40 protein-coding genes are annotated in these 57671 nt (G+C 71.0%); 17 read left to right on the top strand and 23 right to left on the bottom strand.

Annotated features, from left to right (window positions below):
- Positions 1 to 466: 466 nt before the first annotated feature.
- From AC06FP_RS16670 to AC06FP_RS16650, 5 genes are all read right to left on the bottom strand, one after another.
- Positions 467 to 1342, bottom strand: coding sequence for a methylglyoxal synthase (locus AC06FP_RS16670; protein ID WP_478076323.1), 876 nt, complete (start codon positions 1340 to 1342; stop codon positions 467 to 469).
- 185 nt (positions 1343 to 1527) lie between these two features.
- On the bottom strand, positions 1528 to 2973 hold the full coding sequence (locus AC06FP_RS16665; RefSeq protein WP_478076322.1) for an FAD-dependent oxidoreductase: 1446 nt from the start codon (positions 2971 to 2973) through the stop codon (positions 1528 to 1530).
- 137 nt (positions 2974 to 3110) lie between these two features.
- Complete coding sequence (gene gltB / locus AC06FP_RS16660) at positions 3111 to 7565, bottom strand: glutamate synthase large subunit (RefSeq protein ID WP_478076321.1); 4455 nt, start codon at positions 7563 to 7565, stop codon at positions 3111 to 3113.
- Positions 7566 to 7786: 221 nt separating this feature from the next.
- A complete protein-coding gene (locus tag AC06FP_RS16655; RefSeq protein WP_456117661.1) occupies positions 7787 to 8185 on the bottom strand; it encodes an I78 family peptidase inhibitor in 399 nt (132 codons plus the stop codon).
- Between the two features lie 98 nt (positions 8186 to 8283).
- Entirely contained in the window at positions 8284 to 8604 is a 321-nt protein-coding gene (locus tag AC06FP_RS16650) for a hypothetical protein (RefSeq protein ID WP_478076320.1), read from the bottom strand.
- 128 nt (positions 8605 to 8732) lie between these two features.
- On the opposite strand from AC06FP_RS16650, the gene AC06FP_RS16645 reads away from it, so the two are divergent.
- The 3 genes from AC06FP_RS16645 (at position 8733) to AC06FP_RS16635 (ending at position 12190) form a co-directional block, all read left to right on the top strand.
- Positions 8733 to 9848, top strand: a complete 1116-nt coding sequence (locus AC06FP_RS16645; protein WP_478076319.1) for a saccharopine dehydrogenase family protein — start codon at positions 8733 to 8735, stop codon at positions 9846 to 9848.
- 116 nt (positions 9849 to 9964) lie between these two features.
- A complete protein-coding gene (locus AC06FP_RS16640; protein WP_478076318.1) occupies positions 9965 to 10351 on the top strand; it encodes a BlaI/MecI/CopY family transcriptional regulator in 387 nt (128 codons plus the stop codon).
- Positions 10352 to 10354: 3 nt separating this feature from the next.
- Complete coding sequence (locus tag AC06FP_RS16635; RefSeq protein WP_478076317.1) at positions 10355 to 12190, top strand: M56 family metallopeptidase; 1836 nt, start codon at positions 10355 to 10357, stop codon at positions 12188 to 12190.
- A 127-nt stretch (positions 12191 to 12317) separates the two neighbouring features.
- On the opposite strand, the gene AC06FP_RS16630 is transcribed toward AC06FP_RS16635, so the two are convergent.
- Entirely contained in the window at positions 12318 to 13454 is a 1137-nt protein-coding gene (locus AC06FP_RS16630; protein WP_478076316.1) for a ribonuclease H-like domain-containing protein, read from the bottom strand.
- Complete coding sequence (locus AC06FP_RS16625) at positions 13451 to 15943, bottom strand: DEAD/DEAH box helicase (protein WP_478076315.1); 2493 nt, start codon at positions 15941 to 15943, stop codon at positions 13451 to 13453. The genes AC06FP_RS16630 and AC06FP_RS16625 overlap by 4 nt, the downstream gene beginning before the upstream one ends.
- Before the next feature lie 192 nt (positions 15944 to 16135).
- Between AC06FP_RS16625 and AC06FP_RS16620 the strand changes: the two genes are divergently transcribed.
- Together AC06FP_RS16620 and AC06FP_RS16615 are read left to right on the top strand one after the other, a co-directional pair.
- Entirely contained in the window at positions 16136 to 16585 is a 450-nt protein-coding gene (locus AC06FP_RS16620; protein WP_478076314.1) for a hypothetical protein, read from the top strand.
- Positions 16586 to 16645: 60 nt separating this feature from the next.
- Positions 16646 to 17671, top strand: a complete 1026-nt coding sequence (locus AC06FP_RS16615; protein WP_478076313.1) for an AI-2E family transporter — start codon at positions 16646 to 16648, stop codon at positions 17669 to 17671.
- A 16-nt stretch (positions 17672 to 17687) separates the two neighbouring features.
- Here AC06FP_RS16615 and AC06FP_RS16610 read toward each other — a convergent pair whose 3' ends face one another.
- The gene (locus AC06FP_RS16610) at positions 17688 to 18896 is read right to left on the bottom strand and encodes a DUF3667 domain-containing protein (protein WP_478076312.1); all 1209 of its coding nucleotides are present in this window, start codon (positions 18894 to 18896) and stop codon (positions 17688 to 17690) included.
- Between the two features lie 148 nt (positions 18897 to 19044).
- Positions 19045 to 19497: a nuclear transport factor 2 family protein gene (locus tag AC06FP_RS16605; RefSeq protein WP_478076311.1), complete on the bottom strand. Its 453-nt coding sequence runs from the start codon at positions 19495 to 19497 to the stop codon at positions 19045 to 19047.
- 135 nt (positions 19498 to 19632) lie between these two features.
- Between AC06FP_RS16605 and tmk the strand changes: the two genes are divergently transcribed.
- Both tmk and rlmF read left to right on the top strand, forming a co-directional pair.
- Positions 19633 to 20310: a dTMP kinase gene (gene tmk, locus AC06FP_RS16600; protein WP_478076310.1), complete on the top strand. Its 678-nt coding sequence runs from the start codon at positions 19633 to 19635 to the stop codon at positions 20308 to 20310.
- A 15-nt stretch (positions 20311 to 20325) separates the two neighbouring features.
- Positions 20326 to 21306, top strand: a complete 981-nt coding sequence (gene rlmF / locus AC06FP_RS16595) for a 23S rRNA (adenine(1618)-N(6))-methyltransferase RlmF (RefSeq protein ID WP_478076309.1) — start codon at positions 20326 to 20328, stop codon at positions 21304 to 21306.
- Between the two features lie 204 nt (positions 21307 to 21510).
- On the opposite strand, the gene AC06FP_RS16590 is transcribed toward rlmF, so the two are convergent.
- Together AC06FP_RS16590 and AC06FP_RS16585 are read right to left on the bottom strand one after the other, a co-directional pair.
- The gene (locus tag AC06FP_RS16590; RefSeq protein ID WP_478076308.1) at positions 21511 to 22200 is read right to left on the bottom strand and encodes an isochorismatase family protein; all 690 of its coding nucleotides are present in this window, start codon (positions 22198 to 22200) and stop codon (positions 21511 to 21513) included.
- 90 nt (positions 22201 to 22290) lie between these two features.
- Positions 22291 to 23157 carry a pirin family protein gene (locus AC06FP_RS16585; protein ID WP_478076307.1) on the bottom strand — a complete coding sequence of 289 codons (867 nt, stop codon included), beginning with the start codon at positions 23155 to 23157 and terminating at the stop codon, positions 22291 to 22293.
- Positions 23158 to 23282: 125 nt separating this feature from the next.
- On the opposite strand from AC06FP_RS16585, the gene AC06FP_RS16580 reads away from it, so the two are divergent.
- Both AC06FP_RS16580 and AC06FP_RS16575 read left to right on the top strand, forming a co-directional pair.
- Complete coding sequence (locus AC06FP_RS16580) at positions 23283 to 24188, top strand: LysR family transcriptional regulator (protein ID WP_478076306.1); 906 nt, start codon at positions 23283 to 23285, stop codon at positions 24186 to 24188.
- Positions 24189 to 24256: 68 nt separating this feature from the next.
- Positions 24257 to 25435, top strand: a complete 1179-nt coding sequence (locus AC06FP_RS16575; protein WP_478076305.1) for an OmpA family protein — start codon at positions 24257 to 24259, stop codon at positions 25433 to 25435.
- A 90-nt stretch (positions 25436 to 25525) separates the two neighbouring features.
- On the opposite strand, the gene AC06FP_RS16570 is transcribed toward AC06FP_RS16575, so the two are convergent.
- The gene (locus AC06FP_RS16570) at positions 25526 to 27811 is read right to left on the bottom strand and encodes a family 20 glycosylhydrolase (protein ID WP_478076304.1); all 2286 of its coding nucleotides are present in this window, start codon (positions 27809 to 27811) and stop codon (positions 25526 to 25528) included.
- 98 nt (positions 27812 to 27909) lie between these two features.
- Here AC06FP_RS16570 and AC06FP_RS16565 point away from each other — a divergent pair, with 98 nt between their 5' ends.
- On the top strand, positions 27910 to 29013 hold the full coding sequence (locus tag AC06FP_RS16565; protein ID WP_478076303.1) for an alkaline phosphatase family protein: 1104 nt from the start codon (positions 27910 to 27912) through the stop codon (positions 29011 to 29013).
- A gap of 72 nt (positions 29014 to 29085) precedes the next feature.
- Entirely contained in the window at positions 29086 to 29850 is a 765-nt protein-coding gene (locus AC06FP_RS16560) for a FadR/GntR family transcriptional regulator (protein WP_456117677.1), read from the top strand.
- Between the two features lie 37 nt (positions 29851 to 29887).
- Here the strand turns inward: AC06FP_RS16560 and fucP are convergent, their stop codons facing one another.
- The 8 genes from fucP to AC06FP_RS16520 are packed head-to-tail and all read right to left on the bottom strand — an operon-like array spanning position 29888 to position 37860.
- Positions 29888 to 31132 carry an L-fucose:H+ symporter permease gene (fucP, locus tag AC06FP_RS16555; RefSeq protein WP_478076302.1) on the bottom strand — a complete coding sequence of 415 codons (1245 nt, stop codon included), beginning with the start codon at positions 31130 to 31132 and terminating at the stop codon, positions 29888 to 29890.
- Between the two features lie 24 nt (positions 31133 to 31156).
- Positions 31157 to 31498, bottom strand: a complete 342-nt coding sequence (locus AC06FP_RS16550; protein ID WP_478076301.1) for an L-rhamnose mutarotase — start codon at positions 31496 to 31498, stop codon at positions 31157 to 31159.
- Positions 31499 to 31510: 12 nt separating this feature from the next.
- Entirely contained in the window at positions 31511 to 32287 is a 777-nt protein-coding gene (locus tag AC06FP_RS16545) for an SDR family oxidoreductase (protein ID WP_478076300.1), read from the bottom strand.
- The gene (locus AC06FP_RS16540; RefSeq protein WP_478076299.1) at positions 32287 to 33144 is read right to left on the bottom strand and encodes an L-fucono-1,5-lactonase; all 858 of its coding nucleotides are present in this window, start codon (positions 33142 to 33144) and stop codon (positions 32287 to 32289) included. Before AC06FP_RS16540 ends, AC06FP_RS16545 begins: the two co-directional genes overlap by 1 nt.
- Complete coding sequence (locus tag AC06FP_RS16535; RefSeq protein ID WP_478076298.1) at positions 33141 to 34907, bottom strand: alpha-L-fucosidase; 1767 nt, start codon at positions 34905 to 34907, stop codon at positions 33141 to 33143. Before AC06FP_RS16535 ends, AC06FP_RS16540 begins: the two co-directional genes overlap by 4 nt.
- Positions 34904 to 36226 (bottom strand): L-fuconate dehydratase, encoded by a 1323-nt coding sequence (locus tag AC06FP_RS16530; RefSeq protein WP_478076297.1) that lies wholly within the window; start codon positions 36224 to 36226, stop codon positions 34904 to 34906. The genes AC06FP_RS16535 and AC06FP_RS16530 overlap by 4 nt, the downstream gene beginning before the upstream one ends.
- A complete protein-coding gene (locus AC06FP_RS16525) occupies positions 36223 to 37065 on the bottom strand; it encodes an ureidoglycolate lyase (RefSeq protein ID WP_478076296.1) in 843 nt (280 codons plus the stop codon). Before AC06FP_RS16525 ends, AC06FP_RS16530 begins: the two co-directional genes overlap by 4 nt.
- Positions 37066 to 37092: 27 nt before the next feature.
- Positions 37093 to 37860, bottom strand: coding sequence for an SDR family oxidoreductase (locus tag AC06FP_RS16520; RefSeq protein WP_478076295.1), 768 nt, complete (start codon positions 37858 to 37860; stop codon positions 37093 to 37095).
- Positions 37861 to 37974: 114 nt separating this feature from the next.
- On the opposite strand from AC06FP_RS16520, the gene AC06FP_RS16515 reads away from it, so the two are divergent.
- From AC06FP_RS16515 to AC06FP_RS16500, 4 genes are all read left to right on the top strand, one after another.
- A complete protein-coding gene (locus AC06FP_RS16515) occupies positions 37975 to 40296 on the top strand; it encodes a beta-N-acetylhexosaminidase (protein ID WP_478076294.1) in 2322 nt (773 codons plus the stop codon).
- Positions 40296 to 42698, top strand: coding sequence for a glycoside hydrolase family 3 N-terminal domain-containing protein (locus tag AC06FP_RS16510; RefSeq protein WP_478076293.1), 2403 nt, complete (start codon positions 40296 to 40298; stop codon positions 42696 to 42698). Before AC06FP_RS16515 ends, AC06FP_RS16510 begins: the two co-directional genes overlap by 1 nt.
- A gap of 244 nt (positions 42699 to 42942) precedes the next feature.
- A complete protein-coding gene (locus AC06FP_RS16505) occupies positions 42943 to 44454 on the top strand; it encodes an alpha-L-fucosidase (protein WP_478076292.1) in 1512 nt (503 codons plus the stop codon).
- On the top strand, positions 44451 to 46310 hold the full coding sequence (locus AC06FP_RS16500; RefSeq protein ID WP_478076291.1) for a glycoside hydrolase family 35 protein: 1860 nt from the start codon (positions 44451 to 44453) through the stop codon (positions 46308 to 46310). The genes AC06FP_RS16505 and AC06FP_RS16500 overlap by 4 nt, the downstream gene beginning before the upstream one ends.
- A gap of 948 nt (positions 46311 to 47258) precedes the next feature.
- Here the strand turns inward: AC06FP_RS16500 and AC06FP_RS16495 are convergent.
- The 3 genes from AC06FP_RS16495 to AC06FP_RS16485 are packed head-to-tail and all read right to left on the bottom strand — an operon-like array spanning position 47259 to position 51756.
- Positions 47259 to 48887, bottom strand: coding sequence for a peptide-N4-asparagine amidase (locus AC06FP_RS16495; RefSeq protein ID WP_478076290.1), 1629 nt, complete (start codon positions 48885 to 48887; stop codon positions 47259 to 47261).
- Positions 48884 to 50341, bottom strand: a complete 1458-nt coding sequence (locus AC06FP_RS16490; RefSeq protein ID WP_478076289.1) for an alpha-L-fucosidase — start codon at positions 50339 to 50341, stop codon at positions 48884 to 48886. Before AC06FP_RS16490 ends, AC06FP_RS16495 begins: the two co-directional genes overlap by 4 nt.
- Positions 50338 to 51756 (bottom strand): alpha-L-fucosidase, encoded by a 1419-nt coding sequence (locus tag AC06FP_RS16485; protein WP_478076288.1) that lies wholly within the window; start codon positions 51754 to 51756, stop codon positions 50338 to 50340. The genes AC06FP_RS16490 and AC06FP_RS16485 overlap by 4 nt, the downstream gene beginning before the upstream one ends.
- Positions 51757 to 52142: 386 nt before the next feature.
- Here AC06FP_RS16485 and AC06FP_RS16480 point away from each other — a divergent pair, with 386 nt between their 5' ends.
- Together AC06FP_RS16480 and AC06FP_RS16475 are read left to right on the top strand one after the other, a co-directional pair.
- Positions 52143 to 55070 carry a TonB-dependent receptor plug domain-containing protein gene (locus tag AC06FP_RS16480; RefSeq protein WP_478076287.1) on the top strand — a complete coding sequence of 976 codons (2928 nt, stop codon included), beginning with the start codon at positions 52143 to 52145 and terminating at the stop codon, positions 55068 to 55070.
- A 477-nt stretch (positions 55071 to 55547) separates the two neighbouring features.
- The gene (locus AC06FP_RS16475) at positions 55548 to 57467 is read left to right on the top strand and encodes a M61 family metallopeptidase (RefSeq protein WP_478076286.1); all 1920 of its coding nucleotides are present in this window, start codon (positions 55548 to 55550) and stop codon (positions 57465 to 57467) included.
- Positions 57468 to 57671: the final 204 nt, after the last annotated feature.

Here is a 57671-nt window from a genome sequence, read left to right as displayed (position 1 = left end):
AGACGCTGCCAAGCACACCGAACGCTCCAGCAGCGCGGTGTCCGCCCCGGGTCGGGCCTCGAAGAAGTCGCGCGTGGGCTGGCCGCCGCCTTCGAGCCAAGGCCCATTTGGCGTTACAGGGAGAGGCTTCATCCCTTCGATCGAAGCGGGTGGCGGCGACTTTTCTGTGCCTGAAAGTTCCAAGGCGCAGTGTCACTGCGCTTCGACGTCGCAGATGGCGCGCTCCAGTTACGCATCTCGCTCCAATCTGGTACTTGAGCCAGGAGGGGGCAGAAGCCCTCCTGGCTGCAGGGCGCACCGACAGAGAGGCGCCATCGGTGGATCTGGCCGCTGGGCCGCCGCAGCCTCCCCGCGGGCGATGCAGGGGAAAGCGTCGCCTGCCCTGATGAACCAGGTTGATCGGCCCTCCGCGCATACGACAACGGGGCCCGCAGGCGCCGTTGTCGTGTTCCGATCGCAATGAAGTTCAGCGTCGCCGTGCCCGCTGCTGCGCGGCCATGGCCCACCGGGCGGCGAGATGGGGCGCGGTGATACAGACCGCCTGGTCCGTCACCGTCGTCACCGCGCGCTCCAGCAGCTGGATGTCCGCCTCGTGCTGGCGCGCCACGTGCGGGTCCTCGAAGAAAATCGCACGCTGGCAGCGGCCTTCCAGTACCCGGTCGGCGATCTGCGCGTCACCGCCCAGCGGGCCGCTCTGGAAGCGCTGGATCCATGCCTGGTCGCGCGGCCAGCCGCGGCTCCAGGCCAGTTCGTTCAAGTGCTGCCCCGTCGTTCCCGTGCCGATGCGTTCCCCGAACCGCGACAGCACGTCGAAATGCTCGGCAGCGAAGGCCAGCATCTGCGGCTTGCGGGCGTCGTGGGCGATCAGCGCCAGCGTCTGGTTGCCGACGTCGTGCAGGTCGTCCGCGCCCGGATCGGCCGGCAGCCCGGCGTGGATGCGCTCCATCTCGACCCAGTCGCGGGCGCTGGCCACCGTAGAGATGAAGGGCTTGTCGTGGATGACGCACTGGCGCTTCAGCGCGATGGCTTCGGGGAATACCGAGGACGGATCCACCGGGTCGATCAGGTAGATCGCGCCGTCCAGCGTGCGCTCCGGCGTGCCCATGCCGACGATTTCGGCGACCAGCTTCATCAGCCCGCCTTCGCGACCGTTCGGATAGCGCTTCAGGCCGGGCAGGCTGCCTGGCGGCAATGCGGCGGTGATGGCGTCGTGGGTGCGGCCCACGGCGTGCAGTTCCACGCCAAGCTCGCGCAGGCCACCGGCACTGGCATGGAGCCAGCGGAACAGGGCGGCGTCGGCGCGTTCGTGGTGCAGGCGGTTGGCGGCCAGGCCGATGCGCATTGGGGTCTCGCTGGGTTTTGGGATTTGAGTGTAAATCCTGGGGAAGTATTCCTTCTCTCTCCGTCGGAAGAAGATGCCGAGGAGAAGATGAAAGGTGAACCGGGGCCCGATGGTTGTTCGTCATGGACTTCGTTCGTCCCTCACCCCAACCCCTCTCCCGGAGGGAGAGGGGCTTTGTTCCCCTGTCAGTGCAGCAGCAGCTTGATGATGCTGGCCGCGGCGTCGCGGCCTTCGGCTACCGCCGTGACCACCAGGTCCGCGCCGCGCACCGCGTCGCCGCCGGCGAACAGCCGGGGGTTGTGCGTCTGGTAGGGCAGGCGACCGGCGCCGCCGGCGACGATGCGGCCGTTGCCGGTTGCTTCGACACCCTGCGACGCCAGCCAGTCCGGCAGCGTCGGCGAGAAGCCGAAGGCGATGATCACCACGTCCGCTTCCAGCAGCGATTCGCTGCCTTCGATCGGTTCGGCGTTGCGGCGGCCGTTGGCGTCGGGTTCGCCCAGGCGCGTCTCCACCACGGTCACGCCGATCACTTCATCGTCGGCACCGGCTTCGATGGCCAGCGGCTGGCGGTTGAACAGGAAGCGCACGCCTTCCTCGCGGGCGTTGGCCACCTCGCGCGCGGAGCCGGGCATGTTGGCCTCGTCGCGGCGGTAGGCGCAGGTCACGCGCGCCGCGCCCAGGCGGACCGCGCTGCGCACGCAGTCCATGCCGGTGTCGCCGCCGCCGAGCACCACCACGCGCTTGCCGTTGAGGTCGGGCAGGGCGATCTGGTCTTCCCAGCCGGCGATGGGCCGGCCCTGCGGATCGTCGCCGCCGACGATTCGGCTGTTCTGCACCAGGAACGGCAACGCCGGCAGCACGTTCTTCAGGTCCTGGCCGAGCAGGCCGCCGTCGGTGTAGCGGTAGGCGCCGGTGCCCAGGAACACGGCATCGAAGTCGGCCTGCAGCTGCTCGATGGTGATGTCGCGTCCGATCTCCACGCCGAGGCGGAACTGCACGCCCATGCCTTCGAGGATGCCGCGGCGCCGGTCGATGACGCGCTTGTCCAGCTTGAAGCTGGGAATGCCGAACTGCAGCAGGCCGCCGATCTGCTCGTAGCGGTCGAACACCACGGCCTGGATGCCGGCGTGCGCCAGGCGGTCGGCACAGGCCAGCCCGGCCGGGCCGGCGCCGACGATGGCCACGCGCCTGCCGGTCGGCTGCACCGCCTGCAGGTCCGGCTTCCAGCCGGTGGCCAGGGCGGTGTCGACGATGTACTTCTCCACCGCGCCGATGGTCACCGCGCCGAATTCCTCCAGCGTGCAGCTGCCTTCGCACAGGCGGTCCTGCGGACAGACGCGGCCGCAGACTTCCGGCAGCGGGTTGGTCGAATGGCACAGCGTCGCCGCTTCGTGGATGCGGTCTTCCTGCACCAGCTGCAGCCACTGCGGGATGGCGTTGTGCACCGGGCATTTCCAGCTGCAGTACGGGTTGCCGCAATCCAGGCAGCGGCCGGCCTGGTACTGCGCGTCGGCCTTGTCGAATTTTCCGTACAGCTCGCCCCAGTCGCCGGACGTGCGCAGTTCCACCGGAATGCGCTGCGGCATGGTGCGGGGGAGGTCGAGGAACTGGAAGGCTTGCTTGCGGCTCATGGGGGGCTCGTTGCGTCTGGGGGGCTCCCTTCTCCCGCTCGCGGGAGAAGGTGCCCCGAAAGGGGCGGATGAGGGGCTTTGCCTTGAAAGCGCCCTCACCCCGGCCCTCTCCCGCAGGCGGGAGAGGGGGAGAAGCGTCATGCAGCGTTGCGCAACGCGGCGGCCAGCGATTCGATGCTGGCGGCCTTGGGTTTCACCAGCCAGAACTTGCCGACGTAGTCGCGGAACTCGTCCAGGATCTGCTGCGCCCAGATGCTGCCGGTGAGCTCGCGGTGGCGGCCGATCAGGCTGTGCAGGTGCTGGCGGTAGTTCTCGAAGCCCTCGGCCGAGATGCGGTGGATGTCGATCAGCTCGTGGTTGTAGCGGTCCACGAAATCGCGGTCGATATCCAGCACGTAGGCCAGGCCGCCGGTGAAGCCGGCGCCGAAGTTCAGGCCGACCTTGCCGAGCACGGCGACGATGCCGTCGGTCATGTACTCGCAGCAGTGGTCGCCGGCGCCTTCGATCACCGCCAGCGCGCCGGAGTTGCGCACGCCGAAGCGCTCGCCGGCGCGGCCGGCAGCGAACAGCTCGCCGCCGGTGGCGCCGTACAGGCAGGTGTTGCCGACGATGGCGGTGTTGCGCGCCTCGAAGCGCGCGCCGCGTGGCGGCCGCACCACCAGCCGGCCGCCGGCCATGCCCTTGCCGACGTAGTCGTTGGCTTCGCCTTCCACTTCCAGGTTCAGGCCATCGACGTTGAACGCACCGAAGCTCTGCCCGGCGGTGCCGCGGAAGCGCAGGTTCAAGGGCGCTTCGGCCATGCCGTGGTTGCCGTGCGCGCGGGCGATGGCGCCGGCCAGGCGCGTGCCCACCGAGCGGTCGGTGTTGTGGATCAGGAAGCGGTGCTCGCCGCCGCGCTTGTGGGCGATGGCATCGGACAGCAGGCCGTCCATCTGCGTGGCCAGGCTGTCCGGCGACTGGTACAGGCGCTGCGCCGCGCAGTGCGCGCCTTCGTAGCGGGCCGGCGCGAGCAGGCGCGACAGGTCGACCCTGACGCCTTCGCGTGGCGAAACCTCCAGCTGCTCCAGCAGGTCGGTGCGGCCGACGATCTCGTCCAGCGAGCGTGCGCCCAGGTACGACAACCACTGCCGCACTTCCTCGGCCAGCAGGCGGAAGAAATTCTCCACGCGTTCGGGCAGGCCGGTGAAATAGCCCTCGCGCAGGCGCTCGTCCTGCGTGGCCACGCCGGTGGCGCAGTTGTTGAGGTGGCAGATGCGCAGGTACTTGCAGCCGAGCACGATCATCGGGCCGGTGCCGAAGCCGAAGCTGTCCGCGCCCAGCAGCGCCGCCTTGACCACGTCCAGCCCGGTCTTCAGGCCGCCATCGGTCTGCAGGAGGGTGCGGCCGCGCAGGTCGTTGCCGACCAGCGCCTGGTGCGATTCGGCCACGCCCAGTTCCCACGGCACGCCGGCATAGCGGATCGAACTGATCGGCGAGGCGCCGGTGCCGCCGTCGTGGCCGGACACGGTGATCAGGTCGGCGCCGGCCTTGACCACGCCGGCGGCGATGGTGCCGACGCCCGCATGCGACACCAGCTTCACCGACACCAGCGCGTCCGGGTTGACCTGCTTGAGGTCGTAGATCAGCTGCGCCAGGTCCTCGATGGAATAGATGTCGTGGTGCGGTGGCGGCGAGATCAGGCCGATGCCCGGTTTGGCGTAGCGCAGCCGCGCGATCAGTTCGTTGACCTTGTGGCCCGGCAGCTGGCCGCCCTCGCCGGGCTTGGCGCCCTGCGCCACCTTGATCTGCAGCACCTCGGCGTTGACCAGGTATTCGGCGGTGACGCCGAAACGGCCGGAGGCCACCTGCTTGATCTTGCTGCGCCTGTCGGTGCCGTAGCGCACCGGGTCCTCGCCGCCTTCGCCGGAATTGGAACGGCCACCGAGGCGGTTCATGGCGATGGCCAGCGCCTCATGCGCTTCGGGCGACAGCGCGCCGAGCGAGATGGCGGCGGTGTCGAAACGCTTGAACAGCGCTTCGGCCGGTTCCACCTCGTCCAGCGGCACCGGCGTGGCGGCGGGCCTGAGCTGCAGCAGGTCGCGCAGCGCCGAGGGCGGGCGCGAATGCACCGCTTCGGTGTACCGGCGCCAGTCCTCGGCCTTGCCGGTGCGCGCGGCGCGCTGCAGGGTCAGCACCACGTCCGGGTTGTACATGTGGTACTCGCCGCCGTGCACGTACTTGAGCAGGCCTCCGACCTCGGCCGGCGCCAGGTCGTTCCAGGCGCGCGCGGCGAGCTCGCGCGCTTCGGTGTCCAGGCGCGCCAGGCCGACGCCGCCGATGCGCGCGGTGGCATCGGGGAAGCACAGCCGCACCACGTCCGGGTCCAGGCCGACGATCTCGAACAGCTGCGCGCCGCGGTAGCTGGCCACGGTGCAGATGCCCATCTTGGAGATGATCTTGCTCAGACCCTTGTAGATGCCCTTGCGGTAGCTGCGGCCGATCTGCGAGACCTCGCCTCCCTTCTTCAGCAGCAGGATGCCGCGCCGGCCCATGTCGAACAGGGTCTGGTAGGCCAGGTACGGATACACCGCGGTGGCGCCGAAGCCGAGCAGGCAGGCCATGTGGTGCGCGTCGCGCGCGGTGCCGGTCTCGATGATCAGGTTGACGTCGCAGCGCAGGCCACGCGTCGACAGGTGGTGGTGCACCGCGCTGGTGGCCAGCAGCGCGTGCACCATCGGCCGCTCTGGCACCGGGTAGCGGTCGGACAGCAGCAGCATCACCACGCCGTCGCGCGCGGCCTGCTCGCACTGCGCGCAGATGCGCTCGATGCCGGCCTTCAATCCTTCCTCGACGCTGTAGGACAGGTCGATCAGGCGGTTGCGTTCGACGTACTGCTCCATCTTCAGCAGCTGGCGCAGCTTGCGCTGGCTGAGCACCGGCGAATTGAGGATGACGTGGTTCACCGTCTCCGGGCCGGCATGGAAGATGTTGGTCTCCTTGCCGAGCTGGGTGGTCAGCGACATCGCGCAGTCTTCGCGCAGCGGGTCGATCGGCGGGTTGGTGACCTGCGCGAACGCCTGGCGGAAGTAATCGTACAGCGGGCGGGTGTGGCGGCTGAGCACGGCGATGGGCGTGTCGTCGCCCATCGAGCCGGTGGCTTCCTGGCCGGTCTCGGCCAGCGGCCGCAGCACCTGCTCCACTTCCTCGGAGGTGAGCTGGAACAGCTTGTGGTAGCTGCGCAGCGTGGCTTCGTCGAACGGCTCCTCGGCCAGCGAGGGGTCGATCAGCTCGGTCTGCAGGTAGGTCACGCCCTGGTGCAGCCACTGCTTGTACGGCGCGCGCGCGCGGTTGATGCGGTCGATGGCGTCCGAATCGAGCAGGTCGCCGCGCCTGAGGTCGATGGCCATCATCTGGCCCGGGCCCAGCTTGCCCTTCTGCACGACGCGCTCGGTGGGCACTTCCCACACGCCGGCCTCGGAGGCGACCAGGAAATGGCGGTCGGAGGTCAGCATCCAGCGCGCCGGGCGCAGGCCGTTACGATCCAGGGTGCAGGCCGCATAGCGGCCATCGCAGGCGACGATGCCGGCCGGGCCGTCCCACGGCTCGCTGTTCAGGCCGTAGAACTCGTAGAACGCGGCCAGGTCGGCGTCCTTGAACTCCAGCGACTGCGTCGCCGGCGGCACCAGGATGCGCAGCGCCTGGATCAGCTCCATGCCGCCGGCCACCATCAGCTCGAGCATGTTGTCCATGCTCTGCGAGTCCGAGCCGTGCATCGAGATCACCGGGTCGAACTCGGCGATGTCGAACTTGGGCGTCTTCCACACCTTGCTGCGCGCCTGCGCCCAGTGGCGGTTGCCTTCGATGGTATTGATCTCGCCGTTGTGGGCGAGCAGGCGGAACGGATGCGCCAGCGGCCAGCGCGGCATCGTGTTGGTGGAAAAGCGCTGGTGGAACACCACCACGCTGGAGGCTAGCTCGTGGCGCTGCAGGTCGGGGTAGAACGTGCCCAGCTTGTCCGGCAGCACCATGCCCTTGTAGCTGATGGCGTCGGCGCTGAGCGTGGTGACGTAGTAGTCGGCGACATCGCGCAGCGCCTGCTCGCTGCGGCGCCGCGCCAAGAACAGCGCCAGCGCGAACTGCCCGGCGCTCTGGGCGGGATCGGCATCGACGAACACCTGCTCGATCCGCGGCAGGGTGGCGCGCGCCAGTTCGCCGCAGACGCCCGCGTCGGTGGGCACCACGCGCCAGCCGCGCGGCTGGCAGCCGGCATCGCGCAGGCGCGCGTCGAGTTCGTCGCGGCAGCGCTGCGCGGCATCGGCGTCGTGCGGCAGGAACACCACGCCGGCGGCGAAGTTGGGCCCGATGCGGATGCCGGCCTCTTCGGCCAGCCGGCGCAGGAACACGGTGGGGCGCCGCAGCAGCAGCCCGCAGCCATCGCCGGTGAGGCCGTCGGCGGCGACGCCGCCGCGGTGGGTCATGCGCGAGAGCGCGGCGATGGCGGTATCGACGAGCAGGCGGGAGGGCTGGTCGTCCAGCTGCGCGACCATGCCGAAACCGCAGGCGTCGCGTTCGTCTTGCGGGTCGTAGAGCCCCTGGCGGTTGCGGAGGGTCATCTGTGCCTCGTGGTGCGCGGGTGAGCGGCGACACCTCTCCCTCGTCCACCGCGTCACACCATGCACGGCCGTTGCTGGCGCGTGCACGGCATGCCCGTCACTGGAGCGCAGCGTTGAGGCCACCGGATGCGCTCGACTAGATCACAGTTGCTGCGGTGCCGCAACGCATGGTTGCGGCAGCAACCAAAGCCTTGCGGCGCAAGGCTTTGGACGGGTTTGCGTCAGCCGCAGCGCACGCCGCTGACCAGGTTCTTGTCGTCCACTTCTATGTTCAGGCGCTCGCCCAGGAATTCCATGGTGATGGGCTGGTTGGGCTTGAGCATGCGCACCTTGGCGGCGCCGGCGTCCTGCCTGGCCTGCTCGGCCAGTTCTTCGGTATACGGCTGGCCGACCAGGCCTTCGACCTGGCTGGCGTCGCAGGTGCCGACCGGCGGCGGGGTGGCGGCGGCGGCCTGGTCGGGCGTTGCGGCGGCATCGGCGGCCTGCTTGGCCTGGTCCATGGCCTGCTCCTGCTCCTCGGGGGCGGGTCCGTTGCAGGCGCCCAGGGCGAGCGCGAGCGAAAGCGTGGCGATCAGGGCGGTGGGGCGGCGCAGGGCGCGCGGCATCGTCGGGATTCGCATCGGAACTCCAGTGCGTTGAGGGACGCTGCAAGCATATCGCCTGGTTTCCGGTGTGTACCGTCGCAGCGCGTCATCCGGCCGCGCGCGTCAGCGCGGTTTCAGCCGCAGCGCAGCGCGGTGATGCCGTTGTTGCGGCCGACTTCGATGGTCAGCCGGTCGCCACCGGACGTGGCGCTCGCCGGCGCGACCGGCACCGGCGCATCGCCGCGCACGGTCTGCACCTGCAGGCTGTCGCTGTCCACGCGCACGCGTTCCACCGTGGCGGGCGAGGCGGCCAGGCCGGTCGCGCCGATCACCTTGTCGGTATGGCATTGGCCGGAGATGACGCCGTCGATGGGCTGGACGCTGGCGACGGGCGCGCTGCTGCAGGCGGTGGCGGCCAGCGCGATGGCGGCGGTGGTGACCAGGTTGCGGTACATGGCGGACTCCACGACGAGGGGCGACGCGCCGAGCCTGCCGCCGCCGCCGTGTGCGGGCGATGAAAGCCGCGCGACGCAGGCGCGGTCCCCGCCGATAATGCGCGCATCGCCGCGCGTGGAATGGATCGATGACGCAACAGGAAGGCTGCAGGGTCGTGGTACTGGGCGGCTACGGGCACTTCGGCGCGCGCATCGTGCGTGCGCTGGCCGCCACGCCGGGCATCGCCGTCATTGCCGCCGGGCGCCACCCGCAACGGGCCGCGGCCAACCTGCCCGGCGTGGACATGGCGCGGGTGCAATGCTGGCGCCTGGACGTGGACGATCCCGACTTCGCCCGCGAACTGCGCGCGACCGGTGCCGACCTGGTCATCCACACCGCCGGCCCGTTCCAGGGACAGGGCTACGACGTCGCGCGCGCCTGCCTGCAGGCCGGCATGCACTACATCGACCTGGCCGACGGCCGCGATTTCGTGCGCGACTTCCCGGCGCGGCTGGATGCCCTTGCGCGCGACTGCGGGCGCAGCGCGATCAGCGGCGCCAGCACCCTGCCGGCGCTGTCCAGCGCGGTGGTCGACGCGCTGCGCGATCGCTTCGACATGCTGCAGTCCATCGACATCGTGATCGCGCCGGCGCAGGCCACGCCGCTGGGCATGGCCACGGTGCGCGCGGTGCTGTCGTACTGCGGCCAGCCGTTCGAATGCTGGATCGATGGGCGCTGGCAACGCGTCGTCGGCTGGGCCGATCCGCGGCCGGTGAGTTTCGCGCGTATCGCCCCGCGCCTGGCCTCGCCCTGCGACGTGCCCGACCACGACCTGCTGGTGCGGCGTTACCCGGGCGTGTCGACGGTGCGCTTCCGCGCCGCGCTGGAACTGCCCGTGCTGTCGCGCGGCCTGGCCGCCCTCGCCTGGCTGCGCCGCCGCGGCCTGCCGCTGCCGATGGCGAGGCTGGCCGGCGCCTTCGCCCGTGCCGGCCGCGGGTTCGACCGCTTCGGCACCGACCTGGGCGGCATGCGCGTGACCCTGCGCGGCCAGCGCGGCGGCGTCGCCCACCGGGTGCACTGGGACCTCACCGCGCCGATGCTGCACGGGCCGGAAATTCCCACCTTCGCCGCGGTGCTGCTGGCGCGGCGCCTGGCGCGCGGCGAACCGCTGCCGGTGGGCGCGCAGGCGTGCATGGGCCTGCTGGACCTGGCCGCGTTCGAGCAGGAATTCGCCCGCTGGCGGATCGACAGCCAGGTGTCCTGAGGCAGCGCCGGAACCTGAAAGCGTTCAGGCTTACACAGGCCGGCATGCCCTTCGGGCTATTGACTACAAATGTAGTCATGCCTACCGTGGCGACAAATGTAGTCACGGAGTCGACCATGCGCCGCAAGACCATCGGGGACCAGGAACTGGCCCTGCTGCAGTACATCGGGGAGAACGAGCCAGCCAGCGTCGGCGAAGTGGCCGCCGGCTTCGGCGAGGCGCGCGGGCTGGCCCGGTCCACCGTGCTGACCATGATGGAACGCCTGCGCACCAAGGGTTACCTGCAGCGCGCGCAGCACGAGGGCGTGTACCGCTACCAGACCACCGCCGAGCAGCAGGACGTGGTGAGCAGCGCGGTCGGCAGTTTCGTCGAGAAGACCCTGCAGGGTTCGATCTCGCCGTTCGTGGCGTGGATGTCGGAAAAGGCCGAGGTCAGCGACAACGAGCTGGCCGAACTGGAAGCGCTGGTCAGCAGGCTGCAGTCGCAGCGCCGGGAGGATTGAGCCATGGAGACCGTTCTCGAACTGCTCGGCAACCGCCTGCTCGCCACCAGCGTGCAGACCGTGCTGCTGACCGCGCTGGTATGGCTGCTGTGCCGCAGCGTGCGGCGCCTGCCGGCCGCCACCCAGTGCGGCCTGTGGTGGCTGGTGGCGCTGCAGGCGGTGCTGGGCCTGCTGTGGGCCGCGCCGCTGGAACTGCCGGTGCTGCCGGCGCCGGAAGCATTGCAGATGGTGCCGCAGGCCGCCGCGGCCACGCCGGCGGCGGCCACCGCGCCGCTGGTGGTGATGACGCCGCTACCGCTGGAAAGCGGCTGGTCGTGGCTGCACGTGGCGATGGCGCTGTGGCTGGCCGGCGTGGCGGTGATGGCGCTGCGCACCGCGCTGGCATGGCGCGCCAGCCGCGCGCTGCTGCGCACGGCGCGCCCCTGCGACGACCGGCGCCTGGATGCCGCGCTGCAACTGGCGGCCGAAGCGCACGGCCTGCGCCGCGCGCCGCGGCTGATGCTCAGCGCGGCCATCGACTCGCCGCAGCTGGTCGGGCCGTGGCGCCCGGTGCTGCTGCTGCCGGCGCGCAACCTGCGGCGCATGGGCGACGACGACCTGGACATGGCCCTGACCCATGAGCTGGTGCACCTGCAGCGCGGCGACCTGTGGTGGGGCCTGCTACCGGCGTTGGCCCAGCACCTGTTCTTCTTCCACCCGCTGGTGCACCTGGCGGCCCGCGAATACGCCATTGCCCGCGAAGCGGCGGTCGATGCCGCCGTCGTCGCCGGCGACCGCCATTGCCGCCAGCACTACGGACGCCTGCTGCTGCAGCTGGGCGTCGCCCCCCGGCCCGGCGCCGGCCTCGCCAGCGCCTCGCCCACCTTCCTCAGCCTCAAGCGGAGACTGCTCATGCTGCAGAACACTTCTTCCTTCCCGCGCGTGGGCGCGGGCCTGATCGTCGCCGCGGTGGCCCTGGTCGGCGTGCTGCCGATGCGCCTGGTCGCCATGCCGGTACCGCCGGCTCCGCCCGCGCCGCCGCCGGCGCCCGCGGCGCCAGCCGTACCCGCCCCGCCCGCCGTGCCAGTGGCCGGCCACTCGGTGGTGCGCACCGTGATCTCGGCCAAGGGTGCGGCGCCGGCGCTGCCGGCTCCGCCCGCCCCGCCGCCGGCCGTTCCCGCAGCACCTGCGGCACCTGCGGCCCCGCCTGCGCCTCCCGCGCCGCCGATCTCGACCAGCGGCGTGATCCATCTTTCGCAGAGCCCGAGCAGCAACGGCTACGTGCTGCTGAAGGACGACCACAACATCATGAACGGTTCCACCGCCGACCTGCAGCAGGCGCGCCGGCTGGACGACGGCAACGGCGTGCTGCTGCTGCGCCGCGACGGCCGCGCCTACGTGGTGCGCGACGCCGGCATGCTGTCGCGCTTCGAACAGCTCTTCGCCGAAACCATGCGCCTGGGCGAGGAACAGGGCCGGCTTGGCGAGCGCCAGGGCAAGCTGGGCGAACGCCAGGGCGAGATCGGCGGGCGCATGGGCGAAATCGGTGCGCGCATCGGCGAACTGGCCGCGCGCCAGGCCCAACTCGCCCTGGCCACGCATGGCAAGGCCAACGACGCGCTGATGCGGGAACAGATGGAAGCCGCGCGCCGCGAGGCGGAGAAGGTCCGCGCCGAGATGGATTCGCCGGCCATGCGCGAGGAAATGCGGGAACTGGCGCGCCGGCAGACGGAACTGGGCAAGCTGCAGGCCGAGCTGGGCCGCCAGCAGGCCGACGCCAGCGTGCGTGCCCAGCGCGAGGCCGAGCGCCTGATCCAGGAAGCGATCCGCGACGGGCTGGCACAGCCGGTCCGCGGTTGAGGGCGTTGCCGGCGGGGTCCGCTCCCGCCGGCGCTTCATTGGCAATGCGTGTGCGGGGCAAGGCCCGCATCTACATCCGCAGGCGCCGGGGCTTTCCCGGTAATGCCCAGCGGGGCAGGCCCCGCGTCTAAGGAGCCTGGACGGATGCCCGTTCCTCGGCTTCGGCCTGCACCAGGCGCAGGAACAGCTGCGCCAGCGTCACCACGTCCTGGTGGTTGTGTTCGCCGACGCGGCGCAGGTTGCGCGCGCTGCCGCCGCGCAGGTAGTCCAGCCAGGCGCCCGGCGCTTCCGAGCCGGGCAGGTCGTCCTCGCGCTGGATGCGCAGCAGCTGGCGCTCGATGGTCGCCAGCCGGCAGTTCTCCCAGGTGCCACGGTAGCGGCGGCGCGTGGGGAACAGCAGGTCGACGTGGTCCAGCGCGGACAACGGGTCGCCGCGCCGTGCCAGCCGGTAGCGCGTCTTCAGCAGCGGCGCGTCGTAGCAGCGGCCGTTGTAGCTGGACAGCACCGTGGTCGGCGCCAGCCAGGCGGCGAAGGCCTCCAGCATCGCGCTCTCCGCGCCCATCGTGGCCATCAGCAGCTGGCGCACGCGCAGCCCTTCGCCGCGCGTCGCATCGCGGTGCCAGTCGGCGGCGCCGATCATGAAGGCACGGGTGCCGGTGCCGCCGGCCAGGCCGGTGGTCTCGGTGTCGAAGAACAGCAGGTCCCGCGGCTGCACGGCATCGTCCGGGCGCCGGCTGAATGCCAGCGACAGCGGCTGCGCGGGAATCGGCTGCGGCAGGAAGGCTTCGACCAGGTGCAGGCCGGGTGCGATCTCGGTGCCGGGCAGTTCGCGGTCGACCGGCCCGCTGCGGTCGTCGCGCGCTACCGGTGCGATTGCGCGGTTGCGGGTGGCGAGCAGGCGGCGCAAGGCGTGCACGTCCTGCGGCCGGCCCGGGGAACGGGAGGCCGGTGCGGGCGCCGGCGTGACGGCCCTGTGCCGGATCTGCTCGACCCAGCCAAAGACCGAGTCCTCGCGAGCGGGCGATGCCGGCAGCGCTTCGCCGTGCGCTGGTGCTTCGTGCGCTGGTGCTTGTCGTAGGAGCGGCTTCAGCCGCGAAACCGATGAACCTGCCGAAGCCGGCGAAGCGCCGGAGGCCACCGGAGCGGGCATTGCCTCGGCTTCAGACGGTGTCGGTTTCGCGGCTGAAGCCGCTCCTACGACAGCGGCCTCCGCATGCCCGGCCTGCCTGCGCAGCGCCTTGAGCTTGTCCAGGCTGAGGCTCATGGCAGCAGGTCGAGGGCTACGTCCGCTTCGTCGGCCATGACCGCCGGTACCTGGTCGCAACGCTCGTCGGACAGCAGCGACAGCACCCGCAGCGCCAGCGAGCGCGGCGTTTCGCCCGGGCCTTGTTCCTGCGCGGCCAGCACCGGGCCGACGCAGGCCGGGCAGCCGGCGCTGCAGTCGCAGCGCTCCACCAGTTCGAGCGCGCGCTGCACCAGTTCGCCCTGGCGCTGCCACAGCGGCTCGCTCAGGCCCACGCCGCCGGGGAAGTTGTCGTACAGGTACACGGTGGGCACGAAGCTCTGCATCAGCTCCACCGCGCCCTCGCCGGCCTCGTTTCCGCGCAGCTGGCCGCGGCCGCTCTGGTCGGCCACCGCGAACCAGGCGCCATCGCCGTTGCCCACCGCCTTCTGCAGGTCGCGCGCGTCGGCCATCACCGCCACGGTGGCGACGATGTGCAGCGCATATGCCGCGCCGAGGAAACCGTCCAGCGCATCCTGCTTCTGCGCGAAGCTGCGCAGCAGGGTGGCCTGCGGCAGCTGCCACCACACCGCGGTGGTGTGCAGTTCCTGGTCGGGCAGGTTGACCGGGCCGTAGCCGATGTTCTCGTGCGTGTAGTAGCGGATCTTCTTGTAGCCGGCCACGCGCCGCACCACGTGCACCTCGCCGTGGTGCGAATCGCCGCGCCCGGCGCCGTTGCCGTCGAAGCGGTCCAGTACCTTCAACTTGGTGAAGTCGATGCTGTCGGTGTAGTAGTCCACGTGCGTGCGGGTGACGTAGGCCTTGCGCCCGTCCCAGTCCAGCCGCTCCACCTGGTAGGGCGTGCTCTGCACCATGTGGATGGCGCCTTCGTACAGGGTCAGCGCGGCGGCGGAGTAATCCACCTCGGCGATGATCTGCTGCTTGCCGTCGCTGCGGTCCACCACCACGAAGTTGCCGTCGGCCACCGCGCGCAGGCTCACCGCGTTGGCCGGGTAGCTGTCGGCGATCCACTCCCAGCGTTCGCCTTCCTGGTGTACCACGTCGGTTTCGGCCAGCGCCTGCAGGAACACCAGCGGATCGATCGGGCCGAACGGCTCGCCGCTCATGAACGGCAGCTCGAAGGCCGCGCAGCGGATGTGGTCGAACAGGACCAGCGGCTGGTCCGGCGCGATGCGCGCGTGCTCGGGCGTGGCGTTGGCGAAGAAATCCGGGTGCCGCACCACGTACTGGTCCAGCGGCTGGCTGCTGGCGACCATCACCCCGAGCGCGGCCTGCTGGCGGCGGCCGGCGCGGCCGAAGCGCTGCCACGTCGCCGCGACACTGCCGGGGTAGCCGTTGAGCACCACCACGTCGAGCGCGCCGATGTCCACGCCCAGCTCCAGCGCCGAGGTGCTGACGATGCCGTCGATGTCGCCGGCGCGCATGGCGCGTTCCACCTCGCGGCGCTCGGTGGGCAGGTAGCCGCCGCGGTAGGCGCGGATCCGCGCCGGCTTGCGCGGGTCGTTGTCGAAGATGTCCTTCAGGTACTTGGTCAGCACCTCCACCATCAGCCGCGTCTGCGCGAACACCAGCGTCTTCAGCCCGCTCTTGATCGCGATGCGGGCGATGCGGTTGGCCTGCGAGCGCGCCGAGGCGCGCAGGCCCAGGTCCGGGTTGATCACCGGCGGGTTCCACAGCAGCACGTGCCTGGGCCCGGTGGGCGCGCCGGACTCGGTGATCGCATGCACCTGTTCCTCCACCAGCGCTTCGGCATGCGCATGCGGGTTGCCGATGGTGGCCGAGCACAGGATGAACTGCGGGCGCACGCCGTAGAACGCGCAGATGCGCTTGAGCCGGCGGATCACGTTGGTGACGTGGCTGCCGAACACGCCGCGGTAGGTGTGGATCTCGTCGATCACCACGTAGCGCAGGTTCTCGAAGAACTGCGCCCACTTGGTGTGGTGCGGCAGGATCGCCTGGTGCAGCATGTCCGGGTTGCTGACCACGATGTCGCCATGCAGGCGGATCGCCTGGCGCGCGTCGCCCGGCGTGTCGCCGTCGAAGGTGAAGGCCTTCACCCCCAGTTCGCCGGCGCGGTTGAGCTCCAGCAGCTCGGCCACCTGGTCCTGCGCCAGCGCCTTGGTCGGGAACAGGTACAGCGCCTTGGCGTTGCCCTGCATGGCCGCGCTCACCACCGGCAGCGTGTAGCACAGCGACTTGCCCGAGGCGGTGGGCGTGACGATGGCCACGTGCTGGCCGCGCTGGGTGGCGTTCCAGGCCTCGGCCTGGTGCGAGTACAACTGCTCGATGCCGCGCGCCTTGAGCGCGGCCTTCAGCGTGTCGGGCACGTCGTCGGGGATCGGGGCGTAGCTGCCCTCGCGGCCCGGGATCGTGAAACTGCCGGTGACGCGGTCGCCGTAGCGCCTGGCCAGCCGCTGGCCGAGCAGCGCGCCGTCGCGCGAGGGCAGGCCGTCGGTGGTCGCCAGCGCCCGTTCGCTGGCTTCGGTGCGGGGAGCGAGGGAAAACGCCATGCCGGTACTGCCGATCAAAGGATCGGCATGGAAGCACACCATCGTCTCAGCCTGTGAGACGCGCGCGGGCTGAACGCCCGCCACGCCGGCGAACGGAATCTGAAGGCGGCATCCGTATGCTGCCGCCTTCGGATGCCGGCAGGGACATGAACGGTGGCAAGGCGTGGGTGGTTCGGAGCGTGGATGGCGGGCATGGCCCTGGCAGGCGCGGCGCAGGCGCAGAAGGCGTCGCCGCCCGTCGAACAGCCGGTGCCCGCCGCGGACACGGCGGACGCCGCGCCGCCACCGGCCGAAGGGGTCAGGACCCTGGAGGAAGTGCGCGCGCTCAAGCCCGAGGACGACCAGCCGCTGGACCTGTACCGCTTCCGCAATCCGGTGAAGGTCGAATCCAACCGCTTCAGCCGCTCGTGGAGCGAGCCGCCCACGCCCGAGCAGGTCAGCCTCAGCGGCGGCTACCTGATGATGGGCATCAACTACGGGCTGCAGGCCGCGGCCAAGGGCCTGCACAAGCTGAGCGGCGGCCGCGACCAGATCCAGTCCGCCATCGCCCGCCCGCCACCGGAACTGAGCGAGGAACAGCGGCGCCGCGCGCTGCGGTTCTGCGCGCAGCAGGAAGGCTGCGCGGCGCCGCCGGGAAACTGAGGACAGGTGCGGCGCCATCGCGATCGCCTACCATGGCGCATCTCCGACGGGCCCGCCGCAGTGACCGACCTCCTTCCGCTGAAGCCGGCGACGCCGCCGTCGCGCATCGCCGCCTGGGTACTGATGCTGCTGGGCATGTGGGTGGTGCTGCGGCTGGGACTGGTGGTGACCCTGCTGTCCGGCCTGCTGGTGTTCCACCTCAGCCACGTGCTGGCCTCGACCGTCGAAGGCAGGCTGCCCCCGGGCCGGGCGCGGGCGATCGCGGTGGTGGTGCTGTCGGTGGCGGTGGTCGGCCTGCTGAGCCTGGCGATCGTCGCGGTGGCTTCCTTCTTCCGCAACGAGACCGGCGGCCCGGACGCGCTGCTGGCGCGGCTGATGGAAATCCTCAACACCTCCCGCCACCAGGTGCCGGCGCTGCTGCAGCCCTATATCCCCGAGGACATGCAGGCGCTGCGCGCCGGGGTGAACGAATGGGTGGCCGAGCATCGCCGCCAGTTGGGCGTGGCCGGCACCTCGGCGGTGCAGATCAGCGTGCGCGTGCTGATCGGCATGGTGCTGGGCGCGATGATCGCGCTGTACGACGAACTGCCGCTGCCGCAGATGGGGCCGCTGGCGCGGGAACTGGTGGGCCGCACCAGCCGCCTGGCCACCGCGTTCCGCCAGGTGGTGTTCGCGCAGGTCAAGATCTCCCTGCTCAATACCCTGTTCACGGCGATCTTCCTGCTCGGCGTGCTGCCGCTGCTGGGCACGCCCCTGCCGCTGGCCAAGACCCTGGTGCTGATCACCTTCGTCGCCGGCCTGCTGCCGGTGGTGGGCAACGTCATTTCCAACACCGTGATCACCATCGTCGCGCTGTCGGTGTCGTTCTACGTCGCCGTGGCCGCGCTGCTGTTCCTGGTGGTGATCCACAAGCTGGAGTACTTCCTCAACGCGCGCATCGTCGGCGGCGAGATCCGCGCCCACGCCTGGGAACTGCTGCTGGCGATGCTGGTGATGGAAGCGGCGTTCGGCCTGTCCGGCCTGGTCGCCGCGCCGGTGTTCTACGCCTACGTCAAGCGCGAACTGGTGGACCAGGGCTGGATCTGAAGGCGCGTCCGGCCGCTCACGACGACACCCCGGCCAGCGCCGCGTACATCACCCCGAAGATCACCAGCCAGAAATAGAGGGTGCCGATGAACACGTAGCGCGGCAGCGTCGCCCACCAGCGGCCGCCGTACACGCGCTGCTGCATCCACAGCAGGTAGACCGGCACCGACAGCCACAGCGCCGCGTAGACGCAGTCGCCGAGGGCGTTCGCGACGGGGTGGCCGATGGCGCCGGTGATGCCAATCGTCAGGAAGGTGGCCAGCAGCACCAGCATCAGCCAGGCGTGGCTGTACAGCGCCACCACCAGGTGCTCCAGGTAGCCGATGCGGCGGCCCAGGTAGGCCACGCGCAGTACCAGGGCGAAAACCGGCATCAGGAAGAACAGCGCGCCGGGCAGGGCGGTGAGGAAGGCCTGCACGTACAGGTCGGTCTTGCCGCCCATGCGCTCCACGTTGGCGCGGGTGTTGTCCAGGCGGTGGTTGAGCCAGTCGTTGACGAACCGCGGCCAGCCGGCCAGCACCACCGGGTTGGTTTCCGGGTCCCAGGGCTTGCCGCCGACGGTGTAGTTGAACAGGCCGCCGTTGTGCCGGCTGCCGGCGCGCACGGCGGCCTGGGTGGCGCGCTCCATGGCGGAAGCGGTGTTGTCCTTCCCCGCGGGCGCGGCCGGTTCGTCGAGTTCGGCCAGGCGCTGCGCGGCGGCGGCGTTCAATGCGGCCGTGGCGATGGCGAAGCCGGTCGCGTTCTGCGGCGCGCCGCCCAGGTCGCGTTCCAGCTCCGCCAGCCGCGCCGTGCGCAGGGTCTCCACGTCGGCCGCGGTCTGCGCGGTCGCGAAGACGTTGTTGCGGCCGCCGCTGGTGTCCAGGTCGTCGGCATGCAGGGTCAGCTTGCCGACGAAGAAGGTGAACAGGGTGAGGATCACGAACAGCCGCAGCGGCTGCACGTAGCCCACGCGCCGGCCGTTGAGGTAGTTGAGCGCCACCCGGCCCGGCACCAGCAGGTCGCGCAGGGTGCGGAAGATGCGCCCGTCCAGGTGCCAGAACGACTCGAACACCTCCTCCACCGCATGGCCGAAATGCTTGAGCGGGTTGTGCGAGGACTGTCCGCAGGCATGGCAATAGTGGCCGTGCAGGCCGGCGTGGCAGTTCTCGCACGCGCCATGCGTGGGCGCGGCCTGTTCGACAACGGCCGGATGCGGGGCAGCAGGCGAAACGTCGTTCGGGTTCATGTGACTGACGGCAGCGGCTCACGGAAGCGGCATACGATAGCCGTGTTTGCCGGCATTGTTCAGCATCGATTTATGCGCGGCGCGCCAGGCCGCGGTGGCGGTACCGTGCAGCCAGCAGATACCGCTTCGCTGCGCGGCGACGATGGGCTCAGCCGCGCGGATTGGCCTTGCGGTGCCAGAGCGCGTTGACGATCACCCAGCGGCCGTCGAATCGGCCCATCTGCAGGTGATCGATGAACCACGGGCTTTCCAGCCGCACCGTGGCGATGTCCTCGTCCACCTGCAGTACCGTCACCGTGCGTTGCCATTGGTCGCGCGGGGTCTTCAGTGCGCCTTCGCGGGTGAAGCGGATCAGTTCGTCCGAAGTCATGCGCCCCAGCCCGAGGATCTCGTTCGGGTTGGCGGCAACGTTGCGCTTGGCCAGGTCCGGGTGCAGCGCCCGTGTGACCCGTGCCACGTCGCCCTCCAGCTGTCCATCCATGTAGTCGTAGGCCGTGGCTTCGATGGCCTGCAGCGTGGCCACATCCGGCGGTGCCGCGCCGGCGCTGCCGGCGACGCACAGCATTCCCAGTACGCACCAGCGCATTGCGGCTGACAGCATGGCAGGCTCCCGTTGGCGATCGTGCCCAGTGTGCCGGTTGTCGCCTCGGTGGCCATGGGCCGGTAGTCACCGGCCGCAGGGGCACCGGCGCCGGACGGGGTGGGTGTGCCCGACCGCTTCGGCTAAAGTACCGCGATGACGAAAGAGCACATTCCCGGCGGCCTGTTGATCGCCATCGAGGGCATCGACGGTGCCGGCAAGTCCACGCTGGCGCGGGGGCTGGCCGATGCGCTGGAGCGGGCCGGCGCCGAGGTGGTGCTGAGCAAGGAGCCGACCAACGGGCCGTGGGGCACGCAGCTGCGGGCCTCGGCGGCGACCGGCCGGTTGAGTCCGCAGGAAGAAGTGGACCTGCTGCTGCGCGACCGCCGCCAGCACGTCGAGGAGCTGGTGGCGCCGGCGCTGGCGCGCGGCGCGGTGGTCATCCTCGACCGCTATTTCCCGTCGATGGTGGCCTACCAGGGCGCGGCCGGGCTGCCGGTGGACGAACTGCTGCAGTTCAACGACTTCGCCCCACGCCCGCACCTGCTGCTGCTGCTGGACCTGCCGCCGGCCACCGGGCTGGCGCGCATCCGCGCCCGTGGCGACGTGCCCAACCATTTCGAGACGGCGCAGAACCTGGAGCGCTGCCGGGCGATCTTCCAGCAGCTGGACCTGCCCGGCAAACAGGTGATCGACGCCAGCCGCAACGAGGCCGAGGTGCTGGGCGACGCGCACGCGGCCATCGCCGCCGCGCTGGCCCGGCGCGCGGACGGCCAGGGCGGACTGCTGCGGCGCTTCCAGGAGCAGGACGCCGCGCCGGCCGCCGGCCACTGACCGCCCGCACCCGCCATGCCGACGCCTCCGCACCCGGCAAAGCGGCGCGCCGCGCCGGCGACCGTGGGCCTGCATCCGCGCAACCGCCACCAGGGCCGCTACGACATGGCCCGGCTGGCGGCGGCCAATCCGGCGCTGCGCGCGCACCTGCGTCGCGCCCCGGATGGCGGGCAGAGCATCGACTTCAGCGACCCGGCGGCGGTGCGTGAACTCAACCGCGCGCTGCTGGCCAGCGACTACGGCATCACCCGCTGGGATATCCCCGATGGCTACCTGTGCCCGCCGGTGCCGGGCCGGGTGGACTACCTGCACGGCCTGGCCGACCTGCTGGCGGCCGACGGCAACGGCGCGGTTCCGCGCGGGCCGGACGTGCGCGCGCTGGATATCGGCGTCGGCGCCAACTGCATCTACCCGCTGCTGGGGAATGCCGAGTACGGCTGGCGCTTCGTCGGCAGCGATATCGAACCGGCTGCCCTGCAGTGCGCCGGCGCCAATGTCCGCGCCAACGGGCTGGAACAGGCGATCGAACTGCGCCAGCAGCACGCGCGCGGCAGCGTGTTCGCCGGCGTGGTGCAGCCGCAGGACCGTTTCCACCTGACCCTGTGCAACCCGCCGTTCCATGCCTCGGCCAGGGAGGCCGCGCAGGGCAGCCAGCGCAAGCTGCGCAACCTCGGCGGCGACACCGCCGCGCCGCACGGCAGGCCGCCGCTGCTGAATTTCGGCGGGCAGGCCAATGAACTGTGGTGCACCGGCGGCGAGGCCTCGTTCCTGCGCCGCATGATCCGCGAGAGCGTGGCCGTGCAGGCGCAGGTTCTGTGGTTCAGTTCGCTGGTGGCCAAGAGCGAACACCTGCCCGAGCTTCGCAGACAACTCGCCAAGGCCGGCGTCGCCGAGGTGCGCGAGGTGCCGATGGCGCAGGGCCACAAGCGCAGCCGCTTCCTGGCGTGGAGCTTCCATGGCCCGGCCGCGCGCGCGGCGTGGCTGGTTCGGGATTGAAGGGACCTGTCCATTCGATGCCGGCACCATCGCCAGGCTGATGATGGTCGCGTCGGCGGTCGATGCGGAACAGCCAACCGGGCTTGATTGCGGACGCATGAAAAGAGGGAGCGGCCAGGCCGCTCCCTCCTGTCGTCCACCGTGCGACCGGCCGCCATGGCGGGTGGCGGCCATGGGCGGCGGACCGGAACCCGGCGCGCTTCTTCAGCCGCGCTGCGAGTCCAGCGGTTCGTCGTTGCGCACCACTTCCTGCGCCTTCGTGTGGCTCTCGATCAGCAGCTGGTAGTTCGGGAAGATCTGGGTGTAGGCCTGCGCCCACTCGGCGGCGTCTTCGCGGTTCCAGGTCTTCTGCAGTTCCGAGGCCACGGCCGCCACGTCGATCACCACAACGCCGGCCTGCATCATCCGCGCCAGGGTGATTTCCTGCGCCTGCTTGGAATAGGTGCCGGAAGCATCGATCACCGCGAACACCTGGTAGCCGTCGGCCACCGCGGCGATCGACGGGAACGCCATGCACACGCTGGTGATGGTGCCGGCGATGATCAGCTGCTTCTTGCCGGTGTCCTTCACCGCCTGCACGAAGTCCGGGTTGTCCCAGGCGTTGATCTCGCCCCTGCGCGCCACGTAGCGGGCGTGCGGCGCGTTCTGGTGGATCTCGGGGATCAGCGGGCCGTTCGGGCCCTGCGGCACCGAGGCGGTGGTGATGACCGGAATCTTCGCCAGCGTGGCGAGCCGGGCCAGGGTCGCGGCCAGGCGGCGCAGGGTGGTGAACGGCATGTCGTGCACGGTCTGGAACAGGCCGCTCTGGTGGTCGATCAGCAGCATGGCGACGTTGTCCGGGTCGATGACCGGCTTGGCGCCGTTGAAGTTGGCGGCGTGCGGGAAGGCGTTCATGGCGGTTTCTCCGAAGGGACTGCGAAGGAAGGCGGCCGCCGACGGGCGGTCGCGGGGGAGCCGCCGCACCGGGCGGTGCGGCGACAGGGGTCAGGTGGCGATCCGGCCGAAGCGGCCGCTGCGGAAGTCGTCCATCGCCTGGGCGAGTTCTTCCTGGGTGTTCATCACGAACGGGCCGTAGCCGGCGATGGGCTCGTCGATGGGCTCGCCGGCCAGCACCAGCACGGTGGCGTCGGCGTTGGCTTCCAGCCCGACCTGGCCGGCGCGGCGGTCGAACAGCACCATCTGGCCCTCGCGCGCCACCTGGTTGCCGTTGAACAGCACGGTGCCGCGCAGCACCACCATCGCCACGGTGTGGCCTTCGGCGAAATCCAGCGTGGCGTGGCGGTCGCGGCCCAGGCGCAGGTCCCACACGTCCATCGGCGTGTGGGTGCGGGCCGGGCCGCGCCGGCCGCCGAATTCGCCGGCGATCACGCGCACCGTGCCGGCTTCATCGGCCAGCGGCACCACCGGGATGTCGGCGCTGGCGATGTTCTGGTAGCCGGGTGCGGCCATCTTGTCGCGGGCCGGAAGGTTGACCCACAGCTGCACCATTTCCAGCCGGCCGCCGCGGCGGGTGAAGGCTTCGGAGTGGAACTCCTCATGCAGGATGCCGGAGGCGGCGGTCATCCACTGCACGTCGCCCGGGCCGATCTCGCCGCCGGCGCCGGTGGAGTCGCGGTGCGCGACTTCGCCGTCGTAGACGAGGGTGACGGTCTCGAAACCGCGGTGCGGGTGCTGGCCGACGCCGCGCGGGGTGTCGGTCGGCTCGAACTCGGCCGGGCCGGCATGGTCCAGCAGCAGGAACGGGCTGAGCTGGCGGCCGTGGGTGTCGTAGGAGAACAGCGAGCGCACCGGGAAGCCGTCGCCGACCCAGTGCGGGCGGGGGGCGCTGTAGAGGCCACTGATCTTCTTCATGTCTGTGCTCCGTGGGCGGCGCGGGCTGCGCTGCGGTGGAGAGAGCATGGATCCGGGACGATATCGCCGGTAGTTGGCGAAAAGTGGTCTCATAGTCCTGTCTGGTGAACGATGGAATCCCCCCGATGCAGGACCTGAACGACCTGTACTACTTCGCCAAGGTGGTCGAGTACGGCGGCTTCGCCCCGGCCGGGCGCGCGCTGGGCCAGCCCAAGTCCAAGCTGAGCCGGCGCATCGCCCTGCTCGAGGAACGGCTGGGCGTGCGCCTGATCCAGCGCTCCACGCGCCGCTTCTCGGTGACCGAGGTGGGCCAGACCTTCCACGCCCACTGCCGGGCCATGCTGGTGGAGGCCGAGGCGGCCGCCGAATCCATCGAAATGACCCGCTCCTCGCCACGCGGCACCGTGCGCCTGAGCTGCCCGACCATGCTGCTGGACTTCCGCGTCGCGGCGATGGTGGCCAGCTTCATGGCCGGCTGCCCGGACGTGCAGGTGCACCTGGAGGCCACCAACCGCCGCGTGGACGTGATCGCCGAGGGGTTCGACCTGGCCATCCGCGTGCGGCCGCCGCCGCTGGAGGACAGCGACCTGGTACTGAAGGTGCTGGCCGAGCGCACCCAGTGCCTGGTGGCGGCGCCGGCGCTGCTGCAGCGCCACGGCCCGGTGCACGGCCCGGCCGACCTGCACCTGCTGCCGAGCCTGGCGCTGGGCGTGCCGCAGGGCGAACACGCCTGGCACCTGCTCGGCCCGGCCGGCGCGGTGGCCGACGTGGCGCATGCGCCGCGGCTGGTCACGCGCGGCATGGCCGCGCTGCGCGAGGCGGCGCTGGCCGGGGTGGGCGTGGCCCAGCTGCCGACGATGGTGGTGCGCGACGCGCTGCAGGACGGGCGGCTGCTGCAGGTGGTGCCGGACTGGGCGCCGCCGAAGGAGATCGTGCACGTGGTGTTCCCGTCGCGGCGCGGCCTGCTGCCCTCGGTGCGCCTGTTCATCGACCACCTGGCCGCGTGTTTCGCGGCACTGGACGAAGCCTGAGCCGGCCCGGTCACGGTGCCTGAACGCGCTGTCGCCGACAGTGCGGCTCCTTCCCGAGGAGTTGCCGCATGCGCAAGAAGACCCTGTCGCTGGCCTGCCTGACCCTGCTGGCGTCGGCGTGCAGCCCGCCATCGCCGCCGGCATCCACGCAACAGGACACGGCGGCGCCGGCCGCCGGCGCGACCGCGGCGGAGCAGGACGACAGCGCGTCGACCGACGCCGGCTTCGAGTTCCCGGCGATCCCGCCGATCATGGTGCCCAGCATCGTCGGCAGCGGCCCGGCGCAGCGGCAGCTGGAAGCCTCGATGCAGGCGCTGATCGACCCGGTGGCCGGCATCAGCGTGCGCCCGGCCAACTGCGCCACCGACGGCGCGCTGGTCAACGAGAGCGGCTTCACCAACGTCGACGGCGCCGGCAACCTGCGCCGCATCGGCAGCGAGGGCGTGTTCGAAGTGGCCGCCGACGGCAGCGGCCTGGCGGTGACCGACGCCGACGTGGTGCGGGTCAATCCCGACGGCAGCGGCAGCATCATCAACAACGCCGGCACGTTCGAAGTGAAGGCCGACGGCTCGGGTACCTATGTCGGCGAGTTCGGCCATATCGAACTGGACGGCAAGGGCGGCGGTACTTGGGTGGGCGACTTCGGCAACATCGAAAACCACGGCGACGGCTCGGGCCGCTGGATCGGCGGGGAAGGCAGCATCGAGGTGCGCGCCGACGGCTCGGGGCGCTGGATCGGCGGGCCCGATGGCATCGTCGAGAACCGCGGCGATGGCACCGGCACCGTGGGCGCGGTCGCGCGCGAGGTGCGCATGGCGCCGCTGCCGCCGCTGCCGCCGGCCGGGCGCTTCCCGCTGCTGGACAAATTCAAACCCTCCGGCGCGCCGTGCGGCTTCGTCGTTACCCTCAACGACAAGGTGCTGTTCGACTTCGACAAGGCGCAGGTGCGCGCCGACGCCGGCAAGGTGCTGGACGCGCTGGCCACCGCGCTGCAGAAGGTGCCCTCGCGCGCCATGGAGATCCGTGGCCATACCGACGCCAAGGGCAGCGACGCCTACAACCAGGATCTGTCCGAACGCCGCGCGCAGGCGGTGGTGGCGGCGCTGCGCGAGCGCGGCGTGGCGCAGGACGCCAGCGCGCGCGGTTACGGCGAGTCGCAGCCGGTGGCGCCCAACGAGGTCGACGGCAGGGACAACCCAGGTGGCCGCCAGCTCAACCGCCGCGTGGAAATCTTCGTGCGGACCTGAGCGCAGACCGGCAGCGGGTTCCGGGATCCGGCGCCCGCACGACGGGCGCCGGATCCAGGGAGCAGTGTGGCGCCGCGGCGGCCACCTCGTTCAGTGCGCCCACCACGTCGCCGGCACCGGCATCGGCGCGCCGCCGTCGACGCTGACCTGCAGCTCGAGCACGCGGTCGCCGCCGCCCTGGAAGTAGCGCAGCTCGAAGGCGTGCGCGCCGCGCGCCAGCGCGCGGCTGCCGTGGGTGGTGCCCGGCGACTGCGGGCCGTCGCGGTCGACCAGCAGGGTGCCGTCGAGCAGCAGGCGCGCGCCGTCGTCCGAGGCCAGCGAGAACCGGTAGACGCCATCGGCGGGCACGCGCATGACGCCGCGGTAGCGCAGGCCGAAACGCTCCTGCCGGGCGAAGTCCGGCAGGTCGATGACGTCGGCGGTGTCCGAGCGCGTCGGGCGCATGCCGGGCAGGTCGTCGGTCTTCTGCACCGGCGCCTCGAAGTAGTCGCGCTGCAGGCCGGGCCGGCGCGCGCCGGCCGCTGCCGCCGGCGCGGGCTGCAGCGTGGTGCGCGCGTAGCCGGCGCGCATCGTCGGCCCCAGCCGCCCGTCGGCGGTGAGCAGCCGCGCCGCCACCTGCACCGGCGCCGTGCCCAGGTCCAGCACCAGCGGGCCGCCGTAGCGCGGCGAGTCCGCGGTGGGCTCGCTGCCGTCGGTGGTGACGACGATGGCGGCATCGTCCAGCGGCGAGCGCAGCGCCAGCGTGGCCGTGGGCGCCAGCGTCAGCACGTCGCCGTCCAGCCCCAGCACTTCGGGCACTCGGTAGTTGACGTTCATGCGGCCCAGCGCGGCCAGCTGCGGCCCCAGCCGCGCGGCGAAGCCGTCCCAGTCGCGGCGTTCGCGCGCCGACCACAGCACCTCGCTCATCGCCAGCGCGCGCGGCCACAGCATGTACTCGGCGGCCTGCGGCGTGCGGATGTGCTCGGTCCACAGGTTGGCCTGGCCGCCACGCACGTGCGCGGCCTGCGCCGGGGTGAGCTGCGCCGGCACCGGTTCGAAGGCGTAGACCTGCCGCAGCGGCAGGTACTGCGGGCAGTACGGTTCGTCGGCCGCGCGCGACTGGCAGTAGTCGAAATAGGAATAGGACACCGGCGTCATCACCACGTCATGGCCGCGCCGCGCCGCCTCGATGCCTTCGCCGATGCTGCGCCAGGCCATGATGGTGGTGCTCTTGGCCGGGTCGCCGGCGAGCATCTCGTCCCAGGCCAGCATGCGCCGGCCGTGCTGCTGCAGGTAGCGCTCCACCCGGCGCATGAACCAGCCCTGCAGCGCGTGCTCGTCCTTCAGCCCCTCGCGGCGGATGATCTCCTGCGCCAGCGGGCTCTGCTGCCAGCGCACCACCGGCGCCTCGTCGCCGCCGAGGTGGATGTACTCGGAAGGAAAGATCGCCATCACCTCGTCGAGCACGTTCTCGATGAAGGCGAAGGTGGGTTCGCCCGGGCACACCACGTTGTCGTCCACGCCCCAGTCCACCCGCACCTGGAACGGCCCCGGCGTGCACGCCAGTTCCGGATAGGCGGCCTGCACGGCCACGGTATGGCCGGGCATCTCGATCTCCGGCACCACGGTGATGTGCAGCCGGCGCGCGTACTCCACGATCTCGCGCGCCTGGGCCTGGGTGTAGAAGCCACCGTAGCGCGTACCGTCGTACTCGATGCGGCCGTCGCGCCGGTACAGCGCGGTCTGCGCGCGCCACGCGCCGACCTCGGTGAGCTTCGGGTAGCGCTTGATCTCCAGCCGCCAGCCCTGGTCGTCGGTGAGGTGCCAGTGCAGCACGTTGAACTTGTAGCGCGCCATCAGCTCGAGCTGGCGCTTGATGTAGTCCATCGGAAACAGGTGCCGCGCCACGTCCAGGTGCAGGCCGCGCCAGGCGAAGCGCGGCGCGTCGTCGATGACGACATGGGCGATGCCGTCGCCGCCGTCGTCCAGCAGCTGGCGCAGGGTCTGCAGGCCATGGAACAGGCCGGCGTCGCCGGCCGCGCGCAGCTGGATGCCGCGTTCGTCCACGCGCAGGGTGTAGGCCTCGGGGTTGGCGCCGGCGTCCGCGTCCAGCGCCAGGGTGAGGTCGGCCGGCGCGCGGCTGCCGGCCGGCGCCAGCGGGCGCTGCCAGGCCGCCTGCAGGATGTCGCCGGCCAGCGCGCGCAACGCGTCCAGGCGCGCCGGGTCGCCGTGCGTGGCGATGCGCAGCGTGGCGCCGGGGCGGTAGCGGCCGGGCTGCACGTCGAACCGTGTGGGCAGGGGCACCACCGAAGGCGTGGCGGGCGCGGCGGCCGGCGACAGCGCCGGCCAGCCCAGGGCGAAGGCGAGCAGCAGCGAGCGGGAGGCGGTCAGGGGCATGCGGGTCTCCAGGGGAGAAGGGACATGGAAAGGTGGCGATTTCCCGCGCGCGCCGACATGATCGGGCGGACGATGGGCGGGGACCTGTGGAACGGATGATGGAAACGACGACGATCCTGCGCGGCCTGGCCGTGCTGCTGCTGGGCCTGGCCGGCGCCTGCGCGGCCGCGGCACCGCGCGAACCGAACGTGGTGGTGGTGACGCTGGACGGCGTGCGCGTGCAGGAAATCTTCGGCGGCATGGACGTGGACATCGCGCGCGCCGCCGGCGACGAGGGCGAGGACGCGGGCCAGTTCGACCGTTACCGTGGCGACAGCGCCGCGCAGCGCCGCGAGCGGTTGATGCCGTTCTTCTGGGGCACGCTGATGCGCGAGCACGGCTGGATCGCCGGCAACGCCGCGCTGGGCAGCCGCGTGCAGCTGGGCAACCGCATGCGCTTCTCCTATCCCGGCTATGCCGAACTGCTGACCGGCGTGCCGCGCGACGACAGCGTCACCAGCAACGCCGCCATCCAGAGCCCGCACCCGACGGTGCTGGAGTTCGTGCGCGAACAGCTGCGCCTGCCACGTGCCAAGGTGGCCGCGTTCGGCTCGTGGGACCGCTTCGCCGGCATTCCCGAACACACCCCCGGCAGCATCACCGTCAACGCCGGCTTCATGCCGTTCGTCGACAGCGACCCGGGCATCCAGCAGCTCGACGCGATCCAGGCGCAGGCGCGCACCTGGCGCCACGAGCGCTTCGACGCCTTCACCGCCGCGTTCGCGCTGCGCTACCTGGAACGCGAGCGTCCGCGCCTGCTCTACGTTGGCCTGGGCGACACCGACGAATGGGCGCACGCCGGCCGCTACATCGACACGCTCGAAGGCCTGGCGCTGGCCGACCGCTTCCTGCAGACGCTGTGGCAGTGGCTGCAGTCGCAGCCGGACTACCGCGACAACACCGTGCTGGTGATCGCCACCGACCACGGCCGCGGCCGCAGCGTGCGCGACTGGAGCGACCATGGGCCGGAGGTGGAAGGCGCGCAGGACGTGTGGCTGGCGATGGCCGGCCCCGGCCAGGCGCAGCGCGGCGAACTGCGGCAGGCGCCGGAACTGCGCCAAGGGCAGATCGCCGCCAGCATCGCCGCGCTGTTCGGCCTGGACTTCCGCCGCCTGGAGCCGGAGGCCGGCGAGCCGGTGCAGGAAACGCTGCGGCGGCCCTGAGCGGCGCGCGCGCTGGCCTATACTCCCCGCATGTCCCCGTCTATGAAGTCGTAACGGATGCGGAGCCCACGCGTGCCAGTCAAGAGCATCCAGAACCGCCGCCTCTACCAGCAGATCGCCGACCAGCTGCGCGGCATGATCAACCGTGGCGAATATCCCCCCGGCAGCTACCTGCCGCCCGAGCGCGAACTGTCGCAGCAGTTCGGCGTCAGCCGCACCTCGCTGCGCGAGGCGCTGATCGCGCTGGAAGTGCTGGGCCTGGTGCGCGTGCGCGTCGGCGACGGCGTCAGCGTGGTCGGGCCGGAGCCGAGCGAGGCCGCGCCCAGCGTCGGCGCGCTGGACCGCGCGCGCCAGCTCAACCCGTGGACGCTGGACCCGGAGCTGGGCGTGGTGGCCGATTTCGACGCCGAGATCCCGCCGTTCTCGCTGCTGAGCGCGCGCCGCCTGGTGGAGCCGGAAGCGGCCGCGCTGGCCGCGGAAAACGCCTCCGACGAGGAGGTCGCCGGCATCGAGGACGCGCTGCAGCGGAACATCGCCGACAACCTGCATGGTTCCACCACCCATCCGGGCGACCGCCTGCTGCACGTGCGCATCGCCGACGCCAGCGGCAACCCGGCCTATTCGCTGCTGATCCGCCACCTGCTCGGGCACCGCTACGGCGCCATGTTCCAGCGCCTGCAGCACCTGTATACGCCGCACGACATGCCGCACCGCTCGGAGAACGAGCACCAGGCCATCGTCGATGCGATCCGCGCGCGCGACGCGGCGGCCGCGCGCAAGGCCATGCGTGTGCACCTGGATTCGGTGATCCGCATCTTCTCGCGCGGCACCGCCTGAGTCGGCGTTCACCCGCGCCGCCCGCCGGCGCGCGGGCTCACGCCCGCGGCCGCGCGCACAGCCCATAGCCGGCGACCACCGCGAAGCACAGCGCCGGCACCCAGAACGCGGTTTCGATGCCGCGCGCGTCGGCGATGCGGCCCATGAACCACGGCACGATGGCGCCGCCGACGATGGCCATGATGATGAAGCTGGCGCCGCGCTTGGTCTGCGCGCCCAGCCCCTTCACCCCCAGCGCGAAGATGGTGGGGAACATCATCGACATGAAGAAGAACAGCGCGATCAGCGCGGCCACCGACAGCCGGCCCATGCCGGCCACCACCACCGCGCACAGCGCGATGCTGATCACCGCGTACACGGTGAGCAGCCGCGCCGGCGCCACCGCGCCCATCAGCGCGGTGGTCAGGAAGCGCCCGGCCAGGAAGCAGCCCAGCGCCACGGCCAGCAGGTAGGCGGCGCGCTCGGAGGAGAGCCCCGGCACGTGGTCGACCGCGTAGTTGATGAAGAACGCGCCCACGCCCACCTGCGCGGCCACGTAGAAGAACTGCGCCACCACCGCGAGCACGAAATGCCGCTGCGCGAACAGCGGCACGTGCGCGGCCGGCGTCGCGGCGATGGCTCCGTTACCCGCCACGTCGCCACCCGCTTCCGGCATGCGCGTGCGCCACACCAGCACCGCGATGGCGATGACCACGATGGCGGTGGCGACGTAGATCAGCTGCACGCCGTGGCTGCCGGACATGCCCGACGCCGAGGCGCCGAAGAACAGCTTGCCGCCGATGAAGGGCGCGATGAAGGTGCCCAGGCCGTTGAACGACTGCGCCAGGTTGAGCCGGCGTTCCGAACTCTCCGCCGGGCCGAGCACGGTCGCATAGGGATTGGCCGCGGTTTCCAGGCAGGCGAGCCCGCAGGCGATCACGAACAGGGCGAACAGGAAGTACTCGAACACGCCGGCGGCGGTGGCCGGGATGAACAGCAGCGCGCCGGCCGCGAACAGCCCCAGTCCGAGCAGGATGCCGGTCTTGTAGCCATGGCGTTCCATCAGCCGCGCAGCCGGCAGCGCCATCAGGAAATAGGCGCCGAAATAGGCGGCCTGCAGCAGCGCCGAGCGCGCGCGGGTGATGTCCAGCGCTTCCTGGAAATGCTTGTTGAGCACGTCCAGCAGGCCATAGGAAAACCCCCACAGGAAGAACAGGCTGGTGACCAGCACGAAGGCCAGGCGGTAACGGCGTGCGCCGGCGTCTTGCGGGATCGGGGCGGCGGTGCCGGGCAGTGCGGGCATGGCGGTGGCTCCTGCGGGTCGGGGTCAGTCGGCGTCGGTAAGGCGGAACAGGCACTGCATCGGCGTCCACTTGGCGCCGGCCGGCGTCCACGGCGTGGCCGCCTGGAATGTCCACATCAGTTCTTCCCAGGCCTGCAGGCGCGGGTCGCCGGTTTCGGCCGCGGCCATGCGCGCGGCATCGAACACGGCATCGTCGGTGTCCATCACCATCACCATGCGCGTGCCCAGGCGGAAGATTTCCAGCTCGCGCACGCCGTGCCCGCGCAGGTGCGCCAGCACCTCCGGCCACACCGCGCGGTGGTGCGCCTCGTACTGCGCGATCAGCGCCGGGTCGTCCTTCAGGTCGAGTGCGAGGCAGTGGCGCATGGGCGGGGCTCCTCAGGTCAGCGCGCGGTCGAGGTGGGTGTAGCCGCCGTCCACGAACAGCCATTGCCCGGTGACGTGCGAGGCGCGCGCCGACAGCAGGAACAGCACGGTGTCGGCGATCTCGTCGGCGCGGGTCATGCGCCGCTCCAGCGGGATGCGGCGGGTGATGTCGGCGAGCCTGGCGTCGGGATCGTCGAAGCCGGCGATCCAGGCGCGGTACAGCGGGGTCATCACCTCGGCGGGCACCACCGCGTTCACGCGCACGCCGTCGCCGGCCAGCGACGCGGCCCATTCGCGGGTCAGCGACAGCTGCGCGCCCTTGGCCGCGCAGTAGCCGCTGGTATTGCCCTGGCCGGTGAGCGCGGTCTTGGACGAGATGTTGACGATGGCGCCGCGCGCGGCCTTCAGCGCATCCACGCACAGGTGCGCCATCACGTAGTAGTGGATCAGGTTGCGCTCGAGCGAGGCGACGAAGGCTTCGCGCCCCGCGTCCAGGCCGACGCCGTCGTTGACCCCGGCGTTGTTGACCAGGCCGTGCAGCGCGCCGAACTCGGCCAGTACCTCGCGCACCGCGGCCGCGCAGGCGTCGCTGTCGGCCAGTTCCAGCGGGAAGAAACGCGCGCGCGGCTGCAGCGCCTGCAGCCGCCGCGCGAAGCCGGCCTCCGCCGCGCCGCGCGCCAGCACCACCGGGATGGCGCCTTCGCCGGCCAGCGCCAGCGAGATCGCACCGCCGATGCCGGCGTCGCCACCGGTCACGATCACCACTTTGTCGCGCAGTTGCAGGTCCATCAGTTGTCCACCCCGGAAAGCACGCCGTAGCAGCGTGCGGCATTGTCGCCCCACAGCCGCGCCTGTTCGTCGCCGGAAAGCCGCGCCGCCCAGTCGCGCACCAGCGCGGTGACGGCGGCATGGTCGGCGCGCAGCAGGCACACCGGCCAGTCCGAGCCGAACAGCAGCCGGTCCGCGCCGAAGGCGTCCAGCGCCGCGTCGAGGTGGCGATGGATCGCATCGGCATCCAGCCGCGCGCCGGCCACTTCGGTGACCAGGCCGGACACCTTGCACAGCACGTGCGGCAGCGCCGCCACCTCGCGCAGGTGGCGCCGCCACGGGTCCTCGCCGTCGCCGCCGATGGCCGGCTTGCCGAGGTGGTCGAGCACCAGCCAGTGGCGGTCGTGGCGCGCGCAGAACGCGGCCACCGGCGCCAGCTGCGCCGGGCCGCGCACCAGGATGTCGTAGACCAGCGCCCGCTCCTGCAGCGCGTGCAGGCCGCGCGCGAAACGCGCGTCGGCCAGGGTCGCGGCCACGTCGGCGTCGTCCTGCAGCAGGTGGCGCACGCCGGCGAAACGCGGCTGGCTGCGCCAGTACGCCAGCCGCTCGCCGGCATCGGCGGCGAACAGGTCGACCCAGCCGACCACCGCGGCGATGCGCGGGTACCGCTGCGCCAGTTCCAGCAGGAATACGTTCTCGGCCTCGCTGGCGCGCGCCTGCACGGCGATGCAGGCGTCCATGCCGGCGGCGTCGAGCAGCGGCAGCACCTCGTCCGGCAGGCGGTCGCGGCGCAGCGCGTCCATGCCGGCGCCCATCCACGGATAGTCCTGCGCGCTGTAGCGCCAGAAGTGCTGGTGGGCGTCGATGCGCAGGCTCATGGCGCCGCGTCCGCGCGCGGGGCGACGGTAGCCGCATCGAAGCGCAGCGCCAGGTCCTGCGCAGGGTAGGCCGGTGCGGCCAGTTCCACGCGGATCGGGGTGGCGCCGGCTTCGGCGCCGGGCAATGCGAACGGGCCGATGGCCTGCGCGCGCAGCGTCGCGCCGTCGACCTCGCGCTGCTGCCCGCCGACGCGGATGCGGTAGCGCTGTTGCGGGGGCGCCTGCACGCCAGCGAAGCGCAGCCAGGCCGCCGCCTGCGGCGCGCGGGTGCGCAGCGCGGCCTGCAGCGACACGGTGGTGGTCTGCTGGGTGCGGTAGCCGCTGCCGAAGGCGAAGCTGGTGCCGGGCTGCCACACCGACATCGGCAGGCTGGCATGGCCGTCGGCCGACAGTGCGACCGTGCCCGGCGGCACGATGCGCGCCGGCCCGTCCAGTTCCACGCGCAGCACCGGCAGCACCGGGTCGGGCGCCTGCGCCGGCAGTTCGATCACCACGTCGTCGCCCTGCCGGCGCCAGGCCAGCGGCACGGTATCGCTGCCGGCCACGCGCACCGCGCGCGGGTCGCTGGCCAGGCCGCGCACCACCAGGTCGCCGCCGCGCCAGTCGCGCACGAACAGGTACAGCCCGCCGGCATCGGCCAGGGTGCTGCCCCACGGCTGCGGCGGCAGGCCGCTGGGGCGCGCGTCCAGCGCGGCGTTGCCCTGGCGCTGCAGCCACTGGCCCAGGCCGCGCAGCACGTCGGCCTCGAACGGCACGATGGCGCCGCTGCCTTCGGGGCCGATGTTGAGCAGGTAGTTGCCGCCGGCCGCGCGCGCCTGCGCCAGGCCGTTGGCCAGCTCGCGCAGCTTGCCGGGCAGGTCGTCGCGCGCCTGCCAGCGGCGGTAGCCCCAGGTGGCGTGGTAGATCGAGGCGGGCACCTCGAACGGCGGCTGCATGCCCGGCGGCGGCGCTTCGTTGTCGCCCAGGGTCACGAAGTCACCGGCGTTGTTCCAGATGCGGCCGTTGATCGCCGCGTCCGGCTGCAGCCGGCGCACGATGGCCGCGAAGCGCCGGCTCTGCGCGGCGGTGGGCGCGGCCATGTCGAACCACACCTCGGTGATCGGCCCGTAGTTGGTCATCAGCTCGGTGAGCTGCTGTTCGATCAGCGGCTCCATCGCCGCCGGGATCGGATTGCTGTTGTTCTGCACCTCGGTCTCGTGGCCGGCGTGCCAGTCCACCAGCGAGAAGTACACGCCGAAGCCGACGCCGAGCTTGCGGCAGGCGCTGGACAGCAGCTTCAGCGGGTCGCGGCCGAATGGCGTGCGCTTGACGATGTTGTAGTCGGTGCTCGCCGTGTCGAACATGGCGAAGCCGTCGTGGTGCTTGCTGGTGACGACGATGTAGCGCGCGCCGGCATCGCGGGCCAGCGCGCAGATCGCGTCGGCGTCGAAGGCCGGCGCGGCGAAACGCGTGGCGACCGCGGCGTAGTCGGCCGGCGCGATCTGCGCCCAGCCCTGGATCTGTTCCGAATAGCCCTGCGTGACCGGCCTGCCCTGCCACTGCCCACCGAGTTCGGAGTACAGGCCCCAGTGCACGAACATGCCGTAGCCCAGCGCCTGCCAGCGCGCCAGCCGCGCCTGTCCGGGCGTGCCGGTCGCCGGTGCCGCCGTGGCGCCGCCGGCGGCCGGCGGCGCGGGAGGGACGCGCTGGCAACCGCCGCCGCCCAGCAGCGCCGCGCCGAGCAGCGCGGCCATGGCCGCGGGGCGGAGGCGGGCGTGGGTCACGCGGTACCGCCGCGGTGGGCGCTGCCGTCCGGGTAGCGGTACTGCCGGCGGCTGTCGGCCTTCATCGTGATCGAAAAGCCCGGCGCGGCAGGCGGCAGGTAGGCGGCGTCGCGGATCGTGCATGGGTCCAGGAAGTGCTCGTGCAGGTGGTCCACGTATTCCACCACGCGGCCCTCGCGGGTGCCGGCGATGCACACGTAGTCGATCATCGCCAGGTGCTGCACGTATTCGCACAGGCCCACGCCGCCGGCGTGCGGGCATACCGGCAGGCCGTACTTGGCGGCCAGCAGCAGGATCGCCAGCACCTCGTTGACGCCGCCGACGCGGCAGGCGTCGATCTGCACCACGTCGATGGCGCCGCCGGCGATGAACTGCTTGAACATCACCCGGTTCTGGCACATCTCGCCGGTGGCGACCTGCACCGGCGCCACGCCCTGGCGGATGGCGCGGTGCCCGGCCACGTCGTCGGGGCTGGTGGGTTCCTCGATGAACCACGGCTGCGCGAACGCCAGCTCGCGCACCCAGTCGATGGCCTGGCCCACGTCCCAGATCTGGTTGGCGTCGATCATCAGCCGGCGCTGCGGGCCTAGCACCTCGCGGGCGATGCGCACGCGGCGGATGTCGTCCTGCAGGTCGCGGCCGACCTTGAGCTTCACGTGGTCGAAGCCGGCGTCCACCGCTTCCTGGCACAGCCGGCGCAGCTTGTCGTCCGGGTAGCCGAGCCAGCCGGCGGAGGTGGTGTAGCAGGGGTAGCCCTCGCGCTCGAGGGTGGCGATGCGCCCGGCCTTGCCGGCCTCGCGCCCGCGCAGCAGGGCCAGCGCCTCGTCGGGCGTGATCGCGTCGGTGAGATAGCGGAAGTCCACGCAGCGCACCAGTTCTTCCGGCGTCATCTCCGCCACCAGCCGCCACACCGGCTTGCCCTCGGCCTTGGCCCACAGGTCCCACACGGCATTGACCACCGCGCCGGTGGCCAGGTGCATGGCGCCCTTGTCCGGGCCGATCCAGCGCAGCTGGCTGTCGGAGGTGACGTGGCGCCAGAAGCGGCCCATGTCCGCGGCGATCCAGTCCAGCTGCAGGCCGACGACCAGGTGCCGCAGCGCCTCGATCGCCGCGCAGCACACCTCGTTGCCGCGGCCGATGGTGAAGGTCAGGCCGTGGCCTTCCAGCCCCGGCCGGCTGGTTTCCAGCACCACGTAGGCGGCCGAATAGTCCGGGTCCGGGTTCATCGCGTCCGAGCCGTCGAGCTGGCGCGAGGTGGGGAAGCGGAGGTCCTCGACCCGCAGGCCGGTGATGCGCACGCCGTCGGCGGCTGCGTTCATGCCTGCACCACCTTCTGCCGCTGTTCGCCCAGCCCGGTGATGCCCAGGCGCATGACCTGGCCGGCGCGCAGGTAGACCGGCGGCTTCTGCCCCAGGCCCACGCCCGGCGGCGTGCCGGTGGAGATCACGTCGCCCGGCTGCAGGCTCATGAAGCGGCTCAGGTAACTCACCAGGAACGGGACGGCGAACACCATGGTGCGGGTGTTGCCGTCCTGGTAGCGGTGGCCGTCCACTTCCAGCCACAGGTCCAGCGCCTGCGGGTCGGGGACCTCGTCGGCGGTGACCAGCCACGGCCCGAGCGGGCCGAAGCTGTCGCAGCCCTTGCCCTTGTCCCAGGTGCCGGTGCCCTCGAGCTGGAACCCGCGCTCGGAGACGTCGTTGACCACGCAGTAGCCGGCCACATGGTCCATGGCGTCGGCCTCGGCGATGTAGCGCCCGCCGCGGCCGATCACCACGCCCAACTCCACTTCCCAGTCGGTCTTGCGCGAGCCGCGCGGGATCTGCACGTCGTCGTGCGGGCCGCAGATGGCGCTGGTCCACTTGTTGAACACCACCGGCTCGGCCGGCACCTGCGCGCCGGTCTCGGCGGCGTGGTCGGAATAATTCAGGCCGATGCATACGAACTTGCCGACCCGGCCCACGCAGGGGCCGATGCGCGGCGTGCCCGGCACCAGCGGCAGGGTCGCCGGGTCCAGCGCACGCAGGCGCTGCAGGCCTTCGGGGGTGAGCGTGTCGCCGGCGATGTCGGCCACTACCGCCGACAGGTCGCGCAGCTGTCCCGCGTCGTCCAGCAGTCCCGGCTTTTCCGCGCCGTGCGGGCCGTAGCGCAGCAGTTTCATGGTGTGTTCCTTGATCCTTGGGGGAGGTCAGTTGATCCAGCCGCCATCGATGACGTGGATGGCGCCGGTGGTGAAGGCCGATTCGTCGCTGGCCAGGTGCACCGCCAGCGCGGCGATTTCCTCGGGGCGGCCGAGCCGGCCCATCGGCTGGCGGCCGACGAAGGCGGCCTGCACCGCCTCGACGCTGCTGCCCTGCTGGCGCGCCTGCTCGGCGATGCGCGCCTCCAGCGACGGCGAGCCCACCGTGCCGGGGCAGATCGCGTTGCAGCGGATGCCCTGGCCGACATGGTCGGCGGCCACCGCCTTGCTCAGGCCGATCACCGCGGCCTTGGTGGTGCCGTAGATGAAGCGGTTGGGCACGCCCTTGATGCTGGACGCCACCGAGGCGACGTTGATGATCGAGCCGCTGCCGCGCGCCAGCATGCCCGGCAGCAGGGCGCGGATCAGGTGGAACATCGAGCCGACGTTGAGCTGCCAGGCCAGCTCCCATTCCTGCTCGCTGGCCTCCAGGATGCTGCCGCTGTGCACGTAGCCGGCGCAGTTGAACAGCACGTCCACGGCGTCGTCGGCGCCGGCGTGGCGGGCGGCCAGCGCGGCGATGGCGGCGCGGTCGGTCACGTCCAGGTGCAGGGGGGTGAGCGCCCCGCCGGCCTCCTCGCGCAGGCGCTGCAGGGCGTCCTGGTTGATGTCGGCGGCGATGACCCGCGCGCCTTCGCGGACGAAGGCCAGCGCGGTGGCGCGGCCGATGCCCTGCGCGGCGGCGGTGACCAGGGCGTGTTTGCCTTGCAGGCGCATTGGTTGGACTCCCGGGGAGATTGGTACAGCGGTTGGACCAATGCTATCGTGCCTCGGGTCTGTTGCAAACGGGGTGCGGGGATGGCGCGGGGTTCGACAGGAATGCGGGAGACGATGCGGGGGGTGGCCGGGCTGGCCCTGGCGCTGCTGCTGGGCGGTTGTGGCGGAAGCGGCGGAGAAGCCGCGCCGGCGGCGCCGGCCGAGGCGTTCGCCGCCGGTGGCCCGCCGCCGCTGATCCCGCAGCCCCTGCGGGTGGAGCCGGCGCAGGGCCGCTTCGTGCTGACCGCCGGGACCCGCGTGGTCGCCGCGCCCGGCGATGCGGCCGCGCGCGATGCGGCGGCACGCTTCGTCGAACTGGTGCGCGAAAGCACCGGTGCCACCCTGCCGCTGGGCGATGCCGCAGCCGCCGGCAGCATCGTCTTCGCGACCGATCCGCAGGCCGGCACCGCCGCCGAAGGCTATGTGCTGGACGTCGGCGACGCCGGCGTCCGCGTGGCCGCCGGCGATGCGGCCGGCCTGTTCTACGGCGGCGTCAGCCTGTGGCAGCTGCTGGGCGCCGCCGAAACGCTGCCGGCGGCCGTGCCGGCGCTGCGCATCGCCGACGCGCCGCGCTTCCGCTGGCGCGGCTTCATGCTCGACTCGGCCCGCCACCTGCAGAGCGTGGAGCAGATCAAGCGCCTGCTGGAGCAGATGGCGCGGCACAAGCTCAACACCTTCCACTGGCACCTCACCGACGACCAGGGCTGGCGGCTGGAGATCCGCCGCTACCCGAAGCTCACCGAAGTCGGCGCCTGGCGCGTACCGGCGGGCAAGGCCGGCGTGGGCGCCGACGGGCAGCCGCTGCGCTACGGCGGCTTCTACACCCAGGCGCAGGCGCGCGAGATCGTCGAGTACGCGCGCCGGCTGCACATCACCGTGGTGCCGGAGATCGAAATGCCCGGCCACGCGCAGGCGGCCATCGCCGCCTATCCCGAGCTGGGCGCCAGCGGCCGGGCGCCGCCGGTGTCGCCGGACTGGGGCGTGCACACCTGGCTGTATGGCGTGGACGACCCGACCTTCGCCTTCCTGGAGAACGTGCTGACCGAGGTGATGGAGATCTTCCCCGGCACCTACCTCCACATCGGCGGCGACGAGGCCGACAAATACCAGTGGCGCAACGCGCCGCAGGTGCAGGCCCGGCGCAGGGCGCTGGGGCTGAAGGACGACATGGCCCTGCAGAGCTGGTTCATCAAGCGCATCGAGCGTTTCCTGGTGGCCCACGACCGGCGCCTGGTCGGCTGGGACGAGATCCTCGAAGGCGGCCTGCCGCCGGAGGCCACGGTCATGTCCTGGCGCGGCATGCAGGGCGCGGTGGACGCGGCGCGGCAGGGCCACGACGTGGTGCTCAGCCCCAGTGACGTCACCTACATCAACCGCATGCAGTCGCTGGCGGCCGACGAACCGCCGGGCCACGACAGCCCAATCCCGTTGGAGAAGATCTACGCCTTCGAGCCGGTGCCGCCGGAACTGGACGCGGCGCAGGCGCGCCACGTGCTCGGCACCCAGGCCAACCTGTGGACCGAGCACGTGCGTACCGGGTCGCGGGTGGAGCACATGGCCTTCCCGCGGCTGTCGGCGCTGGCCGAAGTGGCCTGGTCGCCGCGCGAAGCGCGCGACTGGAACGGTTTCCTGCACCGGCTGGCGCCGCAGATGCGCCGCTTCCAGCGCGCCGGCATCCGCGCCGCCGACAGCGCCTTCGCCGCGCGCATCGAGGCACGGCCACAGGGCGCGCAGGCGCAGGTGACCCTGTCCAGCCAGAGCGGCCTGGGGCAACTGCACTACACCACCGACGGCAGCGCGCCGACCGCGCGGTCGCCGCTGTACACGCAGCCGCTGGCGGTGGCGCTGCCGGCCACGGTCACCGCCAACAGCTTCCTCGACGGCCAGCCGCTGGCCGCGCCGCGCGCGCTGCGCGTGGATGCGCTGGCGCTGCGCACGCGCCTGGCCGAACAGCTGGCGCCGTGCGGCAAGAGCGATTTCGTGCTGCGCCTGGAAGACGACGAACCGCTGGCCGGCGAACGCGCGGTGGTGCCGGTCAACATCGGCGCGCCGTGCTGGACGTGGCCGGCGGCGGCGCTGGACGGCATCGCCGTGCTGCGCGTGCAGGCGCTGGACCTGCCCTACAACTTCCAGTTCGGCGGCGACTCGATGGGCGCCGCCGCGCCACCGCCGGACACCGCGCCGGTACGGCTGGAAGTCCGCGGGGAGGGCTGCGATGGCCCGCTGCTGGGCAGTGCCGGCATCGCCGCGCAGGCGGGCGCGGTCAAACGGATCGACGTGGCCCTGCCCGCCATCGCCGGCAGCCACGACCTGTGCCTGCGCTTCAGCGGCAGCCACCGCCGCGTGCTGTGGGCGATCGACAGCGCGCAGCTGCTGACCCGGCAGGAGGCGCGCTGATGCGCACGACGATCACGATCATGGCGGTGGCGCTGCTGGCGGCGGGCGCGGCGGCGGCCACCGGCCAGCCGCCGGTCGCCTTCGCGCCGACCCCGGCGATCTACCACGACGGCTGGATCGACCTGGACAAGAACGGCCGCAGGGACCTCTACGAAGACAGCACCGCGCCGGTCGACGCGCGCGTCGAGGACCTGCTGGCGCGCATGACGGTGGACGAGAAAACCGCGCAGATGGCCACGCTCTACGGCTATGGCCGGGTGCTTGAAGACCCGCTGCCGACGCGGCGCTGGAAGCAGGCGCTGTGGAAGGACGGCATCGGCAACATCGACGAGATGCACAACGGCTGGGACAAGGGCGGGAAGGCGCCGTACTCCACCGACATCGGCCAGCACACCTGGGCGATGAACGAGGTGCAGCGCTTCTTCATCGAACAGACGCGGCTGGGCATCCCGGTGGATTTCAGCAACGAGGGCATCCGCGGCATCGAGGCCCATCGCGCCACCAGCTTTCCCGCGCAGATCGGCATCGGCCACACCTGGAACAGGGCGCTGGTGCGGCAGATGGGCCGCATCACCGGGCGGGAGGCGCGCGCGCTGGGCTACACCAATGTCTACGCGCCGATCCTGGACGTGGCCCGCGACCAGCGCTGGGGGCGCATGGAGGAGGTCTACGGCGAGGACCCCTACCTGGTCTCGCGGCTGGGTGTGGAAATGGTGAAGGGCCTGCAGCAGGACCACACCGTGGCCGCGACCGCCAAGCACTTCGTGGTCTACAGCGCCAACAAGGGCGCGCGCGAATTCATGGCCCGCACCGATCCGCAGGTGGCGCCGCGCGAGGTCGAGGACGTGCACGTGGCGCCGTTCGCCGCGGCCATCCGCGAGGCCGGCCTGCTCGGCGTGATGAGTTCGTACAACGACTACGACGGCGTGCCGATCAGCGGCAGCCACTACTGGCTCACCGAGCGCCTGCGCGACGAGTTCGGCTTCCGCGGCTACGTGGTGTCCGACAGCGAGGCGGTGGGATACCTGCACAGCAAGCACGCGGTGGCCGCCGACCAGAAGGACGCGGCGCGGCAGGCGGCCGAGGCCGGGCTGAACATCCGCACCAACTTCACCCCGCCGGAGGACTACGTGCTGCCGCTGCGCGCGGCGGTGCGCGACGGCTCGCTGGCGATGCCGGTGCTGGACCAGCGCGTGCGCGAGATCCTGCGGGTCAAGTTCCTGCTCGGCCTGTTCGACCGCCCCTATGTCGAAAGCGCCGACGCCGCGCTGCGCCTGGTGGATTCGCCCGGCCACCGCGCGGTGGCGCTGCAGGCCGCGCGCGAAAGCCTGGTGCTGCTGAAGAACGACGGCGCCGCGCTGCCGCTGCGCAAGGACCTGAAGACCGTCGCGGTGATCGGCCCCAATGCCGACGACGGCCATTACGCGCAGCGCCACTACGGCCCGTCCGGTGGCGACACCATCACCGTGCTCGACGGCATCCGCGCCAGCTTGGGCGAAGGCGCTGACATTCGTTACGCGAAGGGCGTGGAAGCGGCCGGCGCCAACTGGCCGCGCATCGAGATCCTGCCCGAGCCGCTGAGCGCCGCCGAACAGGCGGGCATCGACGCGGCGGTGCGCGCGGCGACCGGCGCCGATGTCGCCATCGTCGTGCTCGGCGACGGCACCAACACCGTGGGCGAGAGCAAGTCGCGCACCAGCCTGGACCTGCCCGGGCGCCAGCTGGAACTGCTGCAGGCCGTGCACGCCACCGGCACGCCGGTGGTGCTGGTGCTGATCAACGGCCGGCCGATCAGCATCAACTGGGCCGACGCGCACGTGCCGGCGATCCTGGAAGCCTGGTTCCCCGGCGACCAGGGCGGCACCGCGGTGGCCGATGCGCTGTTCGGCGACTACAACCCCGGCGGCAAGCTCACCGTCACCTTCCCGCGCAGCGCCGGCCAGCTGCCCTACAACTTCCCGACCAAGCCCAACGCGCAGTCGGAGCTGGAGAAGTCGCGGGTCAACGGCGCGCTGTATTACTTCGGCCATGGCCTGAGCTATACGCGCTTCGCCTACGACAACCTGCGCATCGAACCGCGGCGGGTGGCGGCCGGCGGCAGCGTCACCGTCAGCGTGGACGTGCGCAACAGCGGCGCGCGCGCCGGCGAGGAAGTGGTGCAGCTCTACACCCGCGACCTGGTCGGCTCGGTGACCACCTACGAGAAGAACCTGCGCGGCTTCGAGCGCATCGCCCTGCAGCCGGGGCAGACCCGCACCGTCACCTTCACCCTGGCGCCGGAGGCGCTGGCGCTGTGGAACCGGCAGATGCAGCGCGTGGTCGAGCCGGGCATGTTCCGGGTGATGCTGGGCGGCGGTTCGGAGGACATCCGCCAGCAGGGAGAATTCGAGGTGTTGCCGTGAGCCTGATCGAGCCCCTCTGCCTCCGGGAGAGGGGTTGGAGTGAGGGTCCGGGGCGAAGCCCGCACGATGTCCGATTGGACGAGGCTCCGCCCGAACTCTCATCCGCCTTCGGGGCACCCGCTTCACGGCCCGGCACCGGGCGCCGGGCGTCCAGGCATGTGCGAGCCGGTGGCTCGCGAGCAACACGCCTTCACCCCAGGGGAGAAGGAAATGGCTGGCATCGCTCCATGAGAGGAACGAAACAATGACGACCCTTCCCCCCCACTGGACGCGCCGCGGCTTCCTCGGCGCAGGCACCGCGGCCCTGGCCGGCGCGCTGGCACCGGCGCAGTCCCACGCCGCACCCGCGGCCTGCGCGCCGCCTGGTTCATCGCGGCCGCGCCCCAGCGCCGCGCAGCTGGCCTGGCAGCGCGAAGAACTGTCGATGTTCGTGCACTTTTCCATCAACACCTTCACCGGCCGCGAGTGGGGCGACGGCAGCGAGGACCCGCAGCGGTTCGCGCCGGCCGCGCTGGACGCGCGGCAGTGGGCGCGCACCGCGCGCGAGTGCGGCTTCGCCAGCATGATCCTCACCGCCAAGCACCACGACGGCTTCTGCCTGTGGCCGACGAAGACCACGGCGCATTCGGTGGCCTCCAGCCCCTGGCGCGGCGGCAAGGGCGACCTGGTGCGCGAGTTCACCGACGCCTGCCGCGCCGAAGGCCTGGGTGTGGGCTTCTACCTGTCGCCGTGGGACCGCAACGCGGCGGTCTACGGCGAGGGCCGGGCCTACGACGACTTCTACATCGCACAGCTCACCGAACTGCTGACCGGCTATGGCGCGGTGACCGAACTGTGGTTCGACGGCGCCAACGGCGAAGGCCCCGGCGGCAGACGCCAGCAGTACGACTGGGCGCGCATCCACCGCACCGTGCGCGCGCTGCAGCCGCAGGCGGTGATGTTCTCCGACGCCGGGCCGGACCTGCGCTGGATCGGCAACGAGAGCGGCAGCGCCGGCAGCACCTGCTGGGCCAGCGTCGATCCGGCGCGGGTGCCGCGCCCCGGCGCCGACGATCCGTGGACCGGCGAGGCGCTGCAGCAGGGCGATCCCCACGGCGCGGTGTGGCGCCCCGGCGAAACCGACGTGTCGATCCGCCCGGGCTGGTTCTGGCATGCCGACCAGGACGCGCGGGTGCGCACGCCGCAGAACCTGCTGGGCCTGTACTTCACCTCGGTGGGCCGCAACAGCAAGCTGCTGCTGAACGTGCCGCCGACGGCGCAGGGCCTGTTCCACGACAACGACGTGCGCGCGCTGCGCGGGTTCGCGCAGCTGCGCACGGCGATGCTGGCGCGCGACCTCGCCGCCGGCGCGGCGGCCACCGCCAGCAGCAACGGCGCCAGCGCCGCGCGCGTGACCGACGGCGACCGCGGCAGTTTCTGGATGCCGGCCGCCGGCGCGCGCGACGGCTGGCTGGAACTGGCGCTGCCGGCGGACGCGGCGTTCGACGTGATCCGCCTTGAGGAAGCCATCGCCCACGGCCAGCACGTCAGCAACTACCGCGTCGATGTCTGGCGCGAGGGCTGCTGGCAACCGCTGGCCTGGGGCACGACGATCGGCCACTGCAAGCTCGACCGGGTGCCGCTTACCCGCACGCCGCGCCTGCGCGTGGCGATCGAACACGCCTACGACGTGCCGCGCATCGCCCGCATCGGCCTGCACCGCAGCGCCGGCGGCGACTGGGCGCGCCCGGACCACCACGGGGACACCGACGCATGATCGACCGCCGCCAACTCCTGCACGCCGGCCTGCTCGGCCTGGCCGCGCTGTCGCTGCCGGCCCTGGCCGCGCCGCCCGGCCGCGGCGGCACCGCCGCCTTCGGCTGGCAGGGCGAGCGCTTCCTGCTGCACGGCAAGCCCTTCGTGATCCGCGGCGGCGAGATGCATATCGGCCGCGTCCCGCGCCAGCACTGGCGCGCGCGCCTGCGCATGCTCAAGGCCATGGGCCTGAACACGGTCGGCACCTACCTGTTCTGGAACCTGCACGAGCCGCGCCCCGGCTGCTTCGACTTCGAGGGCCAGAACGACATCGCCGCGTTCGTGCGCATCGCCCAGGAAGAGGGCGTGTGGGTGATCCTGCGCCCCGGTCCCTACGCCTGCGCCGAATGGGAATTCGGCGGCTTCCCGGCATGGCTGCTGAAGACCCCGGACCTGCGCGTGCGCACGAACGACCCGCGTTTCGTTGCCGCCGCCACCGGCTACCTGAAGGCGGTCGGCGAACAACTGGCGCCGCTGCAGATCCATCGCGGCGGGCCCATCCTGATGACCCAGGTGGAGAACGAATACGGCTCCTTCGGCAGCGACCACGGCTACATGGCCAGCATCCGCGACGCGCTGCGCGCGGCCGGCTTCGACGGCCTGCTGTACACCGCCGACGGCCCCACCGAGCGCATGCTCGGCGGCGGCACCCTGCCCGACGTGCTGGCGATGGTGAACTTCGGCGACGATGCCGCCGGCAGCTTCGCGGCCTTCGCCCGGCACCGCCAGGGCGTGCCGCGCATGGCCGGCGAGTTCTACCCGGGCTGGTTCGACCACTGGGGCGACCGGCACCACACCGCCGCCGACCCGGCGCTGGTCGCGCGCAACCTGCAGTGGATGCTGGAGCGCGACATCTCCTTCAGCCTGTACATGTTCCATGGCGGCACCACCTTCGGCTTCATGAACGGCGCCAACGACAGCGCCACCGAGCCGTACCAGCCGGACACCAGCAGCTACGACTACGGCGCGCCGCTGGACGAGGCCGGGCGCCCGACGCCGGCGTTCCATGCGCTGCGCGCGCTGATCGGCCGCCACCTGCCGGCCGGCGAAACCCTGCCGGCGGTGCCGCCGTCGCCGCCGATGATCGCCATCGCGCCGGTGACGCTGGACCAATCGGCGCCGCTGCGGTCGTTGCTGGGCGAACCGGTGCGCGCGGTGCGCCCGCTGGCGATGGAGGAACTGGACCAGGCCTATGGCTTCGTCTGGTACCGCGCGCGGCTGCCCGCCGCCGGCAAGGGCGCGCTGCAGGTGGGCGACGTGCGCGACATGGCGCTGCTGTACCAGGACGGCCGCCGCCTCGGCACGCTGGACCGCCGCCGCGGCGACACCTCGGTGGAGCTGGAAGTGCAGGCCGGCGTGCCGCTGGACCTGCTGGTGGAGAACCTGGGCCGCATCAACTACGGCCCGCGCATGGTCGACGAGCGCAAGGGCCTGCTAGGCCCGGTGCGCTTCGCCGGCAAGCCGGTGCTGGACTGGGACATGCACCCGCTGCCGCTGGACGATCTGTCGGCGCTGCGGTTCACCGCCGGCGCGCAGGCCGCGCCGGCCTTCCATCGCGGCCGCTTCGTGCTGGACGCGCTGGGCGACAGTTTCATCGACATGCGCGGCTGGGGCCGCGGGCATGTGTGGATCAATGGCCATCACCTGGGCCGGTATTGGCGCATCGGGCCGCAGCAGACGCTGCTGGTGCCGGCGCAGTGGCTGCGGCGCGGGGAGAACGAGGTGGTGGTGCTGGAGCTGGAGAGCGATGCGCCACCGTTGCGGGTGCAGGGGCGGGTGGATCCGGTATTCGAGACGCCGGGCGCGGCGCAAGGCTGATCCGCAGCCGCTGTTGCTGCCGTTGCCGTTGCCGCTGCTGTTGTCCCTGCTGTTGCCGTGACTTTGTTTTTGCTTCTGGGCTTTTGATTTCCGGGTCCCCTTCCGTAGCGACGGAGCCGGCGGGAAAAACCCGAAGGGCGACGCGCATGGACGCGCGTCGTTTTTCGACGAGACATGGATGTCTCGTCGAAAAATCCCGCCGGCGGAGTGGACCCACGGCACGCAGTGCCGTGGGCGCGGAGGCAGGGGCGTGCTTTCTCTTGGTTACTTCTCTTTGCACGAGCAAAGAGAAGTAACTCGCGCCCCGAAGGGGAGCGAAAGCCTTTGATCCTGCTTCCGCCCTTGCTCTGGCTCCCCTTGGGGGCCTGTGCCAAAAGCGATGGTCAAAGGGCCAGTCCAGAGATCAAGGCAGAGGCCGAGGCAGGAGGGGACCAAGGTAGAAGTATCGGTAGAGACAAAGCATGAAAGCGGAAGCTTGAAAGCAGAGCTTTCGCCCCTGCTTCGCAGGCGCGAGCCACCTTTCTTTGCTCGTGCAAAGAAACGTGGCCCAAAGAAAGCACGCCCTGCCTACGCGCCCTCCGTGCCTGCGGCACTCCGGGTCCACTCCGCCGCCGGGATTTTTCGACACGACCCAGCTGCGATGCAGCTGGGGCCGGGGCAGTCGCCTTACGGCGCCAGCCCGCTCACCGGAGCGAAGCAGTGCTTCGCCTCTTTCCGGTTCGCCCCTGTCGTGTCGAAAAACGACGTGCATCCGTGCACGTCGCCCCTGCGGGGTCTTGTCCGTCGGCTCCGTCGCTGCGGAAGGGAACCCGGAGATCAAAAGCGGAGGGCAACGGCAAAATCACGGGCAACCGCAACCGCAACCGCAACCGCAACCGCAACCGCAACCGCAACCGCAACCGCAGAGCAGGAGCAAGCGGAGCTCGCTCCGCTTTTACGGACGGGGCGTCACGGCGAGGCCTTGCAGCCGCTCTCGTCCTCGACGAAATGACCATTGACGCTGGCGATGCTGCGCTGCTGGCAACCGCTCCCGTCCTCGTGCCGCCACACCTGCCGCGTGCGCGCCGTCGCGTTGCGCTGCTCGCGCGGCACGCCGCTGGTGTACGACGCCGTGCCGACGAAACGGTCGCGCGTCAGCGAACTGCGGGTACCCCCGGCCGAAGCCTCGCTCCGCCTCGTGTCGTCGTGGATGTCCAGCGTGGTGGTCAGGCGCGGCTTGCCGTCCACCTTGGCGGTGACCAGCGCGCCGTCCAGGCCGAAGCGCTGGTCCAGCGTCTCGGTGCTGGCCTCGCCGCGCTCCGGGGTGCGGGTGAGGGTCTGCAGGTCGCGCCACTCGGCCAGCAGGTGGTCGTCGCCGTCCTCGTCCTGGGTCCAGCGGTGGTGCAGGTCGCCTTCCAGCGAACGCTCCACCGTGGTCTGCACGGTGCCGCGCGAGCCCTTCACCTCGCCACGCGCGATGAAGCGGCGCTGCCAGCGGTGCAGCATGCGCTGCTGCTGCGGGTCGGCCGCGTCCAGGTCGCCGTCGTGCGCGACTTCGCCCAGCTCGGCCTGCAGCAGCCGGGCCTGCACGCGCCGGCCGGCGGGGTCGCGCCAGACCTGCACGTTGGGCATCAGCTTCCAGCCCTCGCGGCCGGGCTCCAGGCCGAGCACGCGGAAGCGGATCTCGTGCGGCCGGCCGTCGTTGAGCAGGCCGATGAAGGGCGTCAGCTCGTAGCGGATCGGGGCGATATCGAAGGTGCGCGGCGCGGGAATCACATACCACAGGAACGGGTTGGACCAGCCGCCGGTATAGATGTGCGGGTAGGGCGCGGCGATGCCGGCGACGCGGCCGTCCACCAGCACCTGCACTTCGCGGTACGGCCCCTGGCGGGCATGGCACCAGTAGCCGTCGGCGGTGGTGGCGAAGTACCAGAACTCCTCGCAGCCGCCGCCCGAGCCGGTGGCGTAGACCTCGGCCAGCAGGCGTTCGGTGTCGGGGGCCAGGGTGAGGCTGCCGGCGGTGTCCTGGCCGTCCTCGTGCAGCGCCTCCAGCGCCAGCACCTGGTCGGCGCTGGCCAGCGGCGGGTGGGCGGCATCGACGGGGTGGAAGCGCAGCTGCAGGCGCATGTCGAACACGCCGGTATAGGTCTCGTTGACCACGTTGCCGATGTGCAGCTCCACCGGCTGCGGCGTGGCCAGCAGCGGCGCGTAGGCGCTCACATCCTTCTCCACGTGCCAGGCGATGCCGTCGCGCGAGGGCTCGGGCGTGCTGGTGCGGAACACCGTCACCCCGCCGATGGCGACGTGGCCGATGCGGTCGTACTGGCGCCCCTTCACCTCGCCGTCGATGCGCAGCACCACCCGGCTCCACGGGCCGGGGCAGGCGCGCGCCGCATCGAGCATGGCGCGCGCCGGCTCGAAGCTGGTGAAGCCGTGGCGCAGTACCTCCACCGTGCAGGGCGGCGGGCCGGCGGGCGCCGGCGCCGGATAGGCGGTGCGCGGGTCGTCGTGGTCGTTGCCGAACTGCGTGGGCGGGGTGGCGGCCAGCGCGGGCAGGGCCAGGGCCAGCAGCAGGCAGGCATGCGCGGCCCGGGTCATGGCATGGCCTCCGTCGCGCCCGGCAGGCGCACCGTCCAGGCGGCGGCATGGGCGCTGGCCCGGCGCACGGCGGCGGGAATCTCGATCACGGTATGGTCTCCCTCGCGGCGCCAGGGTAGGGCCGCGTCAGTGCCCAGCACCGCCAGCCGCGCGCCTTCGCGCGGTGCCGGGCCGGGGATGTGCAGGCGTGCCGGCAGGCGCGTTTCGTCCGCGTCCGGCAGGTAGATGGCGTAGACGTCACCGTTCTTCAGGCGGGTGTAGCGGAACTTGCCGGCGCGGTAGGGCGCCACCGCGCGGCTGGCGTAGATCGCCTCGCCGTTGACGTCCATCCACGCGCCGATCTGGCGCAGCCGCCGCACCCCCTCGGCCGGCAGCTGGCCGTCGGGCTGCGGGCCGACGTTGAGCAGGTAGTTGCCGCCCTTGGCGACCACGTCCACCAGCATCTGCACCACGCTGCGTGCGGACTTGTAGTTGTCGCCGGGCACGTAGCTCCACGAGTCGCCCAGGGTCATGCAGGTTTCCCAGGGATAGGGCAGCGGCAGCTCGGGGATCTTCTGCTCCGGTGTGCGGTAGTTCTCGTAGCGGCCGCCGACCGCGCGGTCCACCACGATCAGGCCCGGCTGGTTGCGCCGCGCCATCGCCGCCATGCCCGGCATGTCGATGTCCTGCGGCCACGGCACGCCGGCGGTGCCGTTGGCGATGTCGCCCAGGGTGTCGCCGGGGTGCACCCAGCCGCCGTCCAGCCACAGGATGTCGATGCGGCCGTAGTCGCGGGTCAGCTCGTCGACCTGGGCGTGGGTGTAGTCGACGAAACGCTGCCACCGCTCCGGATACTTGCGGGTGTCGTAGTTGACGTGGCGGTTGGGCGTGGCGAAGCGCCGCCACCAGTAGTCGTCGCTGTGCCAGTCCGGTTTGGAGAAATAGGCGCCGATGCCGAAGCCGGCGTCGCGGAAGCTGTCGAACACCTGCCGGCTGATGTTGGCGCGCGGGTCGGCGTGGAACGGCACGTTGGGCGCGGTGATGCGGTAATCGCTCTGCCTGGTGTCGAACATGGCGAAGCCGTCGTGGTGCTTGGTGGTGAACACCACGTACTTCGTGCCCGCCTCGCGGGCCACCTGCGCCCACGCGGCCGGGTCGAACTTCACCGGGTTGAAGGTGTCGGGCAGGTGTTCGTACTGCTTCACGTAATCGCTGTAGGCCACGCCGTCCGGGCGCCGGCACCAGTCCACGTCCTCGGCGCAGATCGACCAGGATTCGACGACGCCCCACTGGCTGTAAGGACCCCAGTGCAGCATGAAACCGAACTTCCAGTCCTGCCATTGCGCCAGCCGGCGCAGCACCAGCGGATCGGTTTCGGGCACGTAGTCGCCCGGGCTGTCGGCGCGGGCGCTGAACGCGGCGGGGAGGGCGAGCGCGCCGAGCAGCGCCAGCGCCAGGAAACGATGCGGTTTCATCCGTTGCTCTCGATGGGGCGCGATTCCTCGCGGTACAGCTGCACCGGCGCGTCCAGCTCCAGCGCCACCACGGTGATGTCGCTGTCGAAGGCGTCCTGCGGCAGGGTCAGGAACAGCAGGCCGGGCTGCCTGGCCCAGTCGTACTTGCCCAGCACCCGCGCCTGCACCGGCTGGCCGGCGCCGACCACGCGCGCGCGCAGCACCCTGCTGTCCAGGCCCTTGATCAGCACGTCGCCGTTGGGGCGGCCGTCGAGGAACAGGTACAGCGTCCTGCCGTCCTTGGAGAGCGTGCTGGGGCCGGCGAAATGGTCCGGGCCGATGCCGGCGGTGGTGCCGTAGATCGCCTCGGCGTGCTTGCCGGTCCAGCGCCCCAGCTTCTCCAGGATCTCGACCTGGCGCGGGTCGATGCTGCCGTCGGCCTTGGGCCCGATGTCGAGCAGCAGGTTGCCGCCCATGCCGATGGTCTGGGCGAAGATCTGGATGATCTGGTTCGGGCTCTTGTACTCCTCGTCGCGCGGCTGGTAGCCCCACGAGCGGTTCATGGTCAGGCACAGCTCCCAGTGGCTCTGCGCGGGCCTGAGTATCGGCAGGCCGAGTTCCGGCGTGGCGTAGTCGCCGTATTCGTTCAGGCGCGAATTGATGACCAGGCCGGGGTTGCGCGCGAGCATGTCGGCGCGCAGCTTCGCCGACTGCCACTGCCCGGCGTCGTGTTCCCAGTCGCCATCGAACCAGACCAGGTCCGGGCGGTAGCGCCGCTGCAGGTCGGCGATCTGCCCCTGGTAGTAGTGCAGGAAACGCTGCCAGCGCTGCGGTTCGCGCGCGGGGTCGTAGCGTTTTTCCTTGCGCGTGAACACGTCGTAGTCCGGGTACGACCAGTCCGGCAGCGAGTAGTACAGGCCGACCTTCAGGCCGTCGGCACGCAGCGCGTCGACGAACGGGCCGACCAGGTCGCGCCGGGCGGGGGTGTCGCGCACCACGTTGATGCCCTGCGCCGAATCCCACAGCGCCACGCCGTCGTGGTGGCGGGTAGTGAGCACCGCGTAGCGCGCACCGCTGCGCCGGACCAGGTCGGCCCAGCCCTGCGGGTCGTAGGCGCTGGCGGTGAAGCCGCGCAGCTGTTTCATGTAGTCGGCGTGGGAGATCCTGCCGTTGAAGAACGACCAGGACTCGTCGATGCCGTCCACCGCGTAGATGCCCCAGTGGATGAAGATGCCCAGCTTGGCGTCGGCGAACCATTGCAGGCGCTGCGTGCGCTGGGCGGCGGTTTCGCCGTGCAGGTCGGCGGGGGCAGTGGCGGGGGCGTCGGCCGCGGCCGGCGGCGCATCGGCAGCCGGGGCGGCCAGCGCGGGCCGGGGGGCGCCGGTGGCGACCAGCAGGGCCAGCAGCAGCGGGAAAGGGGTCGGGCGGAGACGCATCAGGCTGAAGTCCGGATTAATGGCTGGACCAATCCTAGCGGCATTGCGCCCACCTGCAAGTGCGCCCGTTGCCGTGTTTCCGGCCATCGGCCGCTGCCGATAGCTGTAAACGGCCCTTTTCCAGGGCCCGTAACCTGACTGCGACAGGGATTTCCAGACGCGATCCTGTAAGCGTTTCCAGCGTGATTCGCGACTTGAATCGGTTTAAATGGTGATTCGCATCACATTTTTACAGTGGTGTTGCGATTATGTTGGCGCCATGCACCTGCTCAGGGGGCTAGGTGCGTTCCAACAGGTTGGACCTTTGAACCGATTTATTCTTCCCGGGAGGGGGATTAGTGATGATTCGTTCCTGCACACACCACCGCACCGCGCTGGCAGCCGCCTTGGCTCTGGCACTGGGTGCTCCGTTCGTCGCCACCGCGCAGGACGCGCCGCCCCAGGAAAAGGACGGCAACAAGACCCAGGCCAAGCAGCTCGACGCGGTCACCGTGACCGGTTCGCGCATCGCCCGTTCCTCGGTCGAAGGCCCGGCACCGGTGACGGTCATCACCGCCGAGCAGATGAAGAAGGAAGGCTTCGCCACCGTCTATGACGCGCTGCTGACCATCACCGAAGCCATCGGTTCGGTGCAGAACGACTACGACTGGGGCCAGAGCTCGGTCAACGCCAGCCCGCTGAACCTGCGCAACCTCGGCCCCGGCCGCAGCCTGCTGCTGATCAACGGCCACCGCGTCGCCGACTACCCGATGCCCTACCAGGGCAAGAGCAACTTCGCCAACTTCAACAACATCCCGACCGGCATCGTCGAGCGCATCGAAGTGCTGACCGGTTCGGCGTCGGCCATCTACGGTTCGGACGCGATGGGCGGCGTGGTCAACGTCATCCTCAAGGACAACATGGAAGGCCACACCGCGCGCGTCCGCTACGGCGAGGCCACCCGCGGCGGCCGCGAGAACACCGACATCGTGCTGTCCGGCGGTTTCAGCGGCGACCGCTGGAGCCTGGTCTACAACCTGCAGCACTTCGACCGCGGCGAGCTGCTGGCCGGCGAGCGCCCGTTCATGGACGCCGAGGACGACAAGGACTACATCACCTGGAATCCGGTCGAACGGCACTACGGCATCGGCAAGGCCACGCCCTACCCGGGCCTGCGCCTGCGCGAACCGGGCACCATCGACAACCTGCCGGGCGTGGGCAGCGTCACCCGCCTGATCGCGCCGCCGGAAGGCGCGTGCGACCAGTACGGCGATCTCTACTACAAGTTCACCTACCGCGGTTACGACCGCAACACCGGCGCCGAATCGACCGGCGGCACCATGTGCGCCCAGCGCGTGTTCAAGAACTGGGCGCTGCGCACCGGCAGCGAGGACAACTCCGGCTACCTGCACGGCACCTTCGATTTCAGCGATGACACCCAGGGCTGGGCCAGCCTGGGCGTGTGGGATTCGACCGGCCGCTTCAACAGCTTCCTGGACGGCTTCTCCAGCCCGAACTACTGGGATCCGCGCGCCAACAACGGTGCCGGCGCGCCGCGCAACTTCCTGAAGTTCCTGGCGCCGGAGGAAATGGGCAACCACGACGCCATCCTGACCCTGTCCAAGGAGCGCGCCATCGATTTCAGCGCCGGCGTGACCGGCCGCATCGGCGACCGCTTCGACTGGGAGGCGATGGTGGGCCGCGCCACCTACGAGGTGCGGGAGAACTTCCCCACCTACAACCAGGGCAAGATGTTCGACTTCTTCATGGGCGCGCAGCAGGGCACCGCCACCAACGGCATGCCGATCTACACGCCCGACTACGACAAGCTGTGGAACCCGCTGTCGCCCAGCGAGACTTCGGCTTTCCTCGGCCGCGGCAACAAGAAGGCACGCTCCTGGTTGAACCAGGCCAGCTTCACCCTCAGCGGCGACCTGTTCGAGGGCTGGGCCGGCCCGATCGGCTTCGCCGGCGTCGTCGAAGCGGCGCGCCAGGGCTACAAGCTGACGCCCGACCCCAAGACCCTGGATCCGGACGATCCGGATGCCTGGTACACCCCGTTCGGCAACATCGAACAGGGCGGCGGCAGCCGCAACCGCTATGCCGCCGGCGTCGAGTTCAGCGTGCCGCTGATGGACACGCTGACCGCCAACATCGCCGGCCGCTACGACAAGTACGACGCGGTGCGCAGCGGCGCGGCGACCACCTACCAGCTGGGCCTGGAATGGCGCCCGCTGGATACCCTGCTGGTCCGCGGCAGCTACGGCACCGCCTTCCGCGCCCCCGACATGCACTACGTGTATGCGCTGCCCAGCTCCGGCGTTTCCGACTTCACCGACTACCTGGCCTGCGCCGACAACGGCGGTGGCGGCGGCTATGGCTGCCCGTGGGACGGCCGCAACAACGTGCCGTTCAAGATCGAGGACGCGCGCGTCAACCGCGGCGGCACGCCGGACCTGAAGTACGAAGAGGGCAAGTCGTACACCGTCGGCTTCGTCTGGGATGCCTTCAGCAACTTCTCGCTGTCGGCGGACTACTGGGACATCAGGATCGACAACCTGATCGACGACATCGGCGCCGACGACCTGCTCAAGGCCGAGGCCTACTGCAGCCGCAACGGCTTCACCCCGGACGGCGCGCCGCTGGCCTCCCCGCCGTCGGCGCAGTGGTGCTCGGAGGTGGCCAGCCGCATCCACCGCACGCCGGGCGTGGCGGGCAGCGTGGCCGGCTCGGTCACCATCGACATCAACCCGATCAACCGCGCCGAAACCCAGGTGGCCGGCGTCGACCTCAATGCCCGCTACCGCCTGCCCGACACGGCGATCGGCAGCTGGAGCTTCAACCTCGGCTACACCAACATGCTGACCTACAAGCAGCGTGGCCTGTCCACCGAGCCGCTGGTCAACACCCGCAAGGAACAGAACCCGCGCACCAAGATCACCGCCACCGCGAACTGGGTGTGGGAGAAGTGGAACGCCACGCTGATGATGTACCAGAAGTCCGGCGGCCGCGAGAACGGCTGGGGCGGCTGCGAACCGCTGGCCGATGGCTACACCGCGCTGACCTATGTGGACGACAGCACCTGCCGCGACGAAGATCCGACCAGCATCACCTATGGCCAGACCTCCAAGCGCCACTACGGTCGCCGCGAGCCGCGCCGCTATTTCAACGGCAGCGTCGGCTACCAGATCACCGACGCCTGGAAGGTGAACCTGTACGTGTCCAACATCTTCAACAAGATCTACCGCGACCGCTGGCATGGCGATTTCGCCTACAGCGTGGACGATCCGGTCGGCCGCGAAGTGGCCGCGGAGGTCATCTACAGGTTCAAGTAAGTCCACGCTCCAGCGGAACGTCCGTGGCCCGGCGCACGTCGGGCCACGCCTCCGGCCATCGTGGGCGCGGGGCCGGCGGCGGATTCACGCGGACGCCATCCAACCCTCCTTTTCCCGTCTGTCTCTCCCCCTCGCAAGAGGCCGCAGCATGGGATGTGTGGTCCGGCTCCGGCCGGACCTTTTTTGTTGCCGCCGTCCCTGGCGGCAATCCTCCATGCAGACCGGAAACCCGCAGGACCGACGCACTGCTCCTGCTTCCTGCCGCCCGCCGCGGCGGGAAGCGCCGGGGCTTCGATGGCGGGCTGTTCGCCCTTTGCTGTCGCGCTCCGTGCGGCAAGCCTGCGGACCAGCCGCGGGCGAGGTCGCAAAGTGCTCCCCCTCCGCTGTCCACGCCCGTCGATGCATGCCTAACGGCCCGTGCGGCGGCGGCCCGATCCGGCGATCATCCGTCGATCCGAAACGACGAGAGGTCTGCCGATGCATGTAATCCGCCCCGCCATGCTGGGCCTGGCGCTGATGGCCGCCATGGGCCTGGCGCATGCCGCCCCCGACGTGCCGAACACCGATGCGCGCGGCGTCGCCATCAGCGAAGCGGCCTACCCGGGCACCATCGTGCTGGACGTGGATGCCACCGACCTGGGCCAGCGCGTGTTCAAGATCCGCCAGAGCGTGCCGGTGCGGCCCGGCCTGCAGCGCTTCCACTACCCGGCGTGGCTGCCGGGCAACCATGCCGCCAGCGGCGCGATCGAGAAGCTGGCCGGCCTGGTCATCACCGGCAACGGCCAGCGGCTGGAATGGACGCGCGACCCGCTCGACGTCTTCACCTTCAACGTGCAGGTGCCCGAAGGCGTGAGCGAACTGCGCATGGACTACCAGTTCCTCAGCCCCACCGACGCCTCGCAGGGGCGTGCGGTGATGACCCCGAACATGCTCAACCTGCAGTGGATCGCGATGGTGCTGTACCCGGCCGGCCATGCCGCGCACGCCATCACCTACCGCGCCAGCGCCCGCTACCCTCAGGGCTGGGAAGCGGCCAGCGCGCTGGAAGTGGAGCGCCGCGACGGCGACACCGTGCACTACGCGCCGACCAACCTGGAAATCCTGGTCGATTCGCCGGTGTTCGCCGGCCGCTACCACCGCACCTTCGACCTGGCGCCGGCCGGCACCCGCCCGGTGCGCCTGAACGTGTTCGCCGACCGCGCCAAGGACCTGGAGGCCAAGCCCGAGCACATCGAGCAGCACCGCGCGCTGGTCACCCAGGCGCGCAGGCTGTACGGCGCCGAGCACTACAACCACTACGACTTCCTGTTCGCGGTGACCAGCCAGCTCGGCGGCATCGGCCTGGAGCACCAGCGTTCCAGCGAGAACAGCGAGGACCGCGACTATTTCAGCGGCTGGGACGCCAAGGTCGGCAGCAGCGACCTGCTCGGCCACGAGTACACCCATTCGTGGGACGGCAAGTACCGGCGCCCGGCCGACCTGGCCACGCTGCACTACAACGTGCCGATGCAGGGCAGCCTGCTGTGGGTCTATGAAGGGCAGACCCAGTACTGGGGCAACGTGCTGACCGCGCGCTCCGGCATCCGTCCGATGGAGGCCTCGCGCGACGCGCTGGCGCTGGTCGCGGCCACCTATGCCGACAACCGCCCGGGCCTGGAATGGCGCTCGCTGGGCGACACCACCAACGACCCGGTGATCGCGCGCCGCAAGCCCAAGCCCTACCGCGGCTACCAGATGAGCGAGGACTACTACCAGGGCGGGCAGATGCTGTGGCTGGAGGCGGACGTGCGCATCCGCAGTCTCAGCAAGGGCCGGCGCAGCCTGGACGATTTCGCCCGCGCCTTCTTCGGAAAGAACGACGGGCAGTGGGAACGGCCCGACACCTATACCTTCGAGGACGTCGCCGCGACCCTGGAACAGGTGCAGCCCACCGGCGACTGGGCGCAGTTCCTGCGCGACCGCGTCGAGCACCGCGCCCCGCTGACCGGCGGCATCGAGGCCTCCGGCTGGAAGCTGGTCTATACCGACAAGCCCAGCGCCTACTACAAGGCGATGATGAAGGGCCGCGGCGCCAGCTTCATCTACTCGCTGGGCATGTCGCTGGACGGCAGCGGCCGCATCGGCGAAGTGCGCTGGGACAGCCCCGCCTTCAACGCCGGCTTCGGCAGCGGCATGCAGGTGCTGGCGGTCAACGACCTGCAGTACAGCGCCGACGAACTGGAGGAAGCGGTGCGCGCGGCCAGGAACGGCAGGCAGCCGATCCGCCTGCTGGTCAAGGACATGGACGTGTACCGCACGCTCAGCATCGACTACCACGGCGGCCTGCGCTACCCGTCGCTGCAGCGCATCGAAGGCACCACCGACTACCTGACGCCGATCTTCAGCGCGCGCAGGTAACCCTGTGTTACCCGTAGGAGCGGCTTCAGCCGCGATGGGGCTTTGCCGGTAGAGCCCCTCGCGGCTGAAGCCGCTCCTACGAAGGTGGCAGGGGCCTGCGGGTACGCGGGATGTGTCCGGGCATCGTGTCTGCTCCCCGCTCTTGCCGCAGGACGACGAGCTGCAAGGAAAACCCGTAGGAGCGGCTTCAGCCGCGAAAGGGGC

The organism is Stenotrophomonas sp. Steno-Z2, assembly GCF_056393235.1.
Note: the sequence above shows the minus strand (reverse complement) of the source record. Positions and strands in the feature narration are given on the sequence as shown.

Coding starts and splice junctions, on each gene's coding strand:
- AC06FP_RS16620 (WP_478076314.1), top strand. CDS start 16,136: ATGGCCCTGGCAGGCGCGGCGCAGGCGCAGAAGGCGTCGCCGCCCGTC.
- AC06FP_RS16525 (WP_478076296.1), bottom strand. CDS start 37,065: ATGAAACTGCTGCGCTACGGCCCGCACGGCGCGGAAAAGCCGGGACTG.
- AC06FP_RS16590 (WP_478076308.1), bottom strand. CDS start 22,200: ATGAACGCCTTCCCGCACGCCGCCAACTTCAACGGCGCCAAGCCGGTC.
- AC06FP_RS16550 (WP_478076301.1), bottom strand. CDS start 31,498: ATGCGCCACTGCCTCGCACTCGACCTGAAGGACGACCCGGCGCTGATC.
- AC06FP_RS16640 (WP_478076318.1), top strand. CDS start 9,965: ATGCGCCGCAAGACCATCGGGGACCAGGAACTGGCCCTGCTGCAGTAC.
- AC06FP_RS16515 (WP_478076294.1), top strand. CDS start 37,975: ATGCGGGGGGTGGCCGGGCTGGCCCTGGCGCTGCTGCTGGGCGGTTGT.
- AC06FP_RS16655 (WP_456117661.1), bottom strand. CDS start 8,185: ATGCGAATCCCGACGATGCCGCGCGCCCTGCGCCGCCCCACCGCCCTG.
- AC06FP_RS16485 (WP_478076288.1), bottom strand. CDS start 51,756: ATGCGTCTCCGCCCGACCCCTTTCCCGCTGCTGCTGGCCCTGCTGGTC.
- AC06FP_RS16665 (WP_478076322.1), bottom strand. CDS start 2,973: ATGAGCCGCAAGCAAGCCTTCCAGTTCCTCGACCTCCCCCGCACCATG.
- rlmF (WP_478076309.1), top strand. CDS start 20,326: ATGCCGACGCCTCCGCACCCGGCAAAGCGGCGCGCCGCGCCGGCGACC.
- AC06FP_RS16495 (WP_478076290.1), bottom strand. CDS start 48,887: ATGACCCGGGCCGCGCATGCCTGCCTGCTGCTGGCCCTGGCCCTGCCC.
- AC06FP_RS16645 (WP_478076319.1), top strand. CDS start 8,733: ATGACGCAACAGGAAGGCTGCAGGGTCGTGGTACTGGGCGGCTACGGG.
- fucP (WP_478076302.1), bottom strand. CDS start 31,132: ATGCCCGCACTGCCCGGCACCGCCGCCCCGATCCCGCAAGACGCCGGC.
- AC06FP_RS16490 (WP_478076289.1), bottom strand. CDS start 50,341: ATGAAACCGCATCGTTTCCTGGCGCTGGCGCTGCTCGGCGCGCTCGCC.
- AC06FP_RS16635 (WP_478076317.1), top strand. CDS start 10,355: ATGGAGACCGTTCTCGAACTGCTCGGCAACCGCCTGCTCGCCACCAGC.
- AC06FP_RS16670 (WP_478076323.1), bottom strand. CDS start 1,342: ATGCGCATCGGCCTGGCCGCCAACCGCCTGCACCACGAACGCGCCGAC.
- AC06FP_RS16585 (WP_478076307.1), bottom strand. CDS start 23,157: ATGAAGAAGATCAGTGGCCTCTACAGCGCCCCCCGCCCGCACTGGGTC.
- AC06FP_RS16625 (WP_478076315.1), bottom strand. CDS start 15,943: ATGGCGTTTTCCCTCGCTCCCCGCACCGAAGCCAGCGAACGGGCGCTG.
- AC06FP_RS16540 (WP_478076299.1), bottom strand. CDS start 33,144: ATGAGCCTGCGCATCGACGCCCACCAGCACTTCTGGCGCTACAGCGCG.
- AC06FP_RS16505 (WP_478076292.1), top strand. CDS start 42,943: ATGACGACCCTTCCCCCCCACTGGACGCGCCGCGGCTTCCTCGGCGCA.
- AC06FP_RS16605 (WP_478076311.1), bottom strand. CDS start 19,497: ATGCTGTCAGCCGCAATGCGCTGGTGCGTACTGGGAATGCTGTGCGTC.
- AC06FP_RS16610 (WP_478076312.1), bottom strand. CDS start 18,896: ATGAACCCGAACGACGTTTCGCCTGCTGCCCCGCATCCGGCCGTTGTC.
- AC06FP_RS16570 (WP_478076304.1), bottom strand. CDS start 27,811: ATGCCCCTGACCGCCTCCCGCTCGCTGCTGCTCGCCTTCGCCCTGGGC.
- AC06FP_RS16475 (WP_478076286.1), top strand. CDS start 55,548: ATGCATGTAATCCGCCCCGCCATGCTGGGCCTGGCGCTGATGGCCGCC.
- tmk (WP_478076310.1), top strand. CDS start 19,633: ATGACGAAAGAGCACATTCCCGGCGGCCTGTTGATCGCCATCGAGGGC.
- AC06FP_RS16520 (WP_478076295.1), bottom strand. CDS start 37,860: ATGCGCCTGCAAGGCAAACACGCCCTGGTCACCGCCGCCGCGCAGGGC.
- AC06FP_RS16510 (WP_478076293.1), top strand. CDS start 40,296: ATGCGCACGACGATCACGATCATGGCGGTGGCGCTGCTGGCGGCGGGC.
- AC06FP_RS16500 (WP_478076291.1), top strand. CDS start 44,451: ATGATCGACCGCCGCCAACTCCTGCACGCCGGCCTGCTCGGCCTGGCC.
- AC06FP_RS16650 (WP_478076320.1), bottom strand. CDS start 8,604: ATGTACCGCAACCTGGTCACCACCGCCGCCATCGCGCTGGCCGCCACC.
- AC06FP_RS16575 (WP_478076305.1), top strand. CDS start 24,257: ATGCGCAAGAAGACCCTGTCGCTGGCCTGCCTGACCCTGCTGGCGTCG.
- AC06FP_RS16580 (WP_478076306.1), top strand. CDS start 23,283: ATGCAGGACCTGAACGACCTGTACTACTTCGCCAAGGTGGTCGAGTAC.
- AC06FP_RS16530 (WP_478076297.1), bottom strand. CDS start 36,226: ATGAACGCAGCCGCCGACGGCGTGCGCATCACCGGCCTGCGGGTCGAG.
- AC06FP_RS16565 (WP_478076303.1), top strand. CDS start 27,910: ATGGAAACGACGACGATCCTGCGCGGCCTGGCCGTGCTGCTGCTGGGC.
- AC06FP_RS16545 (WP_478076300.1), bottom strand. CDS start 32,287: ATGGACCTGCAACTGCGCGACAAAGTGGTGATCGTGACCGGTGGCGAC.
- gltB (WP_478076321.1), bottom strand. CDS start 7,565: ATGACCCTCCGCAACCGCCAGGGGCTCTACGACCCGCAAGACGAACGC.
- AC06FP_RS16630 (WP_478076316.1), bottom strand. CDS start 13,454: ATGAGCCTCAGCCTGGACAAGCTCAAGGCGCTGCGCAGGCAGGCCGGG.